Raw genomic sequence first — 57,671 nt, 5'->3', positions numbered from 1 at the left:
TGGCAGAGAAGCGCTTGGTCATCGCCAATGAACATTCACTACCGAGCATCAAGGCGTATTACCTGATGATTCCTGACCGAAAAGTCGAATCCGCCTCATTGCGAGCTTTCCGCGACTGGTTGATCCACCAAGCTAACAGCTACAACCCCGAAGGGCAGGGGCTTTCAAACATTAGCTGACTCCGTAGTCAGCTAAATATAATCACTACAGATATAACTAAATGTCGCCTTTAAACAAACTGTACCGATAACCAGAACAATCGTCCTACAAGCACCGTACTCATTGCCTTTGCGCCCTTATCCCGAGGTCATGTCAGCTTATTCAGCACACGGATGGGAATTTTTCTTGAATTCCGTCCTGCACCTTGAAAGCCGTGCCCTACAAGGGTTATCGCCGCATTGTTGCGACATTCGGTCACGGCATGACTTGTAGTTAATTTTCCGTCACCCGTCATAATCCCTTGAAGGGCACAAAGTTCGCCTGCAAAATGCCGCGCCCCGCCCTGAATACAGCGGGACCGTGCTGATCGGCCGCCCCAGCGCACGTGTCGTCGTGCACTGGCCTCTTAAAGAATCACAAAGCAATAAGATCCAGCAGGAGATTTGACGTGCACATTGGTGTTCCTCTCGAAACCCAGACGGGTGAAACGCGGGTTGCTGCAACCCCTGAAACCATCAAGAAGCTGATCGGCCAGGGTCATAAAGTCACGGTACAGAGCGGCGCCGGCATTAACGCCAGTGTGCTCGACAGTGCGTATGAAGCGGCAGGTGCGACCATTGGCAGCGCCAACGAGGCATTCGGCGCCGAACTGATTCTCAAGGTCGTGGCCCCTGACGACAACGAGCTGGCGCTGATTAAAAGCGGCACCGTCCTGGTCGGCATGCTCAACCCGTTCAGCAATGAAACCATCGCCAAACTGGCCGAGCGCGGCATTACAGCCTTCGCTCTGGAGGCCGCGCCGCGTACCTCCCGCGCGCAGAGCCTGGACGTGCTGTCCTCTCAGGCCAACATCGCTGGCTATAAGGCCGTGTTGTTGGCTGCCCATCACTACCCGCGCTTCATGCCCATGCTGATGACTGCCGCCGGTACGGTGAAAGCCGCCCGGGTGCTGATTCTCGGCGCCGGTGTAGCCGGACTGCAGGCCATCGCGACCGCCAAGCGCCTAGGCGCGGTGATCGAGGCGTCGGACGTGCGCCCTGCGGTGAAGGAACAGATCGAATCCCTGGGTGCCAAGTTTGTCGACGTGCCCTACGAGACCGACGAAGAGCGCGAATGCGCAGTAGGCGTGGGTGGCTACGCGCGGCCGATGCCGGCCAGTTGGATGCAGCGCCAAGCCCTGGCCGTGCATGAGCGCGCCAAGCAAGCGGACATCGTCATCACCACCGCGCTGATTCCGGGCCGCAAGGCGCCGGTGCTGCTGAGCACCGACACCGTCGCGCAGATGAAGCCAGGCTCGGTGGTCATCGACCTCGCCGCGGCCCAGGGCGGCAACTGCCCGCTGACCGTGGCCGACCAGGTCGTCGTCGCCAACGGTGTGACCATCGTTGGCCCGACCAACCTGGCCGGCGCCGTCGCAGCGGACGCTTCGGCGCTCTACGCACGCAACCTGCTGGACTTCCTGAAGCTGGTCTTCACCAAGGAAGGGCAGTTCGAGATCAACCTAGAAGACGATATCGTCGCCGCGTGCCTGATGTGCCGCGACGGCCAAGTCATCCGTAAAAACGCCTAAGCAGGGATTCAGACGATGGAAGAGCTTATCTCCCCCGGTATCTACAACCTGATTATCTTCGTGCTGGCTATTTATGTCGGTTACCACGTGGTCTGGAACGTCACCCCGGCGCTGCACACGCCGCTGATGGCGGTGACCAACGCCATTTCCGCGATTGTCATCGTCGGCGCCATGCTGGCCGCCGCCCTGACCGTCACCCCGCTGGGCAAGACCATGGGCACCCTGGCCGTGGCCCTGGCCGCCGTGAACGTGTTCGGCGGCTTCCTGGTGACGCGCCGCATGCTTGAGATGTTCAAGAAAAAAGCCCCGAAAGCCGTAAAAGAAGAGGCGCCCAAGTAATGAGCATGAACCTTGTCACGACGCTCTACCTGATCGCGTCGATCTGCTTCATCCAAGCCCTCAAGGGCCTGTCGCACCCCACTACGTCGCGGCGCGGCAACCTGTTCGGCATGCTGGGCATGGCGCTGGCGGTGTTCACCACCGTGGGCCTCATTTATAAGCTGGGCGCTGAACTGGCGACGGCCGGCATCGGCTATGTGATCGTCGGCCTGCTGGTCGGCGGGACTGCTGGCTCGATCATGGCCAAGCGCGTGGAAATGACCAAGATGCCGGAGCTGGTGGCGTTCATGCACAGCATGATCGGCCTGGCGGCAGTGTTCATCGCCATCGCGGCGGTGGTCGAGCCGCAGTCCCTGGGCATCGTCAAACAGTTGGGCGACGCGATCCCGGCGGGCAACCGCTTGGAGCTGTTCCTCGGCGCGGCGATTGGTGCCATTACCTTCTCCGGCTCCGTGATCGCCTTCGGCAAGCTGTCGGGCAAGTACAAGTTCCGCCTGTTCCAAGGCGCACCGGTACAGTTTGGCGGCCAGCACAAGCTCAATCTGCTGTTGGGCCTGACCACCCTGGGCCTGGGCCTGGTGTTCATGTTCACCGGCAACCTCACCGCGTTCGCCGTGATGCTGGCCCTGGCCTTCGTGCTGGGCGTGCTGATTATCATCCCGATCGGCGGCGCAGACATGCCGGTCGTGGTGTCGATGCTCAACAGCTACTCGGGCTGGGCGGCGGCGGGTATCGGCTTCTCGCTGAACAACTCGATGCTCATTATTGCCGGCTCCCTGGTGGGCTCCAGCGGCGCGATCCTGTCGTACATCATGTGCAAGGCCATGAACCGCTCGTTCTTCAACGTGCTGCTGGGCGGCTTTGGCAACACCGCCGAGGCGGCAGGCCCGGCGGGCTCGCAAGAAGCGCGGCCGGTGAAATCCGGCTCGGCGGACGACGCCACGTTCCTGCTGACCAACGCTGACACCGTCATCATCGTCCCCGGCTATGGCTTGGCGGTCGCCCGGGCGCAGCACGCGCTCAAGGAACTGACCGAGAAGCTGACCCACCGTGGCGTGACCGTGAAGTACGCGATCCACCCGGTGGCGGGCCGCATGCCCGGGCACATGAACGTGCTACTGGCCGAGGCCGAAGTGCCTTACGACCAGGTGTTCGAGATGGAAGACATCAACTCCGAGTTCGGCCAGGCCGACGTGGTGCTGGTGCTGGGCGCCAACGACGTGGTCAACCCGGCCGCCAAGAACGATCCGAAATCGCCGATTGCCGGCATGCCGATCCTCGAAGCGTTCAAGGCCAAAACCATCATCGTCAACAAGCGCTCTATGGCCAGCGGCTATGCCGGCCTGGATAACGAACTGTTCTACCTGGACAAAACCATGATGGTCTTCGGCGACGCCAAGAAAGTCATCGAAGACATGGTCAAGGCCGTCGAGTAAAACCCTGCTCCAGCGCAACACAAAAAACCCCGGCCTTGTTTAGGCTGGGGTTTTTTATGCGTGTTGAAAACCCGACAAAAGGCTCTAAATGGCGGCCCTGCATTCGACCATGGTAGCGGGACGAACCGGGCACAAATCACTAGACTGCGCATCTTGCTTTCGATGCCCGAGATAATAATCCATGTACCGTGATCGTATTCGCTTGCCTTCCTTGTTCAGTAAGGTCATGAGCGCGGCTGATGCCGCCGCCCTGATCGAAGACGGCATGACCGTCGGCATGAGCGGTTTCACCCGCGCCGGCGAAGCCAAGGCCGTGCCCCATGCGCTGGCCGAGCGCGCCAAGAAATCACCCCTGAAAATCACCCTGATGACCGGTGCCAGCCTGGGCAACGACCTGGACAAAGAACTCACCGAAGCCGGCGTACTGTCGCGGCGCATGCCATTCCAGGTAGATAGCACCCTGCGCAAGGCCATCAACGCCGGCCAGGTAATGTTCATCGACCAGCACCTGTCCGAAACCGTGGAACAGCTGCGCAACAACCAGCTCAAGCTGCCGGACATCGCGGTCATCGAAGCCGTGGCCATCACCGAGCAAGGCCACATCGTGCCCACCACCTCCGTGGGCAACTCGGCCAGCTTCGCGATCTTCGCCAAGCAAGTCATCATCGAGATCAACATGGCGCACAACCCCAATCTGGAAGGGTTGCACGACATCTATATCCCCACTTACCGGCCCACCCGCACACCGATTCCGCTGGTCAAGGTCGACGACCGTATCGGTAGCACCGCGATCCCGATCCCGCCGGAAAAAATCGTCGCCATCGTCATCACCAACCAGGCCGACTCTTCGTCCACGGTGTCGACGCCGGACAGCGAGACCCAAGCCATCGCCAACCACCTGATCGAGTTCTTCAAGCAAGAAGTGGCTGCCGAGCGCATGACCAACAAGCTGGGCCCACTGCAGGCCGGCATCGGCAACATCGCCAACTCGGTGATGTGCGGCCTGATCGACTCGCCGTTTGAAGACCTGACCATGTACTCCGAAGTCCTCCAGGACTCCACCTTCGACCTGATCGACGCCGGCAAGCTGGTCTTCGCTTCCGGCAGCTCGATCACCCTGTCGAACCGCCGTAACGCGGACGTGTTCGGCAACCTGGAGCGCTACAAGGACAAACTCGTACTGCGCCCGCAGGAAATCTCCAACCACCCCGAAGTGGTGCGGCGCCTGGGCATTATCGGCATCAACACCGCCCTGGAGTTCGACATCTATGGCAACGTCAACTCCACCCACGTCTGCGGCACGCGGATGATGAACGGCATTGGCGGCTCGGGTGACTTCGCGCGCAACGCGCACCTGGCGATCTTCGTCACCAAGTCGATTGCCAAGGGCGGCGCGATTTCCAGCGTGGTGCCGATGGTCAGCCACGTGGACCACACCGAACACGACGTCGACATCCTCGTCACCGAGATCGGCCTGGCCGACCTGCGTGGCCTGGCGCCACGGGAGCGGGCGCGGGTCATCATCGACAACTGTGTGCACCCAGACTATCGCCAGGCGCTGAACGACTACTTCGAAGCCGCGTGCGCCCTGGGCGGGCACACCCCGCATATCCTGCGCCAAGCTCTGCAGTGGCACATCAACCTGGACGAAACGGGGCGGATGCTCGCGGTGTAGTTCACACAGTTGGCGGCTGATGCAAAAACACTTTCATCAGCCGCCGGCATCAACCCCTTTGATTGACGAAAACTGTACTGCTGTACTGGTATTTTCCTACCGAAACGTCCTACCAAAACTACCCATCCGTGCAAAAACGCACCAAATAGGTGCCGACAGGTACAGTTGCCTCATTTACGAGCAGTACAGCCCCTATAAACAGTTAACTGGCCCCTCACAATACAGGTGAACTGTATCTAGAGAGACTTGTGCAACGAGAGGATCATTGGCATCAGTTAAACCACTACCTAATCCCGCCACAAGCGGAAGGATGTCAATCATGGAACGTACACTCAGTTCCGAACTGTTTTTTGAAGACAACGCTGTAAAAACCCAGGCTTCCATGCCTTTGCGCGTTCTCGCCAACCTGATGCTGTGGCAGCGCCGCATCTCCAGCCGCCATCAACTGGCTCGTCTGGATTCGCGTCTGCTGGCTGACGCCGGGATTAGCGAAGCACAACGCTACGAAGAGCTGAGCAAGCCGTTCTGGCGCTAACTTAGCGCTGCTGGCCCTGACCCACCGGGTCCACCGCCAGCACTGAATTGAACATACAAAGCCCGTCGCAGATCACTGCGGCGGGCTTTGTCGTTTCCGGGCTCGCAAAACCACCTGACGAATACAGTTTTAAATATCTTAAAATTGACCAGTACAATTTAATCGAACGTTCTCGTACGCCTTACGCCGTGCCGCGCGCAGAGCAAGAGGCGCTCGCTATAAATCTGCGGCCAGCCCTATCGGGCCGCCCAGACCCGGCCTAATATCCGACAAGTACGTGGCGAACGCGGCCTGGTGTGCGTCAGAGGCTCTACTCACCGCGCTAACGGCAGTGAACGTCTTTTCGGCTTATCCACAGGAGTCACCCCCATGTCCCGTCTTCGCCTGCTCAGCGCCGCAGCCTTGCTGGCTGTGGCCGCCAACGCCAGTGCCAGCAGCTTTATCGTCACCACTGACTCGATCGTCGGCGCGCTCAAGGCCACGTCCGATGCCACTTCCGATGTGTCGTCTTCGTTTCGCGATAACAAGATCGTGCAAGCGGCCCGCGACGACGCCGCCAGTTTCGTCGCCAGCGAAGGCGCCATTCGGGGTGCGAAGCTGGAAAGCGCCTTCGCCTACATCCGCCAGCAAGCGCCGCAACTGGGTGCCAGCGACGCGCAATTGGCCCAGGCCATCCTGGTGATCTGAACGCCCCGTTCGGATCGCGGCTAGCGCGATGCGTCCTGGCTCTGGCCCGGGCATTGCGCTAGCCTTGGCGCTCGCTTTTAACTGTCGAGTCCCATGCGCTTTTTCTCACCTTCGCTGATCGCTCCCGTATTGATTGCCGCCTGCTGGGCAACCTCGGCCCCCGCCCTGGACCTGACCACGCAGAACCTCGTGGTCACCGCTTACGCTTCAAGCAAAGTGACGTCAGCGCCCTTCGACCATAAACTGCTGCTCGCCGCCCAAGATGACGCTGCGGCCTTCATTGCCAGCGATGGCCAACTGCGAGGAGCGCAACTGGAGTCTGCCCTGGCCCACCTGCGGCACACCCACGCAAAACTTCGTGCCAGCGACCTTGAACTGGCACAGGCAATCCTCGTCCAATGACCACCTACGTTTTTCCGGAGTTGTTCCATGCGTAACCCGCTGATCGCTGCCACCCTTGGCCTACTCTTGTTGGCCGACGTGGCCCAGGCACAAACACTGGTAGCCACCAGTAACATCATTGTTCGCGCCTTTGGCCGCGCAATCGATTTCACCTCCGACACCACCACCTCGATCCGCGATTCGAAAGTGGTGCGCGAAGCCCACGATGACGCCGCCAGTTTCGTCGCCACCAACGGCGACATTCGCGGCGCGCACCTGGAAGCGGCCTTCGACACCCTGCGCACCCGCGTGCCCGAAGCCCGTGGTGCCAGCGACCAGGACCTCGCGCAAGCCATCCTCGCCCTGTGAGGCGGGTTGGCACCTGGCTGCTGGCCGCGGCGCTGTTGCTCCTGGGCAACAGCGCCCACGCTGCCCTGCAATTACAGCTCAAGGCCGAAGGCCTAAGCCCTGCCGAGCAGCACGCCAGCCAGGCGCTGATCGATGAAGCGATGCAGGCCCTGCCGCCGCGCTTCATCGCTCAACTCGATCGCACCATTGCTGTTGGCTGGACCGACAAGATGCCCGCTAACGCCTACGGCCAGGCGTCGCTGGTGTCAGAGCTGGACCTGAACCGCAACCTCCTGGCCACCCTCACCGATGGCAGCGCCGCCACCCGCAAGACCCAACGCCCCCACGCCACCGTGCGCCGCGAAATGCTCGCCACCGTGGTGCATGAGCTGACCCACATTTATGACCGCTCGCGCCTGTGGCCCGACGCCGAGCGGCACCTGATCCAACGCTGCACCCGCCAGAGCGACAGCGCCGGGCTGGTCGGCCTGCCGGACCAATGCCGGGGCCAGAACGCCCGGCGCTTCACCCTGAGCGACGACCCGCGCCTGCTGGACCTGGCCGGGTGGCAGCAGTACGTCGGCCGGCGCGGCGAGCGCGAGCAGCACAACCGCCAGATCGCCCGCAGCCCCGACCTCTACGAAACCAGCAGCCCCAAGGAATTCGTCGCGGTCAACCTGGAATACTTCCTCCTCGACCCCAGCTACGCCTGTCGGCGCCCGGCGCTGTACCGCTATTTCAAGGAACACTTCGGCTGGGCACCGCCCGCCAAGGCCGAATGCGCCAAGGCGTTCGCCTTCCTCAATGCCGGCAACGACTTCGCCAAGCAGCCACTGGGCCAGGTGGACCCGGAGCGCGTCTACGCCGTCGATTACCTGTTGGCCGAGGCCAACCAGAACTGGGTCAGCCGCTGGGGCCACAGCATGCTGCGCCTGGTGATCTGCGCCCCCGGCCGCCCGCGCGGGCCGGACTGCCGCCTCGACCTCGACCAACACCTGGTGCTGTCGTACCGCGCCTTCGTCGGCGACGTGCAACTATCGAGCTGGGACGGCCTCACCGGCGCCTACCCCTCGCGCCTGTTCGTCCTGCCGCTGGCGCAGGTGATCGATGAATACACCAAGACCGAACTGCGCAGCCTCGCCTCCGTGCCCCTGAACCTGTCGCGCCGCGAAGTCGAAGAAACGGTCGAGCGCGCCGCCGAGATGCACTGGAGCTACGACGGCAACTACTACTTCCTGTCCAACAACTGCGCGGTGGAGAACCTCAAGCTGCTGCGCACCGGCAGCAACAACCCTGAGCTCACCGGCCTGGACAGCATCCTGCCCAACGGCTTGCTGGAAGTGCTCAAGGGCCGCGGCCTAGCCGACACCAGCGTGCTCGACGACCCGCGCGAAGCCTTGCGCCTGGGTTATCGCTTCGACTCTTTCCGCGACCGCTACCAGGCGATGTTCGAGGTGCTGAAAAAACACCTGCCCATCCCCCAGGACACGGTCGAAGACTGGCTCTCCCTCAGCGCCGCCGAACGCCGCCCCTGGTTCGACCGCGCCGACCTGCGCACCAGCGCCGCGCTGTTGCTACTGGAACAGGCGAGTTTCCGCCGCCAATTGCTGCTGGCCCAGGACGAGGTCAAGCAGCGCTACCTGGGCGCCCGCGACCTGAAAAACGGCGGCATGGAGAAGGCCAACCAGACCTTGCAGCAGATCCTCGCCAACAGCGGCTTTCTCAGCCGCCCAGCGGAACTGCTCGACAGCAGCGGCTACGGTTTGCCGCAACCGAGCGAGTGGCAACGCCTGGAATCCCAGAGCAGCCTGCGCCAGAAGCAACTACAAGCCCTGACCGGCGATCTGGACAAGGAAGTGCGCGCCTTGCTCGAACCCAGCCGCGCCGCCGAAATCGCCGCCAACGAGGCCAACGTCAAGTACGTGGGCGAGCATTTGCGCGCACTGCACAAGGCTGCCGGTGGCCTGGAACTGCCCTGATCCTACAGAGCAAGAAACCTCCTACAGCCTTGAGCGGCAAAGGTTGACAACATTTATCAGTGTGCCACTATTCCGCCGTTATTTAGCGGGCTTTACGCCAGCAGTTTGGCGCCTGTCACCGGGTTTCGCCCCGGCAGCGCCGCCAAGCACTCACCCTCTTTTTGAAGTGGTTGCCTGACCCCTCCAGGCAATGGCCAGCACGCATGTTTTATGGGTTTCGGTAGGTATATATGGATGTAGCCGGTGACGACCGTGCGTACGCGTGGCAACTCGACGAACAGCTCTGGGCGCAAACAGGCGACAGCACCTTCACCCTGGTGAATGTCGCTGGGGTGACGCCTGACGCCGATCTGGTCGATCTGGACTACGCCGTCGGGGCCAAACGCGCCCCGTCGAGCAGTACAGATGCCTACTTGCCTGCCGATTTTGCCTTCTGCCCCCTTACTGGCCAGAAGCTCGCCCCCGTGGCCTATCAGAAAGACCGCCGCTGGCTGCCGCCCTATGGCAATGGCAGCGGCCGCCGGGTGGTCGATGACGAATGCGACCTGGACAGCGCCGAGCGCACCCTGGCCAGCCTCTACCAGCACTTGCTCGCCAACCCCGGCCGCGACCTGGACAGCAGCAAACAAGCCCTCGCTGCGCCACGCAAGAACGGCCTGAATTTCTTTGTCGGCCAATTGGGCGGGCACCGCGACGCCTTGTTCAGCCTGAGCCGGGAAGGGGGCCTGTTCCTCTGGCAGCGCGGCTCGCACAAATGGCTGGCGGTATTGCCGCGCACCACGCCCATCGGCCGCACCAGCCTGGAAAACTGGGCCTGGGGTGTGGCGCTGCAAGGCGAAGGGCGCGAGCAAAAACTGATTGTGGCCGGTGACGAAGGCGCGACGCGGGTCAGCGTCGATCCGCTGGCCCTCAGCTACCAAGTGGACCGCTGCGCCGGCCGTGCCCTCGGCGCGCCAGGGGATTTGGCCGAGCACACCTTCGTGCCGCTGGCCCTGGCCGACGGCAGCGTGTGCCTGGCCAGCCCCGGCGCCGAGGGCGGCTGGACCCAGCACCCGGTAGCCAACGCCACGGCAGCGCAGATGAACCGCCTCTCGGCGCCGCTGCGCGACCCGGCCTCGCGGCGCCTGCTATGGATCGGCGAGCAGGGCTACCTGGTGGCGCAACTGGGCGAAAGCGTGCAGGCCCAATGGCTGCCGTGGCCCATCGGCGCCACGGCCAAACCCGAACTCGGCCCGCCGTTCCTCGACGGCTACGGCTGGTGGCAACTGCTGTTCGACGCCGACGGCCAGAGCTACCTACGACTGGGCTCGCAGGAACGCCGCACGATCAAAGGCACACGCCTTGGCACCGGCCATTTGAACTACATGTTCAACGTGCGCCTGGACCAGCCCTGGGACGAGCACGACGAACACAACAACCCGATGACACGGGAAGTGCGCTACCCGTTCATCGAGTTCAGCCGCGACAGGCTGCTGCTGTCGTTGCGGGTCAACCGTGACAGCGGCAGCGTGCAGAGCCTGTTTGACAGCGATGCCGCCGTCGATAGCGAGTTCTGCCTGGAACGCATCGGCGAAGTGGCCCTGCGCCTGCCACTCAAAGTCAGCAAACCCTGGAACGCCCAGTGGTTCTTTTTCGATCAGGCCTTGTGGCTGTACATCGACTCATCCGGAGCACTTTTTCGATGGAAGGCATAAGCCTGTTGCTACGCCGTGGCCTGTTGATCGTCCTGAGCCTGGCCAGTGGCCTGGCTGCCGCCGAGCCTGTGCGCCAGGTGTTTTTGGTGCAGAACTCCGGCTGGATGGAGCCCTTCTACCTGGACCCAGCTTCGCCCTTCAAACCCCTGGTGATCCAACTGGCCGCTGCCGCCGCCGGCAGCAGCGAAGTGGTGATCGGCGGCTTCAACCAGGCCGACGCCCAGCACCCTTCGCCGGACTGGAAATTCCGCGGCCCGGGCACCCACGCCAAGTTGGCCGAGAGCGTCAACAACCTGGCCCTGGCGCGCAAAGCCAGCGGCGCCTACGCCGACACCGACTTCAAGGAAGCGCTGATGGCGGCGATCACCACCGGCCTGGAAGGGCGCGAAGGGATCGTCTGGATCATCACCAACAACAAGAACAGCCCCAACAACAGCGGCGAAACCCAGGCCAAGAACCGCGAGTTCTACGACCTGCTGCACAAAGAAGCGGTGATTAGCCGCATCGCCGCGTTCCCGCAGAAAATGCCGGTCAAGGGCACTAACTACGAAGCCAACGGCCTGATGATCTACGCCCTGGCCTACGGCGCGAAGGCCGGCGTGGCCTTGGAGCAAGTGCTGGCCCAACCGGCCCTGGCCACGTTGCTCAACGACGACCGCGTGCGCCTCAAGCCGTTGACCGAAGCCGCCGTGCGCTTCATCCCCACGGGCGTGAAAGACACCCCCGACGTCAGCGCCGAACTGGCCGGCGACCAACAAACCGTGATCCTCAACGTCAAGGTCGATGGCTCGGCGAAAACCGCCGTGCTGCTGGGTAAGTTCGAGAACCAGTTCAACCCCTACCAGATCCACGACGCCAAGATCGACATGCGCCTGGACATGCCCGGCGAAGCCTTGCAGTCGAGCATTTCCCTGGATCGCCTGACCGACCTTGAGCCCGGCGCCCGCTCACCGGAGCTGGCCATCAGCCTGCAATTGCCGCCGCTGCCGTCCCAGTGGTCCAGCGAAGTGCTGTTCTCCAGCGGCTATTCACGCGCCGGGGCGATTGAAGTGCGCCTGAGCGAGCAGCAACTGCGCATTTCCCAGCAATTCGTCGCGCGCATGAACGAACTCTTCCCCGGCGACGCCTTGCCCGACGTGTTCGTGCCGTCCAACGAAGCCGGCGCCTCGGCCACCCGCCTGCCCATCGAACTGCGCATCAGCTACCCGCTGGGGCCGGTGTTGCTGCTGTTCGGCCTGTTCGTGCTATTGCTCGCCGGCCTGTTGCTGGCCAAGGCCCTGATCGCCGGCAAGAAGTCCTTCACCGTGATCGTCGAAGGCCTGGCCCAGAATTACCCGCTCAAACCGTTCAGCAGCGCCAGCGTCTACGACGCGCAGCAGAACAAAGTGGCGACCCTCAAGCGCGGCCTGTTCGGCGCCAAGCTCGAGAACAAATCGCCCGACATTGCCGTACGCCTCAAGTAACCCCTATCAGCACCCAAGGAAAATTCACCGATGGCCCAAACCAGCGCATTGCCAGCCCCGATTGAAAGCGAAGCCCCCGCGGCCGCCGTCACCACGACCACCACCCTGAGCGTGCCGACGCCGGGCGGGCTGGACCTGGGCCCGAAAAAAGTCGATAGCCGCGATGCGCTGATCGGTGTGGCCGTGCTGGTGGTGCTGGCAATCGTCTTCTTCGTCATCAAAAACGCCTACGCCAACTGGCGCGTGCGCGAGCGTGTCGCGCCAAGCCGCGCCAACGCCTCGGGCTGGTTCCTGTTCCTGGGCCTGCTGATGGTTTCGGCCATGGCGGTGCTGGCGGTCATCAATTCCGGGCAGTTCCTGGTGCCGCTGTACCTGGCCCCGCTGGGCGGCGTGGCGCTGCTGTCGCTGATTGCCTGGTTAATGACCTTTTCGGCCAAGCGCTAAGCCCCCTGTGGGCGCCTGGCTTGCCGGGCGCCTGCCAGAAACAGATAAACGCCGAGAACAAGGCCAGCCCAACGTGGGCTCATGGAGTTTCAGATGAACGAGAACGAACAGGTCAACGGCCAGGCAACCGCCGCCAAACAGGTCAGCGAGAAAATCCATCCCACGTTGTTCATCGCCCTCGGCGGCACCGGCATGAAGATCAACATCCGTCTGCGCCGGCGCATCCTCAACGCCATCTGGGGCGGTAATACCCAGATCCAGAACATCTCCGATTTCCCCTTGGTGCAGTTCATCAACCTGGACCTCGATTCCGGCGAAGTGACCCAGGACGGCAAGTCGATCAAGACCGACGTGCTGGCCGAGCAAGTGGCCTTCACCGCCGAAGAAAAAATCATCGAACAGCTCAACCTGAGCAAATACACCCACTCCCTGGACGAGCTGAACAAGCACCGCGAAGTGGCCGAGTGGTTCCCGCTGACGCCGGAGAAAATCCGCGAACTGGGCATCGACCCCTCCAAGGGCGCCGGGCAGATCCGCGCCCTGTCGCGCCTGTACTTCTATGACAAGTACCCGCTGATCCGTAACAAGCTGCGCGACAAGGTCAGCCGCCTGCTGAGCAACATCGGCAGCGGCGCCGACAAGCTGAAAAAACTGGGCCTGGAGATCGACCCCGGCAAGATCCGCATCGTCATCGCCGGCTCCATCGCCGGCGGCACCGGCTCCGGTGCGTTCCTGGACATGGGTTACCTGGCCAAGGCGATCCTCAAGGAAAACAACATCACCGGTAAGGTTGACCTGTTCAGCGTGATGCCGGGCGGCTTCCTCAGGCACAACAGCGACCGCGTCCAGGCCAACGGCTACGCGGCGCTGATGGAGCTGGAAACCTGCATGCGCGGCGCGCCGCTGCTCAAGCACTGGGACGCCAAGGACAACCTGTTCATCGACTCGCGGCCCTTCGATGACGTGTACTTCATCGACAACACCAACCTGTGCCTGTCCAAGACCGAGAACCAGGAAGACATCTACGAGATGCTCTCGGACGTGCTGTTCACCGACTTCACCTCCCAGGATTTCGCCAACAAGAAGCGCTCCATCGCCGTCAACCAGAACCAGTTCAAGATCCGCAACTACATCGTCGGCTTGCCCCAGGACTACGGCGACGACATCCAACTGACTTTCCCCTGCGCCTACTCCTCCGTGGGCCAGGCTGTGCTGGACACCCAGATCGACGCGCGCAAGAACGTGCGCCTCAATCGCCAGGTGCAGCAGATGCTCAAGGCGTTCTTCGGCGTGGCCAACGCCAGTGCCAACGGCAACCGCCCCACCGACAAAGAGCGCGACGAGTTCCTCAAGGAACAGCTCAACGTCACCCCGCGCACCTTCACCGAGCTGCCGGACTTCCTCTCCAAGGTCGAACTGACCCTGGCCACAGGCGAGTTCACCCACTACCAGATCGCCGACGATCTGCTGCAAGTCGAGGGCGATAACAGCGTTACCGCGCAGATCGAGCACAAGGTCGAAACCCTGTTCGAGCGCCTGCAAAACGGCGGCGCCGACAAGGACCAGTGGCTGACCCACGTGCGGGAAATCCAGCAGCAACTGGAACGCGACACCAAGGGCAGCAGCATCGACAGCGCCGAGCGCAACCACGAAGTGCGCATCAAGGAAAACCGCCAGAAACGCCTGGCCGCCCTGGTGCAAGAAGACGCCTTGCCGGAAAAACTCTTCCGCCGCCTCGACGACGACGAACGCGGTGGCCTGGATTACACCCTGGCGCTGGTGGAGATGCTCAAGGATCGCCTGGAAAACGGCAGCAACGGCATCATCCCGGCCCTGGAAAAGAACGCCGCGCGCTTCAAGGAGCTGTCCGAGAAGCTGGAATCCTCGGAACTGGCCCGCGAATTCGAACGCCTCAAGGAAACCACCGGCAAAGGCCTGCTGGCACGCCTGAGCGGCAAGGAAAAACAAGCCGAGACGGTGCTCACCCAGGTCAAGGACACCCTGCGCGAAAGCCTGCTGTTCTACGTGCGCCACGTCGCGGCCCGCGAAGCGGCGCAACTGCTGCGTGAGATCTCCGAGTGGCTGGGCAACAAAGCCTCGGTGGACCACAACGGCCGCGCCATCTGGAACGGCTTCGTCGGCCGCCTGCAAGACGGGCGCAACGCGGTGGACAGCCTGCTGCGGCGCATCGACACCGACATCGCGAAGATCGACGCCAGCATCAAGGAAGAACACGCCACCCTGATCCAGCTCAAACTGGTGCAGGGCGGCGAGGAAGAGCCGGTGGACGGCCCGCAGGTACGCGAATGGGCCAAAGACGCCTTCAAGGATTTCGGCGGCTCCAAGACCCTGTTCGACAAACTGCAAACCGACAAAGGCCAGGAAGAACTGCTGGGCAAGCTGCGCAACAAAGCCGTGCAGCAGATGCCGCCGCAAAAAGTCGGCACCGACCCGCTGCTGGTGGCCCTCAGCGCCCTGACCCCGGACGAGCAACGCGAGAAGTTCCGCCTGCTGCTGCAACGCGCCATGCCGTGGGTGCCACTGAGCGGCAATGGCGGCTTTGAGACCGACAAAGACAGCTTCACCTGCCTGATCGGGGTGAATGACGCCGGCGAGTTCAAGCGCATGTACGGCGCCATGATTGGCCAGTGCCTGCCCACCGGCACCGGCATGACCGCCGGGCAGATCGACTTCGTGGAGTCGGGCACCCCCGGCAAGTTGATCTGCTACACCGAACTGAGCGGCTTCCCGGTGCCGGCACTGACGCCGATGTCCACCTACGAGGCCTGCTACAGCAAGGAAAGCGAACGCATCCCGCTGCATGTGCACAAGCGCATCAGCCAATTCGTGCAGCCGATCCAGTTCAGCCAGGAGGATTACCGCAAGTTCGCCGAGGACTTCAAACTCTACCTGCACTGCGTCGGCCTGGGCGTGCTGAGCCGCGCCAAGAACGGGCGCTACGAGTTCGTGCTCGACCAGGACTACTTCTCGGTGGGCGACGAATTCGCCATCCGCCAGAGCGGCATCAGCTCTAACCAGCACCGCGACATCGAAGAGCAACTGCGCAAACGCGTAGCGGCCCTCAGCACGCCGCTGCAAATGGCTGCGCTGCATGTGCTGTTCGACGATTACGCCCGCAACGCCTACCGCGCCAACATGCGCCTGGACATCAAGGGCCGCTCCACCCTGGCGCGCACCTTCCCGAACAAAATCGCCGAACTGCTGAAAAAAGAATACGAACAGCGCCTCAAGCGCCTGGCGCCGGACACCGCTGAGCAACTGATCCAACAGGCCAAGGGCCTACTGGCGCAGTTCGCCGAGCCGATCGACGGCTCCCTGGGCGATGTCTATGTCGACGAAGTGCACAAAGAGCACGGCGAGAAAATCGCCCTGCGCAAAGAGTTCTTCACTGCCGGTTGGCTCGAAAGCCTGCTCAACCCGGTAGCGGCGGCGCCTGCCCAGGCTCCGGGCATGCCTGCCGCACCGGGCGCGGCCGTACCGCCACCGCCGGGCGGCCCGGGCATGGCCCCGCCACCGCTCAACGTGCCGCAGTTCAACTACCACCTGAGCGTCAGCGGCACCAACTACGGGCCGTACACCGTCGCGCAGTTGCAGCAATACGTGCAGACCGGGCAAATCACCCGCGACAGCCAGTTGTGGCGCGAAGGCATGGCCGCATGGGCGAGCGCCGGGCAGATGCCTGAGCTGGCGCACCTGTTCGCCCCGGCCGTCGGCGGCCCGCCCGTCGCCTTCGGTGCCGCACCGCCGCCCGCTATCTGAACCGAGACCTGAGCCCTATGTCCGTGTCTGCAAAAACCGCCGGGTTCCCCGCCACCTGCGCCAACAGCGCCTGTGGCAAGGCGCTCTGCGGCCCGGTGAAACACTGCCCGTTCTGCGGTGTGGCCGCTGTCGTGGCGCCCACGCCCAAGGCACCGCCCGCAGTGGCGCCAGTGGTCAAGCCTGCCGCGCCGGTGGCCAAGGCCGAAACGCCGGCACCGGCGTTGGAATTCGATATCAAGCAGGTGGAAAAACCGCCCGCCGCCAAGCCAGTGCCAGCGGCGAAAGCCCCTGCACCCGAGCGGCCGCCCACCGCCAACGTGCAACCCTTGCCGCCCTCCGGGCGCGGCATGAAGAAAGTGCTACTGGGCGTGATGGTGCTCGGTGCTGTGAGCAGCTATTGGCTTTACCAAACCGGCGCCCGCCAAACCCAGCAGCAGTTCGAGCAGCACGTGCAGGCCGCCAATGATTGCCTGCGCAGCAACCAGTACAGCTGCGCCCTGGAAAACGCCGAACAGGCCCTGCAAAAGGACAGCAAAGACCCCCGCGCCGTGAGCCTGCTGCAACGGGCCCAGGCTGGGCTTGAGCGCGAGCAGCAAGCGCAACAGGCGCAAAAAGCCGCCGAAGCCGCGCGGCTGGCCGCACAAGAACAGGCCAAGCGCGACAAACTGGCCAAGGACGCCGACCGCGAGCGCGAACAACAACAGCGCGAGTTGGACAAGCGCCTGCAAGAACAGCAAAAAATGCTCGCCGACAAACTGCGCGAACAACAGCAGCAAAACTCCCTGCCGACCACCCGGCCCGTCGCCCCGCGCCAGAACAACAGCGGCGCCAACCCCGGTGTGCTCGGCCAATCCCTGGAGCAGGCCAAACGGGCCCTGGGGCGCAAGGATTACCAATCGGCTATTGCCGTGGCCAACGTGGTGCTGACCATGGACCCAGGCAACCGCCAGGCGCTCAACATCATCCGCCAGGCCGAACAACAGCGTACCCAGGCCCTGAACCGGACCACCATCGAATGATGAGCCGGACCGTGCCTGCCCCTTTTCGCCCCTTAAGGAAGTGACTCGATGACCGCTACCCGCCGCCCTTCAAACAAGCGTCTTCTCGTCCTCGGACTGGTTTCCCTGTTCGGCCTGCAAAGCTGTGCCAACGTCGATATGGACCCAACCAAGTGGAGCGGCGGTGACTGGGTCAAATGTGGCTTGGCCATCGCCGGCGCCGCCGCTGCGGGTGCCGCCGTGAGCGGCAAGAAGGATCGCGGCACAGGCGCAGCCCTGGGCGGCGCGGCAGGGCTGGCGGTGTGCTTTGTCATCAACGCCAAAACCGTGCAGACCCAGAGCAGCCAGCAAGTCGAAGACCAATACAAGGCCGCCGGCAAGCGTGTGACCAGCGACCCGCAACTGGTCAGCTACCAGACCAGCATCAAACCCGGCGCCACCGTCAAGCGCGGCCAGCCGATCCAGATCGTCTCCAACATCGTTGCCATCAACGGCAGCCAGCAGGCGGTCAACGAGATCAAGGAACAAGTGCGCCTCTACGAACCGGGCGCCACCACGCCGTTCAAGGAAGGCACCAAAGTCGCCAACCAGACCACCGGCAGCGGCGGCTACGAGAACACCTTCACCGTCAACCTCGACGACCAGGTGCCCCAAGGCGTCTACCGCGTCGAAACCTCGGTGCTGCTCAACGGCAAAGCCGTCAACACCCGCAGCAATGACCTGCAATTGGTAATGATCGACGCGGATACCTACCAGTTCGCGTACCTGGACTGATAATCGGCACCAGCACCTCTGTGGGAGCGGGCTTCTGTGGGAGCGGGCCTTGACCGCGATGGCAGTGGGCCAGGCAGTAGAGGTGTGTGGGGTGTACCGGCGCCATCGCGGGCGGGCCCGCTCCCACCGTTGAACGGTGGTGCGGGTGAGGCTTTCATTTTTCCGCTGTGGGACCGGGCCTGCTCGCAATGGCGGCACGGAATGGCGGTGACGAGTGGTAGAGGTAAGACCGTTGCCCCTACAAAAGCAGCGGGCTGAGCCCTACCGTTTGCTACAACACTTCCTGCGCTTCCCTGGGCAAGTGTTCATCCAGGTGCAGCCAAGGCAAACGGCTTTGCGTCCAGATATGGCGGTCGGCGGGGGCCAGTTGGGGGTGGTCGAGGGTGGCGACGGTCACGTCGATGCTGTCCGGGCTCAGTTGGGTCACCAACACCACATGGGCGCCACAGCGTGCACAGAAGTACCGCACACACCCCGGCGAAGATTCGTACCGCGCCGGCGTGCCCGTCAGCCATTCAAAGGCGCGGCCGGGCAGGGTGATCCAAGTGGTCACGATGCCACCACTGACCCGCCGGCAAATCGAACAGTGGCAATGGGCAATGTCCTTGAGCGGCCCCATAAACCGATACCGCAACCCGCCGCACTGGCAGCCACCGGTGTGAAGCTCAGCAATCTCCATATCTCCGATCTCCAATAGAAAATTTTCCTACTCAAATAATGGATGCTATCCGACAGACAGCCATCCACTCCTTTGCTCCGCGAAAGCTGGCTGAAAGCTTGCCCTATTAGGATCGCCTCCACTACCGGCACCAGACCGGTTGGCCAAACGCGCCATTGCAGCGCACGCGGCCCAATTAACAACAACAATGGTGATTCTGATGTTCACTCCTATGCGCCTGACCCCTACTCCCCCCGTAAGCCCCGTGCTCGCCGTTCTGCGCTGACCGCCCCCCGGTTCGCCTTTCCCCTAGCCGCGCTACGCCTGGAGTATTCCTATGCTGACTTTCCTTGGCTTTGCCATGGTCATCACGTTCATGTTCCTCATCATGACCAAGCGCCTCTCCGCGCTGATCGCCCTGATTATCATCCCGATCGTTTTCGCCCTGTTCGGCGGTTTTGCGCCCAAGATCGGCCCGATGATGCTCGAAGGCATCACCAAACTCGCCCCGACCGGGGTGATGCTGATGTTCGCCATCCTCTATTTCGCCCTGATGATCGACTCGGGCCTGTTCGACCCGGCCGTGCGCAAGATCCTCAAACTGGTCAAGGGCGACCCGCTCAAGGTTTCGGTGGGCACCGCGGTGCTGGCCCTGGTGGTGTCGCTGGACGGTGACGGCGCCACCACTTACATGATCTGCGTGGCCGCCATGCTGCCGCTGTACAGCCGCATCGGCATGAGCCCGCGGATCATGGCCGGGCTGATTATTCTCGCCGGCGGGGTGATGAACATGACGCCCTGGGGCGGCCCCACGGCGCGGGCGGCCAGTGCGCTGCATGTCGACCCGTCGGATATTTTCGTGCCGATGATCCCGGCGATGCTGGCCGGTGTGGTGGCAATCCTGGCGATTGCCTACTTCTACGGTAAGCGCGAGCGCGCGCGCCTGGGCGAATTGCACCTGGTGGGCGACGAAGTGGACCACAGCGAAATCAGCGTTTCCCAGTTCCCGGATGCCCGCCGGCCGAAGTTGATCTGGTTCAACGGCGCCCTGACCCTGGGCCTGATGGGCACCCTGATCGCCGGCCTGCTGCCGCTGCCGGTGCTGTTCATGGTGGCCTTCAGTATCGCGATGATCGTCAACTACCCCTGCCTGCAACAGCAGAAGGACCGCGTCGCGGCCCATGCCGGCAGCGTGCTGGCGGTGGTCGGGCTGATTTTCGCGGCGGGCATTTTCACCGGCATTCTGTCGGGCACCGGCATGGTCGATGCCATGTCCAAGAGCCTATTGGCGGTGATCCCGGAGTTCCTCGGCCCGTACCTGGCGGTCATCACGGCGCTGGTGAGCATGCCGTTCACGTTCTTCATGTCTAACGACGCTTTTTATTACGGCGTATTACCGGTTTTGGCCGAAGCCGCCAGCCATTACGGCATCAGCGCCGTGGAAATGGCCCGCGCGTCCATCGTCGGCCAACCCGTGCACCTGCTCAGCCCCTTGGTACCGTCCACGTATTTGCTGGTGGCGCTGGCCGGAATCGAGTTTGGCGACCATCAACGCTTCACCTTGAAGTGGGCAGTGCTGGTTTGCCTGTGCATAATGTTTGCCGCTTTGCTGATGGGGATTTTTCCGCTGTTCAGCACTCTATAAGCCCTACATTCACTACGCCGGGTCTAGACTTTGGGTTCTCAAGGTTCAGGCCCGTCGCGGTTTAACACTCGCTCAAAGGAATACACATGGAATGGCTGACCAACCCGGAGATCTGGGTTGCCTTCTTCACACTGACCGCCCTGGAAATCGTCCTGGGCATCGACAACATCATCATGATCTCGATCCTGGTCAGCCGTATGCCCAAGCATATGCAGGCCCGCACGCGGATCTTCGGCCTGGCGCTGGCGATGGTCACGCGCATCCTGCTGCTGTTGTCGATCACCTGGGTCATGCGCCTGACCGCCGACCTGTTCCACGTCGCCGGCCACGGTATCTCCGGGCGCGACCTGATCCTGTTCTTCGGTGGCCTGTTCCTGCTGTGGAAAAGCTCCCAGGAGATGTACCACGCCCTGGAAGGTGAAGACGAAACCCACGACGAGCCGACCGGCAAGGGTGGCAACTTCATCTACACCATCATCCAGATCGCCATCATCGACATCGTGTTCTCCCTGGACTCGGTCATCACCGCCGTGGGCATGGTGTCCCATGTGCCGGTCATGGTCGCCGCGATCGTCGTCGCCGTGCTGGTGATGATGTTGGCCGCGGGCACCATCAGTAACTTCATCGACAAGCACCCGTCGCTGAAGATGCTGGCGCTGTCGTTCCTGCTGGTGGTGGGTACGGTGCTGATCGCCGAAGCCTTTGCAGTGCATGTGCCAAAAGGCTACGTCTACTTCGCCATGGCTTTCTCCCTGGCCGTTGAAGCGGTGAACATCAAAATGCGCACCGCCATCGCCAAGAAGAAAAAGCAGACCGACCCGGTGAAACTGCGCAAGGACATTCCGGGCCAGTAACGGCTAAACCTTGTGGGACCGAGCCTGCTCGCGATGGCAGTGAGTCAGCCAACAACTGTGTTGGCTGTACTGCCGCCATCGCGGGCGAGCGGAGCGCCGCCCGGCCCGCTCCCACAGGGGGCTTGCTTAACAGCTTTTTCACCCGCCCCCACATGACACTTTTGTTTCAAACCCTTCTTTAGCTATGCAATGCTGGCGCCTCGCCGGTAAGCCGACTACAGCTTAAATACACAATGTAGATCTTGCGCTGCACCGTTCACTTAGCCCCGTTGGGGCATTCCGCCACAGGGGGCCTGAACATGCTGACCCTGCTCAATCTGCTTTCCGCCGTGACTTTGCTGATCTGGGGCACGCACATCGTGCGCACCGGCATCCTGCGGGTCTACGGCTCCAACCTGCGCCACGTGATCGGCCAGAACATGGCCAGCCGCCCGTTGGCCTTTGTCGCCGGCATCCTCGTCACCGCCATGGTGCAAAGCAGCAACGCCACGGCGATGCTGGTGACTTCGTTCGTCGGCCAAGGCCTGATGGCGTTGACGCCCGCCCTGGCCACCATGCTCGGCGCCGACGTCGGCACCGCGTTGATGGCGCGGGTACTGACCCTGGACCTGTCGTGGCTGTCGCCGCTGCTGATTTTCCTCGGGGTGATTTTCTTCCTGTCGCGCAAGCAGACCCGCGTCGGCCAGATGGGCCGCGTAGGCATTGGCCTGGGCCTGATAATCCTGGCCCTGCAACTGATCGTCGAAGCCGCCGCGCCCATCACCCAGGCCCAAGGTGTGAAGGTGGTGTTCGCCTCGCTGACCGGCGACCTGCTGCTCGATGCCCTGGTGGGCGCGCTGTTCGCGATGGTCTCGTATTCCAGCCTGGCCGCCGTGTTGCTCACCGCCACCCTGGCCGGCGCCGCCGTCATCAGCCTGCCCGTGGCCATTGGCCTGGTGATCGGCGCCAACATCGGCAGCGGCATCCTGGCGTTCCTGAGCACCAGCATGCAGAACGCGGCCGGGCGCCAAGTGGCCCTGGGCAGCCTGTTGTACAAACTGATCGGCCTGCTGCTCATCATTCCGGTGCTCGACCCCCTGGTGAACTGGATGGACAGCCTGGACCTGAGCACCCAAGGCCTGGTGATCGGGTTTCACCTGCTCTACAACACCACCCGCTGCCTGCTGCTATTGCCCACCGTCGGGCCGATGGCGCGGCTATGCGCCTGGCTACTGCCCCAGCGCCCGGAGGCCAATGGCCTGGCCCGCCCGCGCCACCTCGACCCGACTGCGCTGGCCACCCCCAGCCTGGCCCTGGCCAATGCCGCGCGGGAAACCCTGCGCATGGGCGATTTGATCGACAACATGCTCGAAGCCATGCTCGACGTGCTGCGCGGCAAACACACCGCTGTGACCCAAGAAGTACGGCGCCTGGGCGAGGACGTCGAGGCGCTGTACAGCGCGATCAAGCTGTACCTGGCGCAAATGCCCCGCGAAGACCTCAGCGAAAACGACAGCCGGCGCTGGGCCGAGACGATCGAACTGGCGATCAATCTCAAGCTGGCGGGGGACTTGATCGAACGCATGCTGCGTAAGCTCCAGCAGCAGAAAACCTCCCAGCGCCGCTCGTTTTCCGACGTGGGCCTGGAGGAGTTGGCCGACCTGCATAGCCAATTAATGGCCAACCTGCGCCTGGGCCTGTCGGTGTTCCTCAGCGCCGACAAGGAAAGCGCCCGCCAATTGCTGCGCGAAAAACGCCGCTTTCGCGCCCAGGAACGGCGCCTTGCCCACGCCCATGTCAGCCGCTTGCAACGTAAAATCGTGCAAAGCCTGGAGACCAGCTCGCTTCATTTGGAACTGATCGCCGACATGAAACGTCTCAACTCACTCTTCTGCAGCAGCGCCTACGTGGTGCTGGAAACCGCCGACACTGGAGCACTGGCGGTGGACGAGGTGAGTGACGTCACTCATTCACCTTGATCGTCTAGGCTGTAGCCGCTTATGTAGCCGCCAGGAACCCTTTCATGCGCTGTCTGCTGTTCGCTTGCCTGTTGCTCGCCACCACCCCAAGCCTTGCCCTTGACCGCTTCCAGGTCGAGGGCTACATGCTGCCCAACGGCCTGCAAGTGCTGCTTAAACCGGGCACGCAAAAGGGCCACGTGGCGATTCGCCTGGTGGTGGGCGTGGGCATGGACGACTTCAGTTGCGCCGACAAAGAGCTGCCGCACCTGCTGGAGCACTTGTTGTTCAGCGGCATCGACGCCAGCGGCGAAGGCGGCCTGGAAGAACGCATGCAAGCCCTGGGCGGCGAGTGGAACGCCTACACCAGCAACGCCGATACCACCTTCGTGATCGAAGCCCCGGCGAAAAACCAGCGCAAGGTCCTCGACCTGCTGCTGGCGCTGCTCACCGAAACCCGCCTCGACGACCCGGCGGTGGCAGCCGCCAAGCAAGTGGTCGAGCGCGAGGACGGCGGCCATTACTCGCACTTGCAGCGCTGGCTCGACCGCCAGGACATCGGCCACAAGGCCAGCAATCAACTGGCGGTGGAACTGGGCCTCAAGTGCGCCGAGCGCGCCGAGGTCCACGACCTGAGCCGCGAACAACTGGAGCAGGTGCGCCAGCACTGGTATGCGCCCAACAACATGACCCTGATCGTGGTCGGTGACCTCGATCGCCTGCTGCCGGCCTACTTGGAGCGCACCTTCGCCGAACTGGACCCGGTGGACCCCAGCGAGCACCCGCCTCTGGCACAGATCGAGCATAACGCCGCCGCCCAGCGCACCTTGTTGCGAGGCTGGGTCGGCAATGGCGCCAAGCTGCACTGGCTGTTCCCCGAGCCGGCCCTGGACGACCAACCCTACGAAACCCTCGACCTGCTCAAGGACTACCTGGGCTGGGCGCTGTACCGCCAATTGCGCCTGGCCCACGGCTTGTCCTATGGGCCGTGGAGCGAGCGGGAAGTGTTTGGCGACACGGTGTTCCTCAGCCTGGGCGCCGACCTCGCGCGCGATGACGTGCCCAAGGCCCGGCAAGTGCTCAAGGCGCTGCAAGCCGACTTGTTGCAAAACGGCCTCGACCCGGCCACCTTCGCCCGCCTGCAACAAGCCGCCGTCGCCCGCCAGGCCTGGGCGGTGCAGGGCAATAGTGCGTTGGCCGACTACTACTGGAGCGCCCTGGGCGACTACGAAGACGGCCACTTCTCCAACCCCGCCAAGCGCCTGCAAGCGGTCAGCCTGGACCAGGCCAACCAAGTCTTGCGCCAATTGCTTAGCCAACCGGGGTATGTGCGCATCGAGCAACCGCTGATGAGTGACGACACCCTGATGTGGGCGGGCGGGGGCTCGGGGCTGCTGCTGATCGGCTTGATGGGGGCGGGGCTGCGCCGTAAGCGCCGTACCCGCTAACCAAACACCCCCGGTGGCTCAGACAACCCTGCAATAACAGGCAGTCCGCCATCGCGGGCAAGGCCCGCTCCCACAGTTGAACGGGGGTGCGGGTAAGGTTTCATTTTTCCTTTGTGGGAGCGAGCCTGCTCGCGAGGGCGGCACTGAGTGGCAGTGACGACGAAGGGTAGGGGCCATGGGCGAGGTGTTTTCGACCTCGCCACCCCACACCACCGGCGGTACTCTGTTAGAGATTTTTCCTACATCAAACTGTGAACAGCCCAATGCCTAACTGGAACCTATACGTACAGCGCCTTCTGGAATTGATGAAGCGCTATCCAGGGGTGATTGCGCTTGGCGGTTTTGTCTCCGGTGTGGGCAGTTTCATTCTGGTGGACCGCCAGCAAGGCCTGGCCACCTGGATTGCCGTCATCATGCTGGTCAGTTGGGTCTGGCTGATGCTGGAAAACACCCTGACCCAGTTGTTCACCAAGGTGTTCAACAAGGAAATCCCCCAGCCGCTGTTGCGTTACGCGACGCAGATGATCCACCAGGAAAGCCTGTTCTTCGTCCTGCCGTTTTTCTTCATCACCACCACCTGGAACAGCGGCCAGTTGATTTTCACCGGGCTGCTGGGCGCGGCGGCGCTGATTTCCATCATCGACCCGCTCTACTACAAGTGGCTGGCGCCGCGCCGCTGGCTGTTTCTGGCGCTGCACACCCTGACCCTGTTCGCGGTGCTGCTCACGGCGCTGCCGATCATCCTGCACCTGACCACCGCGCAAAGTTTCAAACTGGCCCTGGGCATCGCCATGCTGCTGTCGTTTCCCAGCCTGGCGTCGAGTTTTCCGATCCGCCATTGGCGTGGCGCGGTGATGCTGCTGGGCATGACCCTGGCCATCGGCGCCGCCGGGTGGTTGCTGCGCTCCTGGGTGCCACCGGCGACGCTGTGGATGACCGAGGTGGCCATCAGCACCGAACTGCAAGACCGCACCCCCGGCGACAGCCTCGATGAGGTCAGCGCCAGCCAGTTGCGCGGCACGGGCCTGTACGCCTTCACCGCCATCAACGCGCCCCGGGGCCTGAACGAGCGCATCTATCATGTGTGGAAGCTCAACGGCAAAGAGGTCGACCGCATCGCGCTGGATATCCGCGGCGGGCGCAAGGAGGGTTACCGCGCCTGGACCCACAAGCAGAACTTCCCGCCCAACCCAGTGGGCCGCTGGCAGGTGCGCGTGCTCACCGAAGACGGCCAGGTAATCGGCGTGCTGCGCTTTAACGTGACCGACCCAGGTCAAGGCACCGTGGCCGCGAGCCAGGCAAAGTAATGGGTAACGTGCTATTACGTAGGCTCGCGTAATAGCCAAATACAAGCACGGAGCTTATGACCCCCACGACGCCCGGCAGCGCCCAACTGGATACCACGGTCACCCCGGCGCAACTGCGCGTGGCGGGAGACTGGACGCTGGCCCACTACACGGCGCTCAAACAGTTGAGCGACGCGCTGCACGGCCAGTACGACGCCAGCACCCGGGTCGATCTCAATGGCCTCGGCGCCCTCGACACCGCCGGGGCCTCGCTCCTGGTGGAATTGCTCGGTAGCGAGCGCCTCGGCCAGTCCACCGAATACCCCGACTGCACCTTGCCCGCCGCCGACCGCGCGCTGCTCAAGACCGTGTATGGCGCGCTCACCGACTTCTGCGTGCCGGTCAAGGCACCGCAGGCCAACGTCGGCATCCAGTTGCTCAGCCGCATTGGCCGGGCGGTGGATGCGGTCTGGCAAGACACCCTGCAACTGCTCGGCTTTATCGGCCTGATCCTCGAAACCCTGGTGCGCGGCGCCTTGCGCCCCAAACGCTGGCGCCTGACCCCGGTGGTGGCGCACATCGAGCAGACCGGCCTGGACGCCGCGCCCATCGTCGCCTTGCTGACCTTTTTGGTGGGTGCGGTGGTGGCTTTCCTCGGCGCCACGGTGCTCAAAAGCTTCGGTGCCAGCATCTTTACCGTCGATTTAGTGGCGTTCTCCTTTCTGCGCGAATTCGGCGTGCTGCTCACCGCCATCCTCATGGCCGGGCGCACCGCCAGTGCCTTTACCGCGCAAATCGGCTCGATGAAGGCCAACGAGGAAATCGACGCGATCCGCACCCTGGGCCTGGACCCGATGGAGCTGTTGGTGCTGCCGCGGGTGCTGGCCCTGCTGGTGGCCCTGCCGATGCTGACGTTTTTGGCGATGCTCTCGGGGATCATCGGCGGCGCCGTGGTTTGCGCGCTGTCGCTGGATATCTCGCCGGCCATGTTCCTCTCGCTGCTGCAAGCGGACATTGGCGTGCAGCACTTTCTGGTGGGCATGGTCAAAGCGCCCATCTTCGCCTTCCTCATCGCCGCCGTCGGCTGCCTGGAAGGCTTCAAGGTCAGCGGCAGCGCCGAGTCGGTGGGCGCCCACACCACCTCCAGCGTGGTGCAGTCGATTTTCGTGGTGATCGTGCTCGACGCCGTGGCGGCGTTGTTCTTTATGGAGATGGGCTGGTGAGTACCCCTGAGCCCGCCGAGGCGGTGATTGAAGTGCGCGGCCTGTGCAACCGCTTCGGCCCGCAGAGCGTGCATGAAAACCTCGACCTGGACCTGTACCAGGGCGAGATCCTCGCCGTGGTCGGCGGTTCGGGCAGCGGCAAGTCGGTGTTGCTGCGCAGCATCATTGGCCTGCGCCAGCCCAGCGACGGCTCGGTGCGGGTGTTCGGGCAGAACCTGCCCAGCCTGGGGGAGCACGAGCGTTCGTTGCTCGAACGGCGCTTCGGTGTGCTGTTCCAGAAGGGCGCACTGTTTTCCTCGCTGACGGTCACCGAGAACGTCGCCCTGCCGCTGATCGAGCACGCCGGCCTGAGCCGCGCCGACGCCGAGCACCTGGCGGCGGTGAAACTGGCCCTGGCTGGGTTGCCGCTGTCGGCCGCCGACAAATACCCCGCGTCGCTGTCCGGCGGCATGATTAAGCGCGCCGCCCTGGCCCGGGCGCTGGCCCTGGACCCGGACATCCTGTTTCTCGACGAACCCACCGCCGGCCTGGACCCCATCGGCGCGGCCGCGTTCGACCAACTGATTCTGACCCTGCGCGATGCCCTGGGCCTGAGCGTGTTGCTGATTACCCACGACCTGGACACGCTCTACACCATCACCGACCGCGTGGCGGTGCTGGCGCAGAAAAAAGTGCTGGTGGCCGATGCCATCGACAAGGTCGCCGACACCGACGACGCTTGGATTCACGAATACTTCCATGGCCCTCGCGGCCGCGCGGCGTACCAAGCCGCTACATTGCTCAACGAGGTCTGACATGGAAACCCGAGCCCATCACGTCTTGATTGGCCTGTTCACCGTTCTGGTGGTGGTCGGCGCCTTGCTGTTCGGCCTGTGGCTGACCAAATCCAGCGTGGACAGCGAATTCAAGGACTACGAAATCGTCTTCAACGAGGCGGTCAGCGGCCTGTCCAAGGGCAGCGCGGTGCAGTACAGCGGGATCAAGGTCGGCGATGTGGTCACCCTGCGCCTGGACCCCAAGGACCCGCGCCGGGTGCTGGCCCGCATCCGCCTGAGCGGCGAGACGCCGATCAAGGAAGACACCCAGGCCAAACTGGCCCTGACCGGCATCACCGGCACCTCGATCATCCAGCTCAGCGGCGGTACCCCGCAAAGCCCGACGCTGCGCGGCAAGGGCGGTAAGTTGCCCGTGATCGTCGCCTCGCCGTCGCCCATCGCGCGCCTGCTCAACAACAGCAATGACCTGATGAGCAGCGTCAACCTGCTGCTGCACAACGCCAACCGCATGTTCTCGGCCGAGAACGTCGATCGCGTCAGCAGCACCCTGGCGCATCTGGAGCAGACTACCGGGACCATCGCCGAGCAAAAGGACGATATCCGCCAGGCCATGCAGCAACTGGCCGCCATCGGCAAGCAAGCCACCGCCGCGCTGGAGCAGACCACCGCGCTGATGCGCAACGCCAACGGCCTGCTCAACGACCAGGGCAAGCAGATGTTCGGCAGCGCCGAGCACGCCATGGCTTCGCTGGAGCAAAGCACCGCGACCATCAACAAGCTGCTGACCGACAACCAGGACTCCCTGAACAACGGCATGCAGGGCCTCAATGGCCTGGCGCCAGCGGTGCGCGAACTGCGCGACACCTTGAGTTCACTGCGCGCCATCTCCCGTCGCCTGGAAGCCAACCCCAGCGGTTACCTGCTGGGCAGCGACACGAACAAGGAATTCACCCCATGAGACTCGCCTACCGCATCGCCGGCCATTGGGCCCTGCTCGCCAGTTTTGCCTTGACCGGCGCTTGCTCGATCCTGCCCAAGGCGCCGCCCGCCGACGTCTACCGCTTGCCCTCGGCCCAGGCTGGCGCGGCGGCCCAGGCTCAGGCGCAGCCCTGGTCGCTGCGCCTGGCCAAGCCCCAGGCCAGCGACGCGCTCAACAGCACGAAAATCGCGGTCATCCCCCAAGGGGACGTGCTGAGCAGCTACAAGGCCTCGCGCTGGAGCGACCCGGCGCCGGTGCTGCTGCGCAACCGCCTACTGGACGCCTTCGCCCGCGACGGCCGCGTGCCGCTGCTGAGCATCGACGACAGCAACCTGCAAGCCGACTTCGAGCTGGGCGGGGTGTTGCAAGCGTTCCAGACCGAGTACCAGGGCACGGCCGCGAGCGTGGTGATCCGCCTCGATGCGCTGCTGGTGGGCGGCAAAGACCAACGCATCCTCGCCAGCCGCCGCTTTGAAGTGCGCCAGCCGTTGAGCGACGTGCAAGTGCCCGCGGTGGTGGCCGGGTTCGGCCAGGCCAGCGACAAACTGACCGCGCAAGTGGTGGCGTGGGCGGTGGCGCAGGGGCAGAAGCAGCACAAGCCTGGGAATAACTAACGCCTGTGCAGCCACCTCCCTGAGGAAGCGGTGCCTAACGCTCATCTCAACTACACCAGCGATCCACTGTGGGAGCGGGAGGGTGGTTCTGCGCCTGACTCAACCAAAAAACCAATAACAAACCCCAATCGCCGCCACCACACCGGCGAACTCCGCCAGCAGGGCGCAGCCCACGGCGTGGCGGGCGCGTTGGATCCCGACGGCGCCGAAGTACACCGCCAGCACATAGAACGTCGTCTCGGTGCTGCCCTGAATCACCGCTGCCACCAGTGCCGGGAAGCTGTCCACGCCTTGGGTTTGCATGGTTTCGATCAACATCGCCCGCGCCGCACTGCCGGAGAACGGCTTGACCAGCGCAGTCGGCAGGGCATCGACGAAGCGGGTGTCCCAACCGGCCCACTCCACCAGGTGGCGAATGCCGTCCAAGCCAAAATCCAGCGCCCCGGACGCCCGCAGCACGCCCACCGCGCAGAGCATCGCCACCAGGTACGGCAGCAGGCTCTTGGCCACGTCGAAGCCTTCCTTCGCACCCTCGACGAACGCCTCGTAGACCTTGACCTTGCGCAGCGCGCCCACCAGCAAGAACAGCATGATGAGGCCGAACAACGTCAGGTTGCCGAGGATCGAGCTCAACGCCGCCAGGGCCGTGGCCGACATAGTCGCCAGCAGCGCCATGAAGCCGCCCAGCAGCAAGGCGCCGGGAATCAGGTAGGCCAGCACCACCGGGTCCCACAGGCGCAGGCGCTGCATCACCGCCACCGAGAGCAGGCCCACCAGGGTGGAGGCGCTGGTGGCCAGAAGGATCGGCAGGAACACCAGGGTCGGGTCCGGCGCGCCTTGCTGGGCGCGGTACATGAAGATCGTCACCGGCAGCAGGGTCAGGGACGAGGCGTTGAGCACCAGGAACAGGATCTGCGCGTTGCTCGCGGTGGTGGGGCTGGGGTTGAGTTCTTGCAGGGCGCGCATGGCCTTGAGGCCGATGGGCGTGGCCGCGTTGTCCAGGCCCAGGCCATTGGCGGCGAAGTTCAGGGTAATCAGGCCGATGGCCGGGTGGCCGGGCGGCACGTCCGGCATCAGGCGCAGGAACAACGGCCCCAGGGCCTTGGCCAGCCAATCGACGATGCCGGCCTTCTCCGCGATGCGCAGAAAGCCCAGCCACAGGGTCAGGGTGCCGAACAGCAGCACCATCACCTCCACCGAGAGCTTGGCCATGGCGAAAATGCTTTCCACCATCGCCGCGAAGATCCCGGCGTTACCGCCGATCAGCCACTGCGCCATGGCCGAAACGGCTGCAACGATGAAAAAGCCAAGCCATAGGCCGTTGAGCATCAGTTAAGTCCCCCGAAAGATGCCGCGAATGATAGCGGGGCGGGCAGAAACGACAAACCCCGGAATCACCGGGGTTTGAGGTTCAACTGTTGTAGCAAGCGGGCGGCTCAGTGGCTGGAGGGTTCGCCCGCCGGCAGCGGCTCTTTGCTGCGCCAGTGCGGCAGGGAGTTCCAGTAGCGCTCGCCCTTGGCGTCGTCGTACATGCCTTCCCAACGTGCAATGACCAGCACGGCCAAGGCATTGCCGATTACGTTCAATGCGGTACGGGCCATGTCCATGATGCGGTCGACACCGGCGATGAACGCCAGGCCTTCGAGCGGGATGCCCACGCTGCCCAGGGTCGCCAGCAGTACCACGAAGGACACACCCGGCACGCCGGCGATGCCTTTGGAGGTGACCATCAGGGTCAGCACCAGCAACAGTTGCTGGCTGATGGACAGGTCGATGCCGTAGAGCTGGGCAATGAAGATCGCCGCGATGCTCTGGTACAGGGTCGAACCGTCGAGGTTGAAGGAGTAACCGGTAGGCACCACGAAGCTGCAAATGGCTTTCGGCGCGCCGTAGGCTTCCATCTTCTCGATCACACGCGGCAGCACGGTTTCGGAACTGGCGGTGGAGTAGGCCAGCACCAGCTCATCCTTGAAGATGCGCATCAGCTTGACGACCGAGAAGCCGAACAGGCGTGCGATCAGGCCCAGCACCACGAAGGCGAAGAACAGAATGGCCGCGTAGACCAGAACCACCAGCTTGGCCAATGGCAGCAGCGAGGCGAAACCGAAGTTGGCGACCGTCACCGCGATCAGGGCAAAAACGCCGATCGGGGCGTAATTCATAATCATGTGGGTGACTTTGAACATGCTTTCCGAGACGCCCTGGAACATCTTCACCAGCGGGTCGCGCAGGTCGGCTTGCAGGCTCGACAGACCGAGGCCGAACAGTACCGAGAAGAAGATGATCGGCAGCATTTCGCCACGGGCCATGGCGGCAAAGATGTTCGACGGGATCAGGTTGAGGATGGTTTGAATGAACGCGTGTTCATGCTGCACCTCGGCCGCGGTGGCCTGGTACTTGGAGATATCCACCGTACCCAGGGTGCTCATGTCGATGCCGGTGCCTGGGTGGAACACGTTGGCCAACACCAGGCCCACCAAAATGGCGATGGTGGTGACGATCTCGAAGTAGATGATGGTCTTGAGGCCGATGCGCCCCAGCTTCTTGGCGTCCCCGACCCCGGCAATGCCGACGATCAGCGACGAGATCACGATGGGAATCACGATCATCTTAATCAGGCGGATAAAGATATCGCCCGCAGGTTGCAAGACGTTGGTGATCCACCAGGCTTTCTCGGCACTGAAATGGTTGAGCAACGCACCAATTGCAATCCCCAGGACCAGACCGATGAGGATCTGCCAGGCGAGGCTAAGCTTTGCCTTCTTCATATCGTTACCCTTACTTCAGTTTGACTCGGGCGGATGCACGAACTGGAACGCTCGATAGCGTAAAAGTCTCGGCATCTGCCCCCGTATAAGGTGCCCCGGAGCGCGTATTTACGGCTCTCTGGCAGGCGAAAAAAGGCGCAACTATTCCGATGCAAGGGAGCGCCGTCTAATGCCGTAAACGCCTACCCTATGCCGAATCGGCATGAGATTTCCCAAACAAAACCATAGTCCCAGCAGGTTCGGATACGACATTTCGGCAGTCGAAAGTACCGTGAACCGGCCATCTGCGGTGAATGCGGGGGGTTTCGGGTTTGGGAGTGCCTTCCTAAAAACCGGGCGACAGCCTACATCCAGAGGCAAAAACAAAACCCTGATCGTAGACAAGTTTCTCGATATACGGTCGCAAAGAAACACCGCGAAACGGTTAAGTCCGACGCAGCGTGGGGATTTTTCGATGGCAGCGGCGAGAACCGCTCTAGGACGAGGCTTTCAACAAATCATCGGGCAGCCACTGGCCGCCCGTCATTTGTAAGCAAGTTTTATGTGAGAGTGAGCCGCTCGCCCCCGATAGCGGTGCATCAGCCAAATCGCACAGCGCCTGGCAGATGGCTATCGCGAGCAGGCTCGCTCCCACATAAGTGGCTATTAACCCTCAAGCTTTTAATACCAATTCGGGTCTTTCTTCAGTTGCTCGTTAAGCAACGCCTGCATTCCTGCATCCGGCTCACCGAGGAAGCGCTTGTCAGCATGGCGGGTCGGCGACTTGTCGGACGGCAACCCGGCCGGCACCTGCACCCACATGGCATAGGCGTTTTTCTTATCCAGGCTGAACGCCACGATCAGGCGATTGTTCAGGCAGCTCTGCTGGGTTTCGCACAGCGGGCCGACCAGATACGGGTCACCGTCCTCGGTCACAGCATTCATTTGTTCGGCGTAACCGGAGAGGTTCATCACCCATTCCGGCAACCGCTCTTCTTTTTGCACGACGCCTTGCCAGGTCTGGCGGTATTGCGGGTCGGCGCTCAACAGTTCGTTGGCCCGCGACTGGCCGTCATTGGCCGCCATGGCTACGGCACTGCCGCCCAGCAACAGGGCGGCGGCCAGTGTGTTTATAGAGGTACGCATGTTCAGCCTCGACCGCGACGGCCAAAGAAGAAGGAAGCGATGAACATCACCAGGAACACGACGAAGAGAATCTTGGCGATACCCGTGGCGGTGCCCGCGATACCACCGAAACCCAGGACAGCAGCGACGATGGCGATAATCAGGAATGTGATAGCCCAGCTCAACATGGTGATTCTCCTTAACGCACGGCGGCGTTTTTTGCGTTTCCTGGCGCGGTCGATCCGCACCAAGCCTTATGCCTAGAACACCCAGCGTTCCTGCCCGGCAACCCCGTCTAGCGACTGGATCTGTTCAACTTCGAGCATCTGCGGGGGCGCGCTGTCAGCCAAACGGCTGCTGACGGCACTGAAATGGGTCTGGGTGGTGTGCTGCACCGGCAGCAGCGGCGCCGACACTTGGGGGCTCTGGTCCATGCGTTGCAGCAATTGACCGGCCACCAGCGTCACCAGCAATGCCAGGAGGGCAAACAGCCCTTGCTGTACATGCAGTGGCGAAATATGCACTTGGGCGAGACGTTGGCGATTCATCCTGAAACTCCTCTCACACAGGTTGTTGACTCAAGGAGCGGCGCCGGTAACTGCGCTGCTGACAAACAGACTATTGCAGCCTGCATGCCAGTTTTTATCAGGAATTTAATTCAATAAAATCAACAAGTTACAAACAAATAGAAATCACTGGCAGACGCATCTTGCACGATGGGCCTTCCGGCATCGTGCGCAATGCACGATACAAGCGAAGAAAAATGTAAAGTTTTTGGATCGCAGACGCCGGCGCACTGTCAGAAACTGTGAGCGAACGCTGGCCAATGGCCTGACAATTTCAAAAAACTCATTAAATTCATAAAGTTAGCTATTAATTCGGCAGAGAACTAACCTGCGCCCCGCGTAAACGCGCAGAATCGACCATGCAACTTGCCCGATTTGCGCGGGACTAACGCCATTCATTCATTAATAAGGAGCACGGGACAATGGAATCAGCCACGGAGAATCAGGGCCGTATTCTGCTGGTGGACGACGAGTCCGCCATCCTGCGCACCTTCCGCTACTGCCTCGAAGACGAGGGCTACAGCGTCGCCACCGCCAACAGCGCGGCCCAGGCCGATACGCTGCTGCAACGCCAGGTGTTCGACCTGTGCTTCCTGGACCTGCGCCTGGGCGAAGACAACGGCTTGGATGTGCTGGCGCAAATGCGTATCCAGGCACCGTGGATGCGCGTGGTCATCGTCACCGCGCACTCGGCGGTCGATACCGCGGTCGATGCGATCCAGGCCGGCGCGGCCGATTACCTGGTCAAGCCGTGCAGCCCCGACCAGTTGCGCCTGGCCACGGCCAAGCAACTGGAAGTGCGCCAGCTCTCGGCGCGCCTGGAGGCCCTTGAAGGCGAAGTGCGCAAACCCCGCGACGGCCTCGACTCCCACAGCCCGGCGATGAAAGTGGTGCTCGAAACCGCCCGCCAGGTGGCCGGCACCGACGCCAACATCCTGATCCTCGGCGAGTCGGGCACCGGTAAGGGTGAGCTGTCCCAGGCGATCCACGGCTGGAGCAAACGGGCGAAAAAATCCTGCGTGACCATCAACTGCCCATCCCTGACCGCCGAACTGATGGAAAGCGAACTGTTCGGCCACAGCCGAGGGGCCTTTACCGGCGCCAGCGAAAGCACCCTGGGGCGGGTCAACCAGGCCGACGGCGGCACACTGTTTCTCGACGAAATCGGCGACTTCCCGCTGACCCTGCAACCCAAGCTGCTGCGTTTTATCCAGGACAAGGAATACGAACGCGTGGGCGACCCGGTGACCCGCCGCGCCGACGTGCGCATCCTCGCCGCCACCAACCTCAACCTCGAAGACATGGTGCGCGACGGGCGCTTTCGCGAAGACCTGCTCTATCGCCTGAACGTCATCACCCTGCACCTGCCGCCCCTGCGCGAGCGCCGCGAAGACATCCTGACCCTGGCCGACCGCTTCCTGGCGCGCTTCGTCAAGGATTACGCGCGCCCCGCCCGGGGCTTCAGCGACGAGGCCCGCGAAGCGCTGCTCAACTATCGCTGGCCGGGCAACATCCGCGAGCTGCGCAACGTGGTGGAACGGGCGAGCATCATCTGCCCCCAGGAATGGGTGGAAATCAGCCACCTGGGCATGGCCCCGGCCAGCACCTCCAACGTCCCGCGCATCGGCGCCGCCCTAAGCCTGGACGAACTGGAAAAAGCCCACATCGGTGCCGTGCTGGCGACTGCCGAGACCCTCGACCAAGCGGCCAAAACCCTGGGCATCGACGCCTCGACGCTTTACCGCAAACGCAAGCAATACAACCTGTGAGCCGCGCCCGATGAAACTCGCGATGAAATTGCGCACCCGCTTGTTCCTGAGCATCTCTGCGCTGATTACCGTCGCCTTGCTGGGCCTGCTGCTGGGGCTGGTCAGCGTGATGCAGATGGCCAACAACCAGGAAGCCCTGATCCGGCACAACTTCGTCACCCTCGACCTGGGCCTTAAGCTGCGCCAGACCCTGGGCGATCAACTGGTCATGATGCTGCGCGATACTCCCGACCTGCCGGCGCTCGAAGCCTCCAAGAAACATTACTTCGAGCTGCTGGATGAGGGCATCGCCCACGAACAGACCGGCGAAAAGCCCAGCCTCGGGTTCGAGCAGGCCCGGCGCGACTACCTCAGCTTCCTCCAGGCCTTCGACCAGTCCCACGGCGCACCGAACAAACTCACCGCCAGCCAGGAAGTCAGCGACAAATTCAACGTGCTGCGCAACGGCTTGATCGTCGAGCACAAGCAGGCCCTGAAGAACATCAGCGACACCCAGAACCAATCCCGCGCGCGGGCCTTGCTGATCGCCACCCTGCTGGGCTTGGTGGGCCTGGCGGTGCTGATAATCGGCTTTATCACCGCCCATGGCATCGCCCAGCGCTTCGGCGCACCCATCGAGGCCCTGGCCAAAGCGGCGGACAAGATCGGCCAAGGCAACTTCGAGGTGACCCTGCCGATTTCCTCGGCTGCGGAAATGAACCTGCTGACCCGGCGTTTCGGCATCATGGCCGAGGCCTTGCGCCAGCATCAGGCGACCAACGTCGACGAACTGCTCGCCGGCCAACAACGCCTGCAAGCGGTGCTCGACAGCATCGACGACGGCTTGCTGATGATCGACCGCCAAGGACGCCTGGAGCACCTCAACCCCGTAGCACAACGGCAACTGGGCTGGGACGAGGAACGCCTGGGCCAAGGCCTGGGCGCGGCACTGGAGCGCCCCGACTTGGACGAAGAGCTGCAACTGGTGCTGCGCGGCGGCAGCCTGGAGCGGGCCCCGGAAGACTTGAGCGTGGAGGTCGACGGCGAGTCGCGCCTACTGACCTACAGCCTCACGCCGGTCAGCCATACCCAGGGCCACATCCTCGGTGCGGTGATGGTGCTGCACGACGTCACCGAGCAGCGGGCCTTCGAGCGGGTACGCAGCGAATTCGTCCTGCGCGCCTCCCATGAACTGCGCACACCGGTCACGGGCATGCACATGGCCTTCGGCCTGTTGCAAGAGCGCGTGCATTTCGCCGATGACTCGCGCGAAGCCGACCTGCTCAATACCGTCAATGAAGAAATGCAGCGCCTGATGCAGTTGATAAACGACTTGCTGAATTTCTCGCGCTATCAAAATGGCCTGCAAAAACTCACCCTGGCACCGTGCGACCTCGAAGTGCTGCTGGAGCAGGCCAAGACCCGCTTCACCGCACCGGCCCAGGAAAAAGGCGTGGAGCTGTTGATCGAAGTGCAGGCACCCTTGCCGCGCCTGCAAGCCGACCAGGCGCAACTGGAGCGGGTGCTCGACAACCTGATCGACAACGCCCTGCGCCACACCGCCAGCAACGGCCAGATCCGCCTCCAGGCACGGCGCCATGGCGAGCGGGTCATTGTCAGCGTCGAGGACAATGGCGAAGGCATCGCCTACGGCCAGCAGGGGCGGATTTTCGAGCCGTTCGTGCAGGTCGGGCGCAAGAAGGGCGGCGCCGGGCTGGGCCTGGCCCTGTGCAAGGAAATCGTGCAACTGCACGGCGGGCGCATGGGCGTTTACTCGCGGCCGGGGCAGGGCACGCAGTTCTACATGGCGTTGCCGCTGTAGGGCTCAGATCTCATCCGCCACACGCCGGGCGCCCACGCGCCGGCCCCGGGTCATCAACTCCACCAACTGCATCGCACTCAGGGCATGGGAAAACAGCCAGCCCTGGCCGAACTTCACCCCCTCGCTGTGCAGCAACTGGGCCTGGGACTCGAGCTCGATGCCTTCGGCGATCACCTTGAGCTGCAACGCGTGGGCCATGCGGATGATATGGGGCGCCACGCCACTGCTGGCCGCGTCATGGCCCAGGGCGTCGATGAATGCCTTGTCGATTTTCAGGCAATCGACCGGCAGGGTTTGCAAGTACGCCAGGCTGCAATAGCCGGTGCCGAAGTCGTCGATCAGCACCTGATGGCCCAAATCCCGCAGCGCTTGCAGGTTGCTGCGCGCGACCACCACATCAATCAGCCCCCGCTCGGTCACCTCAAAGGCGATCTGCCGGGCCTGCACCCGATGCTGGCCCAGCAACTTGGCCATCACCTCGCCCACCCGCGGCACCATCACATCGCACGCCGCCAGGTTGACCGAAATATAGAAGTGCGGATTGGCCCGCAACACATGGCCCAGTTGCTCCAAAAGGCGCTGAAGGACGAAATCGGTGATCTGGCGGATTTGCCCGCTGTCCTCGGCCATGGGGATGAACAGGTCCGGGCTGGTCAGGGTGCCGTCCGGGTGCCGCCAGCGCAGCAACGCCTCGGCGCCCACACAGTGGCGGCTGCGCAGGTCGAAGATCGGCTGATACAACACCTGCAACTCCCCCCGGCGCAGCGCGCCCTGTAACTCGCCGCCCATTGATTGGCGCTGGCGCGCCAACTGCAACACCAGTACGCCGATGAACAGCGCCAAGGTCAGGCTTACCGGCAGCAACCAGCGCCAGGACTCGGCCACCTGCAACGTCAGGCGCGCACGCGGGGCGATCAGCACCAGTTGGTATTCCTGATTGTCGGTGGGCATGCGGTAGATCAACTGGTTCGGCGTCACCAGCAACGGCTCGCTGGCTTGCGGCGGCCAGGGCTCGAAGGGCGGCCAGGATTGGGCCGCCCCCAACACCGGTATCGCGCGCATGCCGCGATCGAGCACCACCATCAGGCTGCTGCCCTCGGGCAAATCCACCACATCGGTCAAATGCCCGCGCGAGGTCGCCACGCGGAAATTACCCCGGCCCAGCATCAGCGCGGCCAGGTTTTCATTGGGTTCGGCGGAGGTGTTGAGCCAGTAGCTGTAGGTCGGGCCGCGAAAGTCGGCGGGGCGGGTGGCGGGCAGGCCATTACGTGGCGGGCCGCTGGAGCAGATGCGGTCCGCCTCGATGTAGGCGGCCTCATAGATGAAGCGATAACTGAAACCGACCTTTTGCAGGGTTGCCACCATTTGCTCGCTACAACCGCGCAGGGGCTGGGCCTGCAACTCGTCCAGGCCCTGGCGCAACTGGCCGAACAACTGCTCCAGACGCTCAAGGAAGCGCTCACCCTGGGCGTTCATCTGCTGGCTTTCGCGCAACTGCACCTGATGCATCGCCACGCCCAGGCTGCCCAACAGCAGCAACCCCGCACTCAGGACAGCCGCCAGCGTCGCCAAAAACCAGGGGCGATGAAACCAACTGCGCAGGGTCTCGCGAGCGGCCGGCATCTTGGGACATCCAAAGAATTACCAATGAGTTATAGCAACAGTTTGAAAAAATGCGCCAACCGCCGGGCAGCGTCAGTTTTTTGTCTGGCTGAGCACCTGGAGGATCGCCGCGCTCTCGGCATCCGGCGAACCGTCGAAACGCGCCGGGCGGAAACGCATCTGGAACGCCGCCAGCACATGGCGGGTCGCCACATCCATCTCACCCGTCTGCGGCGTGCTGTAGCCCAGGCGTGCCAGGCCTTGCTGGAACCAAGTGGCGCTGGGCATCTGGGCCGCGAACCGCGCTTGCTCACGGGCTACGGCCCCGGCATCCGGCCAGATCGCCAGGCCCGCATCGGCGAGGCGCTTCCACGGGAACAGCGGCCCCGGGTCGAGTTTGCGCAGCGGCGCGATGTCGCTGTGGCCGATGATGTGCTGCGGGGCGATCCTGTACCGCGCGCTGATGTCCTTGAGCAACGCGATCAGCGCCTGCACCTGAGCCTCGCTGTATGGGTACCAGACCCGCCCGGTGGGTGTATCGCGGAACCCCGGGTTGACGATTTCAATCCCGATGGAGCTGGAGTTCAGCCAGGTACGGCCCTGCCACTCGCTTTCCCCGGCGTGCCAGGCCCGCAGGTTCTCATCCACCAATTGGTAAACCGTGGCGTTGCGGTCATCGCCAATCAAGTAGTGGCTGCTGACTTCACCGTGGGTCAGCAGGGCCAGGGAACGCTCCAGCGACGCAGAGGTGTAGTGCACCACCACAAACTGGATACGGCTGTCGAAATTGACCGAAGGATGGCTTTTATCGATGCGCGGGCCGCTGGCGCAACCGGCCAACACAACGAACGACAGAACGAGCAGGAAAGACTTCATGGCGGCAGGGGTACGCATGGGAAAAGAACGCAACAGTGTAACGTAGCGCCCAGTCAGATCCGGCAAAAAGCGCCGTTTTAAACAAAATGGAACAAATGCTGGTCAGCCCATTTCAACCCGATTGCGCCCTGCATCTTTGGCTCTGTAGAGCGCCTGATCGGCTCTTTTGAGCACAATTTCGCTGCGTTCGCCGGTTTTGAACGCACTGAGGCCGATGGACACCGTAATCGTCACGCGCTCGCCCTTGAAGTGGAACGGGCAAGCCTCGATGGCCGCGCGCAGGCTTTCCATCAGGCTCATGCCCACGGCGGGTGAGGTGTCGGGCAACAGCAGCACAAACTCTTCGCCGCCAAAACGGGCGATGAAATCCGCGCCGCGCAGGCGTTTGCGCAGGACGGTGGCGATGATTTTCAACACTTTATCGCCGGCCAGGTGGCCGTAGTTGTCGTTGATGCGCTTGAAGTGGTCGAGGTCGAGCATCGCCAACAACAGGGTATTGCCGTGCTGCTGCCACTGGCCGATTTCATGCTCTAGGCGTTCGCTCCACGCGGCACGGTTGGGCAGCCCGGTGAGGGGGTCGATCAAGGCTTTCTGGCGCTGTTCTTCAAGGTGTTCGCGGTAGCCCTGGGCTTCCTGCTCCATGTGCGCCACGCGCTCGGCCAAGCCTTGCAGGCGTTCGGCAACTTCCTGCTCGCGCTGGTCACGCTGCTTCTGATGCTCATCCATGGTGCCGAGCAGGCCTTCGAGGTGGTTCTCCAGCACGTGCTTGAGGCCTTCCAGGTCCGCGGCGTCCTGCACACTGCTCTGCAAACCATCGACCTGCTCGCGAATCTGCGTGTCCAGCTCACGCGCCGCCGAGCGGCTGTCGTCGTGGCCGGCGCTGGCGGCTTGCAGGTTGCTCTGGAACGACTCCAAGCGCTCGTTGAGTTGCTTGAGGTAAACCTCGAACTCATGCTGGCCGCTATCGGTGATTGCCAACATCAAGACCGCAAGATCGTCGAGGATCGGCAGCAATTCGTACCAGTTCAGCCCATGTTGCAGCCGTTCGCGCATGGCTTCGGCTTGCGGGCGATGGCGCTCGGGCAGGGACAGGTCGTCCAACAGGCCGAGCAAGGTGTCTTCGATGTGCTTGGCCACCGAGCTATACGACGGCTCGGGGCTGTCCGGCAGGGTGTACTGCGGGTCTTCCTGGTCCGGCAGAGGCGCGTCGCTGGCGGGTTGCGCGTCGGGGTCGGCGGGCGGTGGCTCGGCAACAACCGGCTCGGCCTCAGCCAGAGGCAGGTCGGCCGGGGGCTGTTGCAAAGCCTCCTGCGGCGCTTCAACCACGGGTTCAATACGAGGTTGCGCCGGCTCTGCCAACACGACCGGCGGAACGAAGGCCACGACCTCAGGCTCAGGCTCAGACTGCGGCGCGGGTTCTGCTACAGGAACGGGCGGCAGCGCTTCGATTTTCAGGCTGGCGGGCTCAATGACGACCTCGGCAGGCAGCGCGGCGGGGACCGCCACAGCGGCAGGCGCCGGGGGGGAGTGCGCAACGGGCGCCACCACCACGGAGGCAGGCATCGGGCGCTGGCCCGCCGTGGCGGCCTCTTCAGCTTGCGCCAATTCCGAATCGTCGTCCTTGCCGCCAAACAAGCGTTGCAACAGCCCGGGACGGCTCGGCTCGGCTGGGGTTTCCAGGGCACTAAGGGCCTTGCTCTGCAAACCGCTGAGCTCACCCAGCAATAGCGGAATCTCCCGCGCCTGGCTGACGCGACCATCGAGTTGCTTGGCGAAAGCCTTGAGCGGGCGGCTGATGTCGCGGGGCAGGGGCAGGGTTTGCAGCTGCGCCACCAGCGAGGTCAGCGCAGTGCTGATTTGCTCCACACGGGTTTCGCGGCGTTGCTCGGAGTCGAGTACGGCTTTTTCAAGACGCGGCAGCAACGCCGCCAAACGGGCATCCATGTCGTCGGTGCGCACCACTTCGCGCATTTCCTTCATGCATTGGTCGACCACGCGGTCGGTGCCTTCGGCCGCCAGGGTGCTGCGCACCAGGCCACGGCGCAGCAGGTCGAGACGAGCGTTCCAACGCCGCTCTAGCTTTTCCTGTTGTTCGATGCTTTTGAGGTATTTCTCTTTCCAGCGCTGGGCGTCGTCGCTCATGCAAGGGGTCCGCGAGGGGCAGGGCGCAACGCGGGCAATGCATCGGCCGTGAGCGAACCCGGCAAACGAATCTCTACCGCGACCGGCAGGTGATCGGAAATAGGTTGCGCCAGCACTTCGACTTTTTCGAGGGTCAGGCTGGGGCTGAGCAGAATGTGGTCAAGACAGCGTTGCGGGCGCCAACTGGGGAAGGTCGCCTCGACTTGCGGTGCGAGCAAGCCCAGGTCCCGCAGCGGCGAGCTTTGCAGCAGGTCACTGGCGTGGGTGTTCATGTCGCCCATCAGGACTTGGTGCTTATAGTCGCCGATCAGGTCGCGAATGTACGCCAGTTGCAGGGTACGGGCGCGAGCCCCCAAGGCCAGGTGCATCATAACCACCACCAGCGCGTCGGCACCTTCGCCAAAGCGCACCAAGATCGCGCCGCGACCTTTGGGGCCGGGCAATGGGTGGTCTTCGATGACCCACGGCCGCATACGGCTGAGCACACCATTGCTGTGCTGGCCTAGGCGACCGAGGTTGCGATTGAGTTGCTGATACCAATAGGGGAAGGCACCGAGCTGGGCCAGGTGCTCGACCTGATTGACGTAGCCCGAGCGCAGGCTGCCACCATCGGCCTCCTGCAGGGCCACCAGGTCGAAATCCCCCAGCAGGTTGCCGATCTTCTGCAGGTTATCGGCACGCCCGGTGTGCGGCAGCAGGTGCTGCCAGCCCCGGGTCAGGTAGTGCCGATACCGCTCGGTACTGATGCCCACCTGAATATTGAAACTGAGCAAACGCAGACGGCTGCCCGCGGGCATGCCCGTTTCTTCCAAGTGATGTTCGTTGACCTTCGGGTCGTGATGGCCAACGACCCGATCAGTACTCCAGCGGCGCATGGTAGGCGCCGCTTACTTAGCGGCGCGCTCCTTGACGATCAACTGGTCGGCCACGTTCAGCACACCCTCCGGACCACCAGCGGTGCCCAGGTCAAAGCGATACTTGCCGTTGACGACCAGGCTCGGTACACCGGTGATTTCATACTTCTTGGCCAGTTCCTTGGCTTGGTTGACCTGACCTTTGATCGCGAAGGAGTTGAAGGTCGCCAGGAACTTGTCTTTATCGACGCCTTGGGTGGCCAGGAAGTCAGCCATGTCGTCAGGCTTGGTCAGTGGCTTGCGTTGTTTCTGAATGGCTTCGAACACGGCAGCGTGCACCTTGTGCTCCACACCCATGGCTTCCAGGGTCAGGAACATCTGGCCGTGCGCGTCCCAAGGACCGCCGAACATCGCCGGGATGCGCTTGAAGCTCACATCCTTAGGCAGCTTCTCAACCCACGGATTGATGACCGGCTCGAACGAATAGCAGTGCGGGCAGCCATACCAGAACAACTCGACCACTTCGATCTTGCCCGGAACAGAGACAGGAACCGCATTGCTCAGCTCCATGTATTGCTTACCGGCTTCAAGCGGCTCTTGGGCCGCTTGGACGTTCATGCCCAGCAGGCTGGCACCGACGAGCGCGGCGCTGAGAATCAGATTACGCATGCTTTACTCCTGGAAAATTGGGTCGCCTCGCAGGCCTGTACTCAGACAGGTCCCGGCGGGCATGAGTTCGCTAGTGTAACGGCAGCGGCCACAAAAAAGGGCGGCCAGGGCCGCCCTTTTTATGCTCGATGGATTAATCGAGCGTTAACGCGGCAAAGGCCTCAAGCCCACGCCGCGCGAACCGATCCGGCCTTAGTGCAGGCCCTGGATGTAGCTCGACACTGCGGCGATGTCTTCATCGCTGAGCTTCTTGGCGATGGTCTGCATGGTTTTGAGGTCGCCATCGTTGGTGCGCCCGCCTTCTTCTTTGCGGAAGTCAGTCAGCTGCTTGGCGATGTAAGCCGCGTGCTGGCCACCCATGTGTGGGAAACCTGCGGCAGCATTGCCGGCGCCATTTGGCGAGTGGCAACCGGTGCAGGCTGGCAGGCCTTTTTCCAGATTGCCGCCACGGAACAAGGCTTCACCACGCGCCACGAGTTTGGGATCCGCCGCGCCGACGCTGCCTTTCTGGCTGGCGAAGTAAGCGGAGATATCGGCCATGTCCTGATCGCTCAGGTTGGTCAGCAGGCCCGTCATTTCCAGCACAGTGCGTTTGCCCGACTTGATGTCATGCAGTTGCTTGGTCAGGTACTTCTCGCCCTGGCCGGCCAGCTTTGGAAAGTTTGGCGCCATGCTGTTGCCATCAGGGCCATGGCAAGCACCACAAACGGCAGCTTTCGCCTGGCCGGCGGCGGCATCGCCTTTCACGTTCTCGCCTGCAGCATTGGCGATACCTGTGATGCCCAAGGTCAACAGCAGACTCACGATCAGTTTGTTCATCAGCTAATCCAACTACGGCTAAGGGTTAAAAGAGTTATGGGCCGGGCTTACTCGCTCATCCAGTGGATGATTGCTTGGTAATCCTCGGCACTGCAGTCCATGCACAAACCACGCGGCGGCATCGCCTTGAAACCCTGGGTCACGTGTTGCACCAGCGTCTCCATACCTTGCGCCAATCGTGGCGCCCAAGCTTCCCGATCGCCCTTGCGGGGCGCCATGGGGAGTTGGCCGGAATGACAGGCTCCACAAACACGGTTGTACACAGCTTCCGGATCCTGTGTAGCCTGAGCGCTGTAAAGCGGCATCAAGACACCGGCAGCTAGCAGCCATTTCGTCATAAAACGACCTATTCAGGGTTGAGAGCGTGCTGCGTTCTAAGTGCGCAATCAAGGTCAACGCTCCCGTGACTTCATCCTACGCCGGGACAAAGCACACACAAAATCTGCGACATTATATACTGGCGCTACTGAAACGGAAACGACACTGCTTGCCGCACCCATTCCCGGCACCGCCCACATCGGAAATCCCATGCAACTCAAGAACCCCATTCTCGGCCTGTGCCAACAGTCCACCTTCATGCTTAGCGCCGCCAAAGTCGACCAATGCCCCGACGACGAAGGCTTTGAAGTGGCCTTCGCCGGGCGTTCCAACGCCGGCAAATCCAGTGCCCTGAATACCCTGACCCACGCCAGCCTGGCCCGCACCTCGAAAACCCCCGGGCGTACGCAACTGCTGAACTTTTTCAAGCTGGACGACGAGCGACGCCTGGTGGACCTACCCGGCTACGGCTACGCCAAGGTGCCAATCCCGCTGAAGCTGCACTGGCAGCGCCACCTGGAAGCCTACCTGGGCGGGCGTGAAAGCCTGAAAGGGTTGATTCTGATGATGGACATCCGTCATCCCATGACCGACTTCGACCTGCTGATGCTCGACTGGGCCGTGGCCAGCGGCATGCCCATGCACATCCTGCTGACCAAGGCCGACAAACTGACCTACGGCGCCGCCAAGAACACCTTGCTCAAAGTACAGGCCGACATCCGCAGAGGCTGGGGCGACGCAATCACTATCCAACTCTTCTCCGCCCCCAAACGCATGGGCCTGGAAGACGCCTACACCGTACTGGCGGGCTGGATGGAACTGGCCGACAAAGGCACAGAAACCCCGGCGTGAGCGCAGGACAAAAACTTTCTGTGGGATGAGCAGGCAAGGCAAAAGCGCGGGTCGAAAGCGGAGTTTACTGGCTGTAAATGAGCATTTCGGCCCGCGCTTTTAGCGCAGCGTGCTCATTTCATAGGAAGTTTTCACGCAAAAAAAACCCCGGACTTCGTATGGGGAGGGGAAGTTCGGGGTCCAAGTTCCAGACCGCTAGGGCGCAATCCGGATATCTGCCAACACTTAACACAACATAGGAGCATTGAAGGGCTTCACCACCCATTCAAGATACTCTGAGTGGTGGTTCACGGTTTTAGTTCCGACGCCCTTCAAAAACAGTTGGCGATAGCCGAAAGACTTTTCTGAACTAATAGCCATTTGCCTACTTTTGCCGCGGCACTATGCCGCAGCAAAAAACGCTTCAGATGGCCTTAATGGGCCTCATCCCAGTTGTTTCCCACCCCGACTTCCACCAAAAGCGGCACATCCAGGCTCGCTGCTGCGCTCATGTGCCCGCGAATCTGCTCGCTGACTTGCTCCACCAAGTCCTCGCGCACTTCCAGCACCAATTCGTCGTGCACTTGCAGGATGACTTTGGCGTCCAGGCCGGATTCGGCCAGCCAGTTATCCACCGCCACCATGGCGATCTTGATGATATCGGCCGCAGTACCCTGCATCGGCGCATTGATCGCCGTGCGTTCAGCACCCGCGCGCTCTTGCGGTTTATTGGAGTGAATCTCGGGCAGGTACAGGCGCCGCCCGAAGAGCGTCTCCACGTAGCCCTGCTCCGAGGCCTGGGCGCGGGTGCGCTCCATGTAGTCGCGAACACCGGGGTAGCGGGCAAAGTAGGTGTCGATGTAGGCCTTGGCCTGCTTGGTATCGACGCCAATGCTCTTGCCCAGTTTCTGCGCGCCCATGCCATAGATCAGCCCGAAGTTGATCGCCTTGGCGCTGCGCCGCTGGTCGGAGGTGACGGCCGCTAGGTCTACCTTGAACACTTCCGCCGCCGTCGCGGTGTGCACGTCCAGGTTATTGCGAAAGGCACTGAGCAAACCCGCATCCTTGGCCAGGTGCGCCATGATGCGCAGCTCGATCTGCGAGTAGTCCGCCGCCAGGAGCTTGTAGCCCTTGGGCGCAACGAAGGCCTGGCGAATGCGCCGCCCTTCGGCGGTGCGCACGGGGATGTTTTGCAGGTTCGGGTCGCTGGAAGACAGGCGCCCCGTGGCCGCCACGGCCTGGTGATAGGACGTGTGGATGCGCCCGGTACGCGGGTTGATCTGCTCGGGCAAGCGGTCGGTGTAGGTGCTCTTGAGCTTGCTCATAGAGCGGTACTGCATCAGCACCTTGGGCAGCGGGTAGTCGTCTTCGGCCAGTTTCGCCAACACTTCCTCGGCAGTGGACGGCTGGCCCTTGGCGGTTTTCTTCAATACCGGCAGGCCAAGCTTCTCGTAGAGGATGACCCCCAGCTGCTTGGGTGAACCGAGGTTGAACTCCTCACCGGCGATCTCGAAGGCCTGGCGCTCCAGGGCGACCATCTTGTCCCCCAGCTCGATGCTTTGCACGCCCAGCAGCGCGGCATCGACCAATGCGCCCTGGCGCTCAATCCGCGCCAGCACGGGCACCAATGGCATTTCAATATCGGTCAATACTTTGGCCAGGCTCGGAATGGCCGCGAGCTGCTCATGCAGCGCCAGGTGCAGGCGCAGGGTCACGTCCGCGTCCTCGGCCGCATAGGGCCCAGCCTGTTCGAGGGCGATCTGGTCGAAGGTGAGCTGCTTGACCCCTTTGCCGGCGATGTCCTGGAAACTGGTGGTGGTGTAGCCCAGGTATTTTTGCGCCAGGCTGTCCATGTCATGACGGGTCGCGGTGGCGTTGAGCACGTAGGACTCGAGCATAGTGTCGAAGGCAATTCCGCGCACCATGATGCCGCAGGCTGGGTCGCCGCCAATGGCGCAGTTGGCGAGGATGTTCATGTCGAACTTGGCGTGCTGGCCGACCTTGAGCTTGCTCGGGTCTTCCAGCAACGGCTTGAGCGCACGCAACACGGTGTCGCGGTCCAACTGATCCGGCACGCCGATGTAAGAGTGCGTCAGCGGAATATAAGCGGCTTCGTTAGCCTGCACGGCAAAAGAAAGCCCCACCAATTGCGCCTGCTGGGCATCGACGCCGGTGGTCTCCGTGTCGAAGGCAAACAGCTTGGCGTCGTTGAGCTTACGCAGCCACACGTCAAAACGTGCCTGGTCGAGGATGGTTTCGTACACCGGGATGTCGGTTGCGGGCTCATCGGCCTCTGCCTCCGTCGCTTCGACAGGCTCAGCTTCGGCCACCTTGGCCTGGGCCTGCTGCTCGGCGCGCTTTACGTCGCGTTGCAGCTCATCGATCCAAGTCTTGAACTCCATCAAAGAGTAGAGTTCAGCGAGCTTATCGCGGTCCGGCTCGGCCAGGTGCAGGTCGTCCAGGCCAATGTCCAGCGGCACATCGACCTTGATGGTCGCCAAGCGGTAGGACAGGAACGCCATGTCCTTGTGTTCCAGCAACTTCGCCGGCAAGGTTTTGGCCCCACGGATCGGCAGCGTCGGCACTAGGTCGAGGTTGTCGTAAAGCTCTTTCAAGCCGCCATTGACGCCCACCAGCAGGCCGACCGCGGTCTTCTCGCCAACGCCTTTGACGCCTGGGATGTTGTCGGAGGAGTCGCCCATCAAGGCCAGCAAATCGATGATCTGCTCAGGAGCGACACCAAACTTCGCCTTCACGCCAGCCACGTCCATCGACGTTTCCGACATGGTGTTGACCAGCGTAATGTGGCCATCGACCAGTTGCGCCATGTCCTTGTCGCCGGTGGAGATCACCACCGGGCGGTCGGCAGCCGCACTACTGCGGGCCAGGGTGCCGATTACGTCATCGGCCTCGACACCTTCAACGCACAGCAGCGGGAAACCCAGGGCACGCACGCTGGCGTGCAGCGGTTCGATCTGCACCCGCATGTCGTCCGGCATGCTCGGGCGGTTGGCCTTGTAGTCAGCGAACATCTCATCGCGAAACGTACCGCCCTTGGCGTCGAATACCACCGCGAACGGGCTGTCCGGGTATTGCTTGCGCAGGCTTTTGAGCATGTTCAACACACCCTTGACCGCGCCGGTCGGCATGCCTTTGGAGGTGGTCAGCGGCGGCATCGCGTGGAAGGCGCGATAGAGGTAAGAAGAACCGTCCACCAGGACGAGGGGAGCTTGGCTCATGAGCACGATCAACCTTTTCGGCGGGTCCGGCGCTAGAATGGCGGGACCGTTGACAACAAAAGGACAAGGTTATCATGCGTTCACTAAATCGCTTGCTGCTCGCCGGCCTGATTGCAATCGTGCCATTGACCGTGATTGCGGCAGAGGATGCGCCATCAGCGGACCCGGAAGTTACCATCCGCACCGAAGGTAACAAGACCATCCAGGAATACCGCCAAAACGGTTTCCTGTACGCCATTAAAGTCACGCCCAAAGGTGGAAAGCCTTACTTTTTGGTGCGCGCCGATGGCACTGACGCGAACTTCATCCGCTCGGACCAGCCCGACATGTTGATTCCGTCGTGGAAAATCTTCGAGTGGAAGTAACTTCTTAACTTTAAATCGGCGTCGGCTCGACCGCGGCGCCCGTACTGGCAGTTTTAAACCATGTCTGTGTTCACCCCCCTGGCTCGGCCTGAGCTGGAAACCTTTCTCGCCCCCTATGGGCTTGGCCGCCTGCTCGACTTCCAGGGAATTGCCGCCGGTAGCGAAAACACCAATTTCTTTATCAGCCTGGAGCGTGGCGAATTCGTCCTGACCCTGGTTGAGCGCGGCCCTGTTCAGGAGATGCCGTTTTTCATCCAACTGCTCGATGTGCTCCACGACGCCGACCTGCCGGTGCCCTACGCGCTACGCACCACTGACGGCCAGGCGCTGCGCGAGCTGGCGGGCAAGCCTGCGCTGCTGCAACCACGCCTGGCAGGCAAGCACATCAAGCAGGCCAATGCCCAGCACTGCGCCCAAGTGGGCGAGTTGCTCGGCCACCTGCACCTGGCCACACGCGATAACGTGATCGAGCGCAAGACCGACCGGGGCCTGGATTGGATGCAGGCCGAAGGCATGCAGTTGATGCCCCACCTCGACGCCGTGCAGCAAGCCCTGTTGCAAGGCAGCCTGGAAGAAATCACACAGGGCAAGGCGAAAATCCTCGCGCTGCCGCAAGCCAACATCCACGCCGACCTGTTCCGCGACAACGCGATGTTCGAGGGCACTCACCTGACCGGGTTGATTGACTTCTATAACGCCTGTTCCGGACCAATGCTCTATGACGTGGCCATTGCCCTGAACGATTGGTGCTCGGATGACACCGGCGCCATCGATGGGCCGCGCGCGCGGGCCTTGCTCGGCGCCTATGCCGCGCTGCGGCCGTTCACTGCCGCCGAAGCCGAGCTATGGCCAACGATGCTGCGCATTGCCTGTGTGCGGTTCTGGCTGTCGCGCCTGATTGCCGCCGAGTCCTTCGCCGGCCAGGACGTGTTGATCCACGACCCGATGGAATTTCAACAACGCCTGGCCCAGCGCCAGCAGATCCAGACACCCTTACCCTTTGCCTTGTAACAAGCGGGCTCGCCCGCGCTGGGGCGCACAGCAGCCCTCATTTGCGTTTACCGCGTTTTAGGACTGCTGCGCAGCCCAGCGCGGGCAAGCCCGCTTCCTACAGCGACTCCAGGCATCCCGCCAGGTCAGTGCCCAGTTTCTCCAGCATCTGCTCATAACCCTGGGCAGCGGCCGGGGTATAGCCGCCCAGCGCATCCAGTTCCGCCAGTTTCACCGGCAGCCCGGCCACCAGCGTCTCGGCCAGCCGCGGGCGCAGGGGCGGCTCGCTGAAGACGCAGGTCTTGCCCACTTCCTGCAAACGCTTGCGCATCGCCGCCACATGCTGGGCACCGGGTTGCACCTCGGCCGCTACGCTGAAAACCCCGGCGTGCTTGAGGCCATAGCTGGCCTCGAAGTAGTCGAACGCCTCGTGGAACACGAAGTACGGCTTGCCCGCCACTGCGGCCAAACGCGCCTTCAAGCGCCCGTCCAACGCATCGAGGCGCGCCTCAAAAGCCTTGAGGTTACTTTGATAGCGCGCGCTGTTGGCAGGGTCGGCAGCGCTCAGATCCGCCGCCATTTTTTCTGCGATCACCCGGGCGTTGACCGACGACAACCACAGATGCGCATCCAAACTGCCAGGGCGGTGATCGTGGTCATGCTCGTCGGCATCTTCGTCGTGGGAGTGGCTATCTTCGCCAAAATGGCGCAGTTGCAACCCCGGCAGCTCTTGCACCGCCACGGCCGGCAGGGTGCGGTTTTTCAGGACACGCGGCAGAAAGCCTTCCATGTCCGGGCCGATCCAATACAGCAGGTCCGCCGACTGCACGCGCCTTACATCAGACGGGCGCAGCGCAAAGTTATGGGGCGACGCACCGGGCGGTAGCAACACCTCGGGCACCGCCACACCGTCCTGCACGGCAGCGGCAATCAGTTGTAGAGGCTTGATGCTGGTCAGGACGCTGACCTCGGCCTGGGCGCTGCCCAAGGCGAACAAACTGGCAGTAAATGTGACAAGGATGGCAAAAAGTCGGGACACGATGACCACTCACAGAGGCGAGAACGGGTAACATAATAACGTCTCTCACAAACATCGTCGCCGCTCATGCCTATTACACCGCTGGCCAGCCGTCCCCATGACCACTCCCATTGCGTCCACAGCGCGTTGTCGCAAGCCGATGCGCTTTGCGCCCGTAAAGGCCTGCGCCTGACCGCACTGCGCCGCCGAGTGCTGGAACTGGTCTGGCAAAGCCACAAACCGCTGGGCGCCTACGACATCCTCGCCGTACTCAGCGAGCAGGACGGTCGCCGCGCCGCGCCACCCACCGTGTACCGCGCCTTGGACTTTCTCCTGGAAAACGGCCTGGTCCATCGCATCTCGTCCCTCAACGCCTTTATCGGCTGCAATCACCCCGAGCACGCCCACCAGGGCCAGTTCCTGATTTGCCGCCAATGCCACGCCGCCATTGAGCTGGAGCAAAAATCCATCAGCGACGCGATTGTCAGCAGCGCCCGCGAGGTGGGCTTTGTGGTGGAAGGCCAAACCGTCGAAATTGTCGGCCTGTGTTCGGGCTGCCAGGAGGCTTGATGAGCACTGCGTTGATCCGTCTCGATCAGGTTGCGGTGACCTTCGCCGGGCAAACCGTGCTCGACAACATCCAACTGAGCGTCGAGCCCAGGCAAATCGTCACCCTGATCGGCCCCAACGGCGCCGGCAAGACCACCCTGGTGCGCGCCGTGCTCGGCCTGCTCAAGCCCGACAGCGGCACGGTGTGGCGCAAGCCGAAGCTGCGGGTCGGCTACATGCCGCAAAAACTCCATGTGGACCCGACGTTGCCCCTTTCGGTGCTACGTTTTCTGCGACTGGTGCCGGGGGTGGATCGCCCGCGCGCGCTGGCGGCCCTCAAAGAAGTGGGCGCCGAAAAGGTCATCGACAGCCCGGTACAGAGCGTTTCCGGCGGCGAGATGCAGCGCGTGTTGCTAGCCCGCGCCTTACTGCGCGAACCGGAACTGCTGGTGCTCGACGAACCGGTACAAGGCGTTGATGTCGCCGGGCAGGCCGAGCTGTATAGCCTGATTACACGCCTGCGCGACCGCCACGGCTGCGGCGTGCTGATGGTTTCCCACGACCTGCACCTGGTGATGAGCACCACCGACCAAGTGGTGTGCCTCAACCGTCACGTATGCTGCTCCGGCCACCCCGAGCAGGTCTGCGGCGACCCGGCGTTCGTCGAGCTGTTCGGCAAGAACGCCCAGAGCCTGGCGATCTACCACCACCACCACGACCACGCCCATGACCTGCATGGCGCGGTGGTCAGCGATACCCCACACGTTCACGGAGATGGCTGCAAGCATGGCTGATTTTCTGCTCTACGCCCTGCTGGCAGGCCTGGCCCTGGCGGTCGTTGCGGGCCCCCTGGGCTCGTTCGTGGTCTGGCGGCGCATGGCCTACTTTGGCGACACCCTGTCCCACGCGGCGCTGCTGGGCGTGGCCCTGGGCTTTTTACTGGATGTCAGCCCTGCCGTCGCCGTCACTGCCGGGTGCCTGCTGCTGGCGGTGTTGCTGGTGACCCTGCAACAGCGCCAATCCCTGGCATCCGACACGCTGCTGGGTATTCTTGCCCCTAGCACCCTCTCACTCGGCCTGGTCGTACTAAGCTTCATGCACGACGTTCGGATCGACCTGATGGCGTACCTGTTCGGCGATCTGCTAGCCATCAGCCCCGCCGACCTGGCCTGGATCCTGGGCGGCAGCGCGGCGGTCCTGGCGTTGCTGGTGGCCTTGTGGCGCCCCTTGCTGGCGGTCACCGTGCACGAAGAGCTGGCACGGGTCGAAGGCCTGCCGGTGGCGGCGCTGCGCTTGGTGCTGATGCTGTTGATCGCCGTGGTGATCGCGTTGGCGATGAAGATTGTCGGCGTGCTGCTGATTACCTCGCTGCTCATCATCCCGGCCGCTGCGGCACAACGCCACGCCCGCTCGCCGGAACAAATGGCCCTGGGCGCGAGCCTGTTGGGTATGCTCGCAGTCGTTGGTGGCCTGGCGCTGTCATGGTTCAAGGACACGCCGGCCGGTCCATCCATCGTGGTGACGGCCGCCGCCCTGTTTTTGCTGAGTTTTGTCCTGCCCCGCCGAGGGGTGTAGACTTGCTCGTTTTTTGCGCAATCAGAGAGTCGCAGGAATGAAGCCGTTCGCCTCCCGTTATCTGCTCCTTGTTGCATTCACCCTGTTGCTGGGCGCCTGCCAAAGCACCCCGCCAGCCGCCACCGAAGCCCCGGACGCCCGGGCTACGGCCATTGCACAACTGGAGCAAAGCATTGCCAGCAGCGAGCTGGCCACTGCCGAAGACCAACTCAACACCTTGCAGGCCCAGGCGCCGAACGACCCGGCCCTGGAGCAATACCAGCGCCAATTGGCCGAGGCGTACCTGCAACGCAGCCAGATCGTGCTGCAAAAGGGCGACGTCAACGCCGCCGCCACCGCCCTGAGCCGAGCCCGCGCGCTGATGCCCAAGGCCCCGGCGCTGACCGGCGGCGTCAACAGCGCCATCGCCCACGCCCGCAAGGCCGAGCTGGATAAAGTCGAAGCCGCCCTCAAAGCTGCCGAAGCCAAACCGGCCGCCAAGCTAATCGACCCGACCGCGCCGAGCACCACTATCGCGCTGAACATCGGCGATAGCCGGAAATTGCGCCGGCAACTCGACGCCATCGCCGCCGATGTGGTGAATTACCAGTGCGACGTCGCCATTCAAGCACCCCGCACCCAGGACTATCCTTGGCTGGCCACTCTGCTGACCAAACGGGTGAAAAAACTCGATGCTGGTTTCGACCTTAAGATTCAGCGCCAGATCTTGCGCCACGTCCCCGCGCAACTGGTCTTGAGCCCACGCAAGGCACCGTAACCCTCCTGCACAACGACGCAACGCCCTTTTTCTTCACCCTCCCGCATCGGGTTGGGGCTCGAAGGAAAAGGGTGTTTTCGTTTGAATGAAAAACCTCCGCCACTCATGTGAATACAATTAACCTGCATTAATCCAAATTACCCACTAGCAGTTCGAATAGTCCCAAGAGCGTGCTGGCCACAGCAATAGTTACTCGGGATATTATTTCCTTTCATGTTTTATCATTGCGCTAGCGCTTTATCTTGCTAGCTTGAGTTTGTCGCCGCCTTTTTTATTTTTGAGTGTGCTCGGAAAACCTCTGCCTAGTGAGCCCTATCATTCAACAGGCGGCCAACGAATTTTATTTATTACAGAAAATATTGAACTACAAGGATGTAATAGTGAAAATAAGAACCTGCAGTAAAGTATTTATGTTCGGGCTTCTAACGATGGCTGTTGTGCGAGGTAGCCTGGCACAGGAGGGAGTATCGGGCAACGAACCCATCTTGATGTTTGGCACACCTTCCTCCGTCGTCAAATCAAACGTTCAAGGCGCAGACATTGGTAACCGGGAGTTGGAGCAATTCATTTCCAAGCATAAAACGAACTCCTTTGCTTTCCTCGATATTGCCGCCATTGCCGACGATGACCAGGCCCTCGAAAAAGTAAAGAAAGTATTCGCTTCCAACATGGCCGTGCTGTTGAAATCGGACAGCCGTTCCGCGGAACTTCGCAAAAAAGTCTCCAGCATCTTTGGCCTGTCCGGCCCCTTTGACTACGCGCTGTTCAAACGCGGTAAAAATGGCGCCATTGATGTTTATCGCCTTGATGGGCCGGCAGAAAGCGACTTGATCGCACAAGCCAAAACACTCGTACGCCGACCACTCCCGCTGCGTCATACAGGGGCGGAACCAAACCTCGCCGGTTTGCCCAAACTCACCTACAACATTCAACTGAGCAACCCCGATGGCCAGGTTTCATCCGTGGTCAATATTGATGTCATTCGCAGCGTGACCCTGAGCCAGGACAAGAAATTCGTCCTCATCAATGCGAGCCCAACCACCGTCAAGTCATCCCAAAATGGTGTGGTCATCGGAGGCGAAGGCAATAACCTGTGGGGGGCGTACTTGCCACACGCCTATACTTTCTCCCATGGCCTGAGCGCCAAAGGCGTGACGCCAGCGCTGGTGGATTTTTCCCCGGTGAGCGACTCTCGAACCGAGTTTGATTTTTCCGAAACGAAAAGGCAGGGGTTCGCCATTGGCGGCTCACTGGGCGGCGAAATCAGCGCCACGCCCAAGGAGCAACTTGAGTTCGCGGCAAAAACCCCCTTCAGTATCAACGCCAACATAACCCATGAAATCAGTAAGACCCTGGCCTACAAGTTCAAGGATTATTCTTTGATCGCCACGGACACTAAACAAGGTGTCGAATGGCAGGCTTTGATCGATACGAAGTTAAAGTCAGTGCTTTTTGAACGCAATACTGCGACCCTCCCTGTTCTGAATGAACACCGAATGACGCCGATGATGCGCTCCGCCTCGCTGGACTCTTATACATTATGGGAACTGCCTGGCACTTACACCGGCCCGGCAACCGTCATTATTGGCGGTGGCTATACCTTAGCCAAAAATGAATGGTGGTATAACCGCTCAAGCATTGAGTCAAAGGAAGACTTAGAAAACTTCCAAGATATACAAAACTACGAACTGGACCTGAACAGTCCTTACTTGACCCGAGAAATCACTGTGCTGATTCGATCCCAGTACGGCGAGGGCAAATGCTTGACCGCGAACCCCGGCAAAGACACCACAATGGAATCTTGCTCCGGAACCAACCCTCACCAGCAGTGGGGATATGACGATCAAAAACGTTATGTGAATCGGGCAAGCGAATCGTGCCTGAACGTTGATGAGGATCGCGGCACCTTAATCACTGAGCAATGCAAAATTGACAACCGACAGCAGTGGTACTGGAGTGCGGACCGCCTGCATTCTAACTTCAATAAGAGCTGGCGTTTATATGTCGATCAAGACCAACTTAAAGTAATCCCCGACGATTCCATGGTGTTCCAGGACATCCCGTCCAACCCCTTCAACCCCCTGAATATTCCATGGACCAGTTATCCGAAGGCCCCCGCACTCAATGATGTAATCCCGCGCAGTGACAACAGTGTCGCGCCACCCATCAGCGAGGATTGGGTCAATACCTATGAGGCGGTGAACATCCGCCAGCGCTGGAAAGTAGAAGTCCTGCGCGACGGACTGTAAGACCTGGCGGCCCGTTCCCACATCACGGTGGGAACGGGCTTGACGCGGCGATCAGAGGCCGCGAGTCAGGCCGGTATGCCCTTGGCCTTCGCCTCGCGCGCCCAGACCCGATGCTGGGCGATTGCGGCAAAGAACGCCTTCAACGCCTTGGCGTCCGCGCCCACGATCAACCCCGCATCAGCCTCCAGGTGCAGCACTTGCAACAACTGCTTGGCCTCACCGGCCAAGGCAATCGCCTTCAAATGCTTGTAGGCCTCCAACAGGTAGTGCAGCGCCACCCCATCGGTGCTCAAAGCCTGTACCGATTTGGCACCACCGGGCACAAACACCGCGTCGAACGCCACCGAGGGCAGCCCCTCCATGGAGCCATCCACCGCGAGTACCTTGCCATCAGCAGTGGTGACCGGCGCCGAGGTCGGCCCCAGCAACTTGGCGTGGGCACCAGCGGCCTCAAGGGCTTTTTTCAGCGCACTGATTGCCGCCCCGTCCACACCGTTGGCGGCCAGTATTGCCACCTTGCGCGTCTTGATGTCTCCCGACAGCAGGTTTACCTGGCTCAGCGCCGGCGAACGCTCAGGCTTGGTCTTGCGTTCGACCTGCGTGCCCTGGGTCGGCGCCGGCAGGCCCAGGTTGTGCGCCACGCGGCGAGCCAGTTCCAGGTCGATATTGGCCAGGATCTCGTTGACCTGGCGCGCACGAATGAACTCGCGCTCGACCTTGCCCAGCTCAAAGCTGTACGCCGCGATGATGTGCTCTTGCTCGTGCTTGCTCATGCTGCGAAAAAACAGCCGCGCCTGGGAGAAGTGGTCGCTGAACGACTCGCTACGCTGGCGAATCTTGTGCGCGTCGATACGCTCTGGGTAGCTCTCGAAGCCGCCATCCCGTGCGGCCGCAGGGGTTTCCTTTGGCCAGCCGCCATCGATGGAGTTGGGCTCATACGAGGCCCGACCTTTGTCGATGGTGGTGCGGTGCATGGCGTCGCGCTGGCCATTGTGGAATGGCGCGACAGGGCGGTTGATGGGTAGCTCATGAAAATTCGGCCCGCCCAGCCGGCTGATCTGGGTATCTGTGTAGGAAAACAGCCGGCCTTGTAGCAACGGGTCATTGGAAAAGTCGATGCCCGGCACG

General features: G+C 62.3%; 51 protein-coding genes (2 of these 51 running past the window's edge). 35 read left to right on the top strand and 16 right to left on the bottom strand.

The window, feature by feature from the left end; translation table 11 throughout:
- From AC19YT_RS12435 to AC19YT_RS12360, 16 genes are all read left to right on the top strand, one after another.
- Positions 1-179 carry the 3' portion of a LysR family transcriptional regulator gene (locus tag AC19YT_RS12435; RefSeq protein ID WP_095110355.1) on the top strand. The gene continues 742 nt to the left of window position 1, outside the view, so only the last 179 of its 921 coding nucleotides appear in the window; its start codon lies beyond the left edge, outside the window; the stop codon is at positions 177-179.
- A 428-nt stretch (positions 180-607) separates the two neighbouring features.
- A complete protein-coding gene (locus tag AC19YT_RS12430; protein ID WP_500610332.1) occupies positions 608-1,729 on the top strand; it encodes a Re/Si-specific NAD(P)(+) transhydrogenase subunit alpha in 1,122 nt (373 codons plus the stop codon).
- A 15-nt stretch (positions 1,730-1,744) separates the two neighbouring features.
- Positions 1,745-2,068 (top strand): NAD(P) transhydrogenase subunit alpha part 2, encoded by a 324-nt coding sequence (locus tag AC19YT_RS12425; protein ID WP_003187010.1) that lies wholly within the window; start codon positions 1,745-1,747, stop codon positions 2,066-2,068.
- Complete coding sequence (locus tag AC19YT_RS12420; protein WP_095110349.1) at positions 2,068-3,504, top strand: NAD(P)(+) transhydrogenase (Re/Si-specific) subunit beta; 1,437 nt, start codon at positions 2,068-2,070, stop codon at positions 3,502-3,504. The genes AC19YT_RS12425 and AC19YT_RS12420 overlap by 1 nt, the downstream gene beginning before the upstream one ends.
- Positions 3,505-3,685: 181 nt before the next feature.
- Positions 3,686-5,179 carry a succinyl-CoA:acetate CoA-transferase ScpC gene (scpC, locus tag AC19YT_RS12415; protein ID WP_095110347.1) on the top strand — a complete coding sequence of 498 codons (1,494 nt, stop codon included), beginning with the start codon at positions 3,686-3,688 and terminating at the stop codon, positions 5,177-5,179.
- A 319-nt stretch (positions 5,180-5,498) separates the two neighbouring features.
- Entirely contained in the window at positions 5,499-5,714 is a 216-nt protein-coding gene (locus AC19YT_RS12410) for a DUF1127 domain-containing protein (protein WP_095110346.1), read from the top strand.
- Positions 5,715-6,083: 369 nt separating this feature from the next.
- Positions 6,084-6,401, top strand: coding sequence for a DUF2388 domain-containing protein (locus tag AC19YT_RS12405; protein ID WP_095110344.1), 318 nt, complete (start codon positions 6,084-6,086; stop codon positions 6,399-6,401).
- A 93-nt stretch (positions 6,402-6,494) separates the two neighbouring features.
- On the top strand, positions 6,495-6,803 hold the full coding sequence (locus AC19YT_RS12400; protein ID WP_095110343.1) for a DUF2388 domain-containing protein: 309 nt from the start codon (positions 6,495-6,497) through the stop codon (positions 6,801-6,803).
- A gap of 27 nt (positions 6,804-6,830) precedes the next feature.
- A complete protein-coding gene (locus AC19YT_RS12395) occupies positions 6,831-7,151 on the top strand; it encodes a DUF2388 domain-containing protein (protein WP_095110341.1) in 321 nt (106 codons plus the stop codon).
- Complete coding sequence (locus AC19YT_RS12390) at positions 7,148-9,109, top strand: DUF7844 domain-containing protein (protein WP_095110339.1); 1,962 nt, start codon at positions 7,148-7,150, stop codon at positions 9,107-9,109. The genes AC19YT_RS12395 and AC19YT_RS12390 overlap by 4 nt, the downstream gene beginning before the upstream one ends.
- A 230-nt stretch (positions 9,110-9,339) precedes the next feature.
- Positions 9,340-10,803 (top strand): hypothetical protein, encoded by a 1,464-nt coding sequence (locus AC19YT_RS12385; protein WP_095110338.1) that lies wholly within the window; start codon positions 9,340-9,342, stop codon positions 10,801-10,803.
- The gene (locus AC19YT_RS12380; protein WP_095110336.1) at positions 10,791-12,266 is read left to right on the top strand and encodes a hypothetical protein; all 1,476 of its coding nucleotides are present in this window, start codon (positions 10,791-10,793) and stop codon (positions 12,264-12,266) included. The genes AC19YT_RS12385 and AC19YT_RS12380 overlap by 13 nt, the downstream gene beginning before the upstream one ends.
- Before the next feature lie 30 nt (positions 12,267-12,296).
- The gene (locus AC19YT_RS12375) at positions 12,297-12,710 is read left to right on the top strand and encodes a hypothetical protein (protein ID WP_095110333.1); all 414 of its coding nucleotides are present in this window, start codon (positions 12,297-12,299) and stop codon (positions 12,708-12,710) included.
- A 93-nt stretch (positions 12,711-12,803) separates the two neighbouring features.
- Positions 12,804-16,490 (top strand): tubulin-like doman-containing protein, encoded by a 3,687-nt coding sequence (locus AC19YT_RS12370; RefSeq protein ID WP_500598706.1) that lies wholly within the window; start codon positions 12,804-12,806, stop codon positions 16,488-16,490.
- A gap of 17 nt (positions 16,491-16,507) precedes the next feature.
- Positions 16,508-17,509, top strand: coding sequence for a hypothetical protein (locus AC19YT_RS12365; RefSeq protein WP_095110328.1), 1,002 nt, complete (start codon positions 16,508-16,510; stop codon positions 17,507-17,509).
- Positions 17,510-17,557: 48 nt separating this feature from the next.
- Complete coding sequence (locus AC19YT_RS12360) at positions 17,558-18,262, top strand: hypothetical protein (protein WP_095110325.1); 705 nt, start codon at positions 17,558-17,560, stop codon at positions 18,260-18,262.
- A gap of 271 nt (positions 18,263-18,533) precedes the next feature.
- Here the strand turns inward: AC19YT_RS12360 and AC19YT_RS12355 are convergent, their stop codons facing one another.
- Positions 18,534-18,935 carry a GFA family protein gene (locus tag AC19YT_RS12355; protein ID WP_500610334.1) on the bottom strand — a complete coding sequence of 134 codons (402 nt, stop codon included), beginning with the start codon at positions 18,933-18,935 and terminating at the stop codon, positions 18,534-18,536.
- Positions 18,936-19,257: 322 nt separating this feature from the next.
- Here AC19YT_RS12355 and AC19YT_RS12350 point away from each other — a divergent pair, with 322 nt between their 5' ends.
- The 9 genes from AC19YT_RS12350 to AC19YT_RS12310 all read left to right on the top strand — a co-directional run bounded on the left by AC19YT_RS12350 (position 19,258) and on the right by AC19YT_RS12310 (position 29,682).
- Positions 19,258-20,565: a CitMHS family transporter gene (locus AC19YT_RS12350; RefSeq protein ID WP_095110321.1), complete on the top strand. Its 1,308-nt coding sequence runs from the start codon at positions 19,258-19,260 to the stop codon at positions 20,563-20,565.
- Between the two features lie 86 nt (positions 20,566-20,651).
- Positions 20,652-21,419, top strand: a complete 768-nt coding sequence (locus AC19YT_RS12345; RefSeq protein ID WP_095110319.1) for a TerC family protein — start codon at positions 20,652-20,654, stop codon at positions 21,417-21,419.
- A gap of 299 nt (positions 21,420-21,718) precedes the next feature.
- Entirely contained in the window at positions 21,719-23,377 is a 1,659-nt protein-coding gene (locus AC19YT_RS12340) for a Na/Pi cotransporter family protein (RefSeq protein ID WP_500610331.1), read from the top strand.
- A gap of 44 nt (positions 23,378-23,421) precedes the next feature.
- The gene (locus AC19YT_RS12335; RefSeq protein WP_500598703.1) at positions 23,422-24,804 is read left to right on the top strand and encodes a M16 family metallopeptidase; all 1,383 of its coding nucleotides are present in this window, start codon (positions 23,422-23,424) and stop codon (positions 24,802-24,804) included.
- 263 nt (positions 24,805-25,067) lie between these two features.
- On the top strand, positions 25,068-26,111 hold the full coding sequence (locus AC19YT_RS12330; RefSeq protein WP_500610330.1) for a DUF5924 family protein: 1,044 nt from the start codon (positions 25,068-25,070) through the stop codon (positions 26,109-26,111).
- Positions 26,112-26,167: 56 nt separating this feature from the next.
- Positions 26,168-27,313, top strand: coding sequence for an ABC transporter permease (locus tag AC19YT_RS12325; protein ID WP_500610329.1), 1,146 nt, complete (start codon positions 26,168-26,170; stop codon positions 27,311-27,313).
- Positions 27,307-28,107 (top strand): ABC transporter ATP-binding protein, encoded by an 801-nt coding sequence (locus AC19YT_RS12320; RefSeq protein ID WP_500598716.1) that lies wholly within the window; start codon positions 27,307-27,309, stop codon positions 28,105-28,107. Before AC19YT_RS12325 ends, AC19YT_RS12320 begins: the two co-directional genes overlap by 7 nt.
- A 1-nt stretch (position 28,108) precedes the next feature.
- Entirely contained in the window at positions 28,109-29,047 is a 939-nt protein-coding gene (locus AC19YT_RS12315; protein ID WP_095110311.1) for an MlaD family protein, read from the top strand.
- Positions 29,044-29,682, top strand: coding sequence for an ABC-type transport auxiliary lipoprotein family protein (locus tag AC19YT_RS12310; protein WP_500610328.1), 639 nt, complete (start codon positions 29,044-29,046; stop codon positions 29,680-29,682). Before AC19YT_RS12315 ends, AC19YT_RS12310 begins: the two co-directional genes overlap by 4 nt.
- A gap of 99 nt (positions 29,683-29,781) precedes the next feature.
- On the opposite strand, the gene AC19YT_RS12305 is transcribed toward AC19YT_RS12310, so the two are convergent.
- From AC19YT_RS12305 to AC19YT_RS12285, 5 genes are all read right to left on the bottom strand, one after another.
- Complete coding sequence (locus AC19YT_RS12305; protein WP_095110308.1) at positions 29,782-31,011, bottom strand: nucleoside recognition domain-containing protein; 1,230 nt, start codon at positions 31,009-31,011, stop codon at positions 29,782-29,784.
- A 107-nt stretch (positions 31,012-31,118) separates the two neighbouring features.
- Positions 31,119-32,450, bottom strand: coding sequence for a glutamate/aspartate:proton symporter GltP (gltP, locus tag AC19YT_RS12300; protein ID WP_095110306.1), 1,332 nt, complete (start codon positions 32,448-32,450; stop codon positions 31,119-31,121).
- A 660-nt stretch (positions 32,451-33,110) separates the two neighbouring features.
- Positions 33,111-33,575, bottom strand: coding sequence for an inhibitor of vertebrate lysozyme family protein (locus AC19YT_RS12295; protein WP_500610327.1), 465 nt, complete (start codon positions 33,573-33,575; stop codon positions 33,111-33,113).
- 2 nt (positions 33,576-33,577) lie between these two features.
- Positions 33,578-33,742 carry a DUF1328 domain-containing protein gene (locus tag AC19YT_RS12290; protein ID WP_003170804.1) on the bottom strand — a complete coding sequence of 55 codons (165 nt, stop codon included), beginning with the start codon at positions 33,740-33,742 and terminating at the stop codon, positions 33,578-33,580.
- Between the two features lie 72 nt (positions 33,743-33,814).
- Positions 33,815-34,102 carry a hypothetical protein gene (locus AC19YT_RS12285; protein ID WP_095110303.1) on the bottom strand — a complete coding sequence of 96 codons (288 nt, stop codon included), beginning with the start codon at positions 34,100-34,102 and terminating at the stop codon, positions 33,815-33,817.
- A gap of 440 nt (positions 34,103-34,542) precedes the next feature.
- On the opposite strand from AC19YT_RS12285, the gene algB reads away from it, so the two are divergent.
- Positions 34,543-35,889 (top strand): sigma-54-dependent response regulator transcription factor AlgB, encoded by a 1,347-nt coding sequence (algB, locus tag AC19YT_RS12280; RefSeq protein ID WP_095110301.1) that lies wholly within the window; start codon positions 34,543-34,545, stop codon positions 35,887-35,889.
- A gap of 10 nt (positions 35,890-35,899) precedes the next feature.
- Positions 35,900-37,690 (top strand): KinB sensor domain-containing domain, encoded by a 1,791-nt coding sequence (locus tag AC19YT_RS12275; protein ID WP_095110300.1) that lies wholly within the window; start codon positions 35,900-35,902, stop codon positions 37,688-37,690.
- Between the two features lie 3 nt (positions 37,691-37,693).
- On the opposite strand, the gene AC19YT_RS12270 is transcribed toward AC19YT_RS12275, so the two are convergent.
- From AC19YT_RS12270 to AC19YT_RS12240, 7 genes are all read right to left on the bottom strand, one after another.
- The gene (locus tag AC19YT_RS12270) at positions 37,694-39,313 is read right to left on the bottom strand and encodes an EAL domain-containing protein (protein WP_500610326.1); all 1,620 of its coding nucleotides are present in this window, start codon (positions 39,311-39,313) and stop codon (positions 37,694-37,696) included.
- Positions 39,314-39,385: 72 nt separating this feature from the next.
- Positions 39,386-40,168 (bottom strand): N-acetylmuramoyl-L-alanine amidase, encoded by a 783-nt coding sequence (locus tag AC19YT_RS12265; protein ID WP_095110297.1) that lies wholly within the window; start codon positions 40,166-40,168, stop codon positions 39,386-39,388.
- Positions 40,169-40,270: 102 nt separating this feature from the next.
- Complete coding sequence (locus AC19YT_RS12260) at positions 40,271-42,310, bottom strand: GGDEF domain-containing protein (protein ID WP_500610325.1); 2,040 nt, start codon at positions 42,308-42,310, stop codon at positions 40,271-40,273.
- Complete coding sequence (locus AC19YT_RS12255) at positions 42,307-43,185, bottom strand: endonuclease/exonuclease/phosphatase family protein (RefSeq protein ID WP_095110294.1); 879 nt, start codon at positions 43,183-43,185, stop codon at positions 42,307-42,309. Before AC19YT_RS12255 ends, AC19YT_RS12260 begins: the two co-directional genes overlap by 4 nt.
- 12 nt (positions 43,186-43,197) lie before the next feature.
- Positions 43,198-43,833 (bottom strand): thiol:disulfide interchange protein DsbA, encoded by a 636-nt coding sequence (dsbA, locus tag AC19YT_RS12250; RefSeq protein WP_500610324.1) that lies wholly within the window; start codon positions 43,831-43,833, stop codon positions 43,198-43,200.
- A gap of 192 nt (positions 43,834-44,025) precedes the next feature.
- Positions 44,026-44,652, bottom strand: a complete 627-nt coding sequence (locus AC19YT_RS12245) for a c-type cytochrome (RefSeq protein ID WP_095110291.1) — start codon at positions 44,650-44,652, stop codon at positions 44,026-44,028.
- 47 nt (positions 44,653-44,699) lie between these two features.
- A complete protein-coding gene (locus AC19YT_RS12240; RefSeq protein ID WP_095110289.1) occupies positions 44,700-44,990 on the bottom strand; it encodes a c-type cytochrome in 291 nt (96 codons plus the stop codon).
- Between the two features lie 190 nt (positions 44,991-45,180).
- Between AC19YT_RS12240 and yihA the strand changes: the two genes are divergently transcribed.
- Positions 45,181-45,822, top strand: coding sequence for a ribosome biogenesis GTP-binding protein YihA/YsxC (gene yihA, locus AC19YT_RS12235; RefSeq protein WP_095110288.1), 642 nt, complete (start codon positions 45,181-45,183; stop codon positions 45,820-45,822).
- Between the two features lie 413 nt (positions 45,823-46,235).
- Here the strand turns inward: yihA and polA are convergent, their stop codons facing one another.
- On the bottom strand, positions 46,236-49,040 hold the full coding sequence (polA, locus tag AC19YT_RS12230; protein ID WP_500610323.1) for a DNA polymerase I: 2,805 nt from the start codon (positions 49,038-49,040) through the stop codon (positions 46,236-46,238).
- Between the two features lie 74 nt (positions 49,041-49,114).
- On the opposite strand from polA, the gene AC19YT_RS12225 reads away from it, so the two are divergent.
- Together AC19YT_RS12225 and AC19YT_RS12220 are read left to right on the top strand one after the other, a co-directional pair.
- The gene (locus AC19YT_RS12225; protein WP_095110284.1) at positions 49,115-49,405 is read left to right on the top strand and encodes a DUF2782 domain-containing protein; all 291 of its coding nucleotides are present in this window, start codon (positions 49,115-49,117) and stop codon (positions 49,403-49,405) included.
- Positions 49,406-49,465: 60 nt separating this feature from the next.
- Positions 49,466-50,416, top strand: coding sequence for a homoserine kinase (locus AC19YT_RS12220; protein ID WP_095110282.1), 951 nt, complete (start codon positions 49,466-49,468; stop codon positions 50,414-50,416).
- A 97-nt stretch (positions 50,417-50,513) separates the two neighbouring features.
- On the opposite strand, the gene AC19YT_RS12215 is transcribed toward AC19YT_RS12220, so the two are convergent.
- Entirely contained in the window at positions 50,514-51,443 is a 930-nt protein-coding gene (locus AC19YT_RS12215) for a zinc ABC transporter substrate-binding protein (RefSeq protein WP_500598687.1), read from the bottom strand.
- 57 nt (positions 51,444-51,500) lie between these two features.
- On the opposite strand from AC19YT_RS12215, the gene AC19YT_RS12210 reads away from it, so the two are divergent.
- The 5 genes from AC19YT_RS12210 to AC19YT_RS12190 all read left to right on the top strand — a co-directional run bounded on the left by AC19YT_RS12210 (position 51,501) and on the right by AC19YT_RS12190 (position 56,543).
- Positions 51,501-51,983, top strand: coding sequence for a Fur family transcriptional regulator (locus AC19YT_RS12210; protein WP_095110279.1), 483 nt, complete (start codon positions 51,501-51,503; stop codon positions 51,981-51,983).
- Positions 51,983-52,756 (top strand): zinc ABC transporter ATP-binding protein ZnuC, encoded by a 774-nt coding sequence (gene znuC, locus AC19YT_RS12205; RefSeq protein ID WP_500610322.1) that lies wholly within the window; start codon positions 51,983-51,985, stop codon positions 52,754-52,756. The genes AC19YT_RS12210 and znuC overlap by 1 nt, the downstream gene beginning before the upstream one ends.
- Complete coding sequence (znuB, locus tag AC19YT_RS12200) at positions 52,749-53,537, top strand: zinc ABC transporter permease subunit ZnuB (RefSeq protein WP_500610321.1); 789 nt, start codon at positions 52,749-52,751, stop codon at positions 53,535-53,537. The genes znuC and znuB overlap by 8 nt, the downstream gene beginning before the upstream one ends.
- A gap of 37 nt (positions 53,538-53,574) precedes the next feature.
- Entirely contained in the window at positions 53,575-54,294 is a 720-nt protein-coding gene (locus tag AC19YT_RS12195; protein WP_095110275.1) for a PA5502 family lipoprotein, read from the top strand.
- A 305-nt stretch (positions 54,295-54,599) separates the two neighbouring features.
- Complete coding sequence (locus AC19YT_RS12190; RefSeq protein WP_500610320.1) at positions 54,600-56,543, top strand: RICIN domain-containing protein; 1,944 nt, start codon at positions 54,600-54,602, stop codon at positions 56,541-56,543.
- Positions 56,544-56,608: 65 nt separating this feature from the next.
- Here AC19YT_RS12190 and katE read toward each other — a convergent pair whose 3' ends face one another.
- Positions 56,609-57,671, bottom strand: partial view of a catalase HPII gene (gene katE, locus AC19YT_RS12185; protein WP_095110272.1) — the end only. It continues 1,079 nt past the right edge of the window; only the last 1,063 of its 2,142 coding nucleotides appear in the window; its start codon lies beyond the right edge, outside the window; it ends in the stop codon at positions 56,609-56,611.

This window comes from Pseudomonas sp. MF08875, assembly GCF_059862525.1.
Note: the sequence above shows the minus strand (reverse complement) of the source record. Positions and strands in the feature narration are given on the sequence as shown.

What these genes read in the sequence shown, in the direction of transcription:
- AC19YT_RS12425 (WP_003187010.1), top strand. Translation starts at nt 1,745, where the DNA reads ATGGAAGAGCTTATCTCCCCCGGTATCTACAACCTGATTATCTTCGTG.
- AC19YT_RS12420 (WP_095110349.1), top strand. Translation starts at nt 2,068, where the DNA reads ATGAGCATGAACCTTGTCACGACGCTCTACCTGATCGCGTCGATCTGC.
- scpC (WP_095110347.1), top strand. Translation starts at nt 3,686, where the DNA reads ATGTACCGTGATCGTATTCGCTTGCCTTCCTTGTTCAGTAAGGTCATG.
- AC19YT_RS12410 (WP_095110346.1), top strand. Translation starts at nt 5,499, where the DNA reads ATGGAACGTACACTCAGTTCCGAACTGTTTTTTGAAGACAACGCTGTA.
- AC19YT_RS12405 (WP_095110344.1), top strand. Translation starts at nt 6,084, where the DNA reads ATGTCCCGTCTTCGCCTGCTCAGCGCCGCAGCCTTGCTGGCTGTGGCC.
- AC19YT_RS12400 (WP_095110343.1), top strand. Translation starts at nt 6,495, where the DNA reads ATGCGCTTTTTCTCACCTTCGCTGATCGCTCCCGTATTGATTGCCGCC.
- AC19YT_RS12395 (WP_095110341.1), top strand. Translation starts at nt 6,831, where the DNA reads ATGCGTAACCCGCTGATCGCTGCCACCCTTGGCCTACTCTTGTTGGCC.
- AC19YT_RS12385 (WP_095110338.1), top strand. Translation starts at nt 9,340, where the DNA reads ATGGATGTAGCCGGTGACGACCGTGCGTACGCGTGGCAACTCGACGAA.
- AC19YT_RS12380 (WP_095110336.1), top strand. Translation starts at nt 10,791, where the DNA reads ATGGAAGGCATAAGCCTGTTGCTACGCCGTGGCCTGTTGATCGTCCTG.
- AC19YT_RS12375 (WP_095110333.1), top strand. Translation starts at nt 12,297, where the DNA reads ATGGCCCAAACCAGCGCATTGCCAGCCCCGATTGAAAGCGAAGCCCCC.
- AC19YT_RS12370 (WP_500598706.1), top strand. Translation starts at nt 12,804, where the DNA reads ATGAACGAGAACGAACAGGTCAACGGCCAGGCAACCGCCGCCAAACAG.
- AC19YT_RS12365 (WP_095110328.1), top strand. Translation starts at nt 16,508, where the DNA reads ATGTCCGTGTCTGCAAAAACCGCCGGGTTCCCCGCCACCTGCGCCAAC.
- AC19YT_RS12360 (WP_095110325.1), top strand. Translation starts at nt 17,558, where the DNA reads ATGACCGCTACCCGCCGCCCTTCAAACAAGCGTCTTCTCGTCCTCGGA.
- AC19YT_RS12350 (WP_095110321.1), top strand. Translation starts at nt 19,258, where the DNA reads ATGCTGACTTTCCTTGGCTTTGCCATGGTCATCACGTTCATGTTCCTC.
- AC19YT_RS12345 (WP_095110319.1), top strand. Translation starts at nt 20,652, where the DNA reads ATGGAATGGCTGACCAACCCGGAGATCTGGGTTGCCTTCTTCACACTG.
- AC19YT_RS12340 (WP_500610331.1), top strand. Translation starts at nt 21,719, where the DNA reads ATGCTGACCCTGCTCAATCTGCTTTCCGCCGTGACTTTGCTGATCTGG.
- AC19YT_RS12335 (WP_500598703.1), top strand. Translation starts at nt 23,422, where the DNA reads ATGCGCTGTCTGCTGTTCGCTTGCCTGTTGCTCGCCACCACCCCAAGC.
- AC19YT_RS12330 (WP_500610330.1), top strand. Translation starts at nt 25,068, where the DNA reads ATGCCTAACTGGAACCTATACGTACAGCGCCTTCTGGAATTGATGAAG.
- AC19YT_RS12325 (WP_500610329.1), top strand. Translation starts at nt 26,168, where the DNA reads ATGACCCCCACGACGCCCGGCAGCGCCCAACTGGATACCACGGTCACC.
- AC19YT_RS12315 (WP_095110311.1), top strand. Translation starts at nt 28,109, where the DNA reads ATGGAAACCCGAGCCCATCACGTCTTGATTGGCCTGTTCACCGTTCTG.
- AC19YT_RS12310 (WP_500610328.1), top strand. Translation starts at nt 29,044, where the DNA reads ATGAGACTCGCCTACCGCATCGCCGGCCATTGGGCCCTGCTCGCCAGT.
- AC19YT_RS12305 (WP_095110308.1), bottom strand. Translation starts at nt 31,011, where the DNA reads ATGCTCAACGGCCTATGGCTTGGCTTTTTCATCGTTGCAGCCGTTTCG.
- gltP (WP_095110306.1), bottom strand. Translation starts at nt 32,450, where the DNA reads ATGAAGAAGGCAAAGCTTAGCCTCGCCTGGCAGATCCTCATCGGTCTG.
- AC19YT_RS12295 (WP_500610327.1), bottom strand. Translation starts at nt 33,575, where the DNA reads ATGCGTACCTCTATAAACACACTGGCCGCCGCCCTGTTGCTGGGCGGC.
- AC19YT_RS12290 (WP_003170804.1), bottom strand. Translation starts at nt 33,742, where the DNA reads ATGTTGAGCTGGGCTATCACATTCCTGATTATCGCCATCGTCGCTGCT.
- AC19YT_RS12285 (WP_095110303.1), bottom strand. Translation starts at nt 34,102, where the DNA reads ATGAATCGCCAACGTCTCGCCCAAGTGCATATTTCGCCACTGCATGTA.
- algB (WP_095110301.1), top strand. Translation starts at nt 34,543, where the DNA reads ATGGAATCAGCCACGGAGAATCAGGGCCGTATTCTGCTGGTGGACGAC.
- AC19YT_RS12275 (WP_095110300.1), top strand. Translation starts at nt 35,900, where the DNA reads ATGAAACTCGCGATGAAATTGCGCACCCGCTTGTTCCTGAGCATCTCT.
- AC19YT_RS12270 (WP_500610326.1), bottom strand. Translation starts at nt 39,313, where the DNA reads ATGCCGGCCGCTCGCGAGACCCTGCGCAGTTGGTTTCATCGCCCCTGG.
- AC19YT_RS12265 (WP_095110297.1), bottom strand. Translation starts at nt 40,168, where the DNA reads ATGAAGTCTTTCCTGCTCGTTCTGTCGTTCGTTGTGTTGGCCGGTTGC.
- AC19YT_RS12260 (WP_500610325.1), bottom strand. Translation starts at nt 42,310, where the DNA reads ATGAGCGACGACGCCCAGCGCTGGAAAGAGAAATACCTCAAAAGCATC.
- AC19YT_RS12255 (WP_095110294.1), bottom strand. Translation starts at nt 43,185, where the DNA reads ATGCGCCGCTGGAGTACTGATCGGGTCGTTGGCCATCACGACCCGAAG.
- dsbA (WP_500610324.1), bottom strand. Translation starts at nt 43,833, where the DNA reads ATGCGTAATCTGATTCTCAGCGCCGCGCTCGTCGGTGCCAGCCTGCTG.
- AC19YT_RS12245 (WP_095110291.1), bottom strand. Translation starts at nt 44,652, where the DNA reads ATGAACAAACTGATCGTGAGTCTGCTGTTGACCTTGGGCATCACAGGT.
- AC19YT_RS12240 (WP_095110289.1), bottom strand. Translation starts at nt 44,990, where the DNA reads ATGACGAAATGGCTGCTAGCTGCCGGTGTCTTGATGCCGCTTTACAGC.
- yihA (WP_095110288.1), top strand. Translation starts at nt 45,181, where the DNA reads ATGCAACTCAAGAACCCCATTCTCGGCCTGTGCCAACAGTCCACCTTC.
- polA (WP_500610323.1), bottom strand. Translation starts at nt 49,040, where the DNA reads ATGAGCCAAGCTCCCCTCGTCCTGGTGGACGGTTCTTCTTACCTCTAT.
- AC19YT_RS12225 (WP_095110284.1), top strand. Translation starts at nt 49,115, where the DNA reads ATGCGTTCACTAAATCGCTTGCTGCTCGCCGGCCTGATTGCAATCGTG.
- AC19YT_RS12220 (WP_095110282.1), top strand. Translation starts at nt 49,466, where the DNA reads ATGTCTGTGTTCACCCCCCTGGCTCGGCCTGAGCTGGAAACCTTTCTC.
- AC19YT_RS12210 (WP_095110279.1), top strand. Translation starts at nt 51,501, where the DNA reads ATGCCTATTACACCGCTGGCCAGCCGTCCCCATGACCACTCCCATTGC.
- znuC (WP_500610322.1), top strand. Translation starts at nt 51,983, where the DNA reads ATGAGCACTGCGTTGATCCGTCTCGATCAGGTTGCGGTGACCTTCGCC.
- znuB (WP_500610321.1), top strand. Translation starts at nt 52,749, where the DNA reads ATGGCTGATTTTCTGCTCTACGCCCTGCTGGCAGGCCTGGCCCTGGCG.
- AC19YT_RS12195 (WP_095110275.1), top strand. Translation starts at nt 53,575, where the DNA reads ATGAAGCCGTTCGCCTCCCGTTATCTGCTCCTTGTTGCATTCACCCTG.